This window comes from Myceligenerans indicum (genome assembly GCF_016742955.1).
Taxonomy (GTDB): Bacteria; Actinomycetota; Actinomycetes; order Actinomycetales; family Cellulomonadaceae; genus Myceligenerans; species Myceligenerans indicum.
In genome coordinates this window covers 1-57671 of record NZ_JABBYC010000021.1, presented here as the reverse complement: position 1 = coordinate 57671, position 57671 = coordinate 1, and the positions used below count along the sequence as shown (strand labels likewise).

The window sequence follows — 57671 nt, the reverse complement described above, 5'->3', positions numbered from 1 at the left end:
CCCCGACGGACGCCGCGGGCGCCTCCGCCTTCCTTCCCCACGGCATCCCTGGAGTGGTCAGCGCTCTCGTCTTCGGCATCTGGTTCTTCCTCGCGATCGAGGGCGTGCCGCTCGCCGCCGAGGAGGCCGACAACCCGCAGCGCGACATGCCTCGCGGCATCATCGTCGCGATGGCGGTGCTGGTCGTCACCGGTCTGCTCGTGCTCGTGCTGGCTCCGGGCGGCGCGGGCAGCGCCCTCGTGGGAGAGTCCGGCAGCCCGCTGCCCGACGCCCTGCGCGCCGTCGGCAGCGACGGGCTCGCGGTCTTCGTCAACTACGCCGGGCTCGCGGGCCTCGTCGCGAGCTTCTTCTCCATCGTGTACGCGTACTCGCGCCAGCTCTTCGCGCTCTCCCGGGCCGGCTACCTGCCCACGTGGCTCAGCCGCACCAACGCGCGCATGACACCCACCTGGGCGCTGATCGTGCCGGGGGCGATCGGCTTCCTGCTCGCCGCGATCGTGCGGGACGGCGACAAGCTCATCAACATCGCCGTGTTCGGTGCGGCCGTCTCGTACGTGCTGCTCAACCTCTCGCACATCGTGCTGCGCCTGCGCGAGCCGGACCTGGAGCGGCCCTACCGGACGCCCGGCGGCGTCGTCACGACCGGCATCGGCCTGGTGCTCGCGGTCGTCGCACTCGTCGCGACCTTCTTCGTCGACATCCAGGCCGCCGGTGTCACCGCAGTGGTCTTCGTGCTCGGGCTCGCCTACTTCGTGGTCTGGGGCAACCGCCATGTCGTCGGATCCGCTCCCGAGGAGGAGTTCGCGCAGCTCGCCCAGGCGGAGGCAGGGCTGCGGTAGCGGGGGCCGCTACCGCGGGCCGGCGCCGTCGTCCGGGCGCTCCAGCCGGATCACCAGCGACTTCGACGCCGGGGTGTTGCTCGTCTCGGCGGTGTGGTCCAGGGGAACCAGCACGTTGGTCTCGGGGTAGTAGGCGGCGGCGCAACCCTTCGCGGTCGGGAAGGCGACCACCCGGAATCCGGCTGCCCGGCGCTGCTGGATCCCGGTGCCGCGGCTCGGCTCGGCCGTCGCGCCGGTCTCGTCCCGCCTTCGTGGGCCGTCCGACCGCCCGGCCCTGCCCGGCCATTCCGACACGAGGTCGACCGTCTCGCCGTCCGCGATGCCGAGCTCCTCCAGGTCGTCCGGGCTGACGAACACGACGCGACGCCCGCCCCGGACACCGCGGTAGCGGTCGTCGGTCCCGTAGATCGTCGTGTTGAACTGGTCGTGGCTGCGCACCGTCTGCAGCAGCAGCCGCCCTTCCGGAACGCGCACCACGTCCAGCGGGTTCACGGTGAACCTGGCCTTCCCGGTCGCCGTGGGGAACTCGCGCGTGTCCCGGGGCGGGTGCGGCAGCACGAACCCGCCGGGCTCCGCGACGCGACGCTCGAAGTCCTCGAAGCCCGGCACCACCCGGGAGATCGACTCGCGGATCCGCGCGTAGTCGTCGGCGAACTCCTCCCACGGTGTCGGGTCCTCGGGTCCCAGCACGCGCCGGGCCAGGTCGGCGATGATCGCCGGCTCGCTGCGCAGCAGGTCCGACGCCGGTCGCAGCGTGCCGCGCGAGGAGTGCACGACGCTCATGGAGTCCTCGACCGTCACGAACCGCGCGACCGTTCCCGGGGCGGCGCCCCGCCCGCGGTCGCCGTCGTCCCCGGGACCACGGACGTGCCGGCGATCGCCGTCGTCCCGTTCCGTGCGGCCGAGGCAGGGCAGGATCAGGGACCTGTGGCCCGGGACGACGTGCGAGCGGTTGAGCTTCGTGGAGACGTGCACGGTCAGCGGGACGCGGCGCAGGGCCCCCTCGGTGAGCGCGCTGTCGGGGGTGGCCGCCGCGAAGTTGCCGCCCATGGCCATGAAGACGTCGATCCGGCCGTCGGCCAGGGCGCGGATCGTGTCGACCGTGTCGTGGCCGGGCTCGCGTGGCGGGTCGAAGCCGAACTCGGCGCCGAGCGCGTCCAGGAACGCCGCCGGCGGGCGCTCCCAGATGCCCATGGTGCGGTCGCCCTGCACGTTGCTGTGCCCGCGCACGGGGCAGGCGCCCGCGCCCGGCCGCCCCACGTTGCCGCGCAGCAGCAGGAAGCTGACCACCTCGCGGATCGTGGCGACGGCCTGCTTGTGCTGGGTCAGCCCCATGGCCCAGCACACGACCACGTTCCGCGCTGCGACGACGTCGTCCACGAAGCCCTCGATGTCGGAGCGGTCCAGGCCCGTGGCGGCATCGACGTCGGACCAGGACAGCGCCTGCCAGGCCGCGGCGGCCTCGTCGAAGCCGTCCGTGTACCGGGCGATGAAGTCGTGGTCCAGGACCGGTGCGCGGCCGGCGGCGCGGGCGTCGTCGTCCCGCTCCACCAGCAGGCGGTTCACGGCCTGGAACAGGGCGAGGTCGCCGGCGAGCCGGACCTGGAGGAACCTGTCGGCCAGCCGTGTCCCGCGGCCCACGACGCCGCGCACGCGCTGCGGGTTCCGGAAGGTCTGGAGCCCTGCCTCGGGCAGGGGGTTGATCGCCACGATCCGCGCGCCCCGGTCCTTGGCGGCCTCCAGCGCCGTGAGCATGCGCGGGTGGTTGGTCCCGGGATTCTGCCCGACGACGACGATCAGGTCCGCGTGATCGGTGATGTCGGCGAGGGACACGCTGCCCTTTCCGATCCCGAGGGTCTCGGTCAGCGCCGAGCCCGACGACTCGTGACACATGTTGGAGCAGTCCGGCAGGTTGTTGGTGCCGAGCCGGCGCGAGAGGAGCTGGTAGAGGAACGCCGCCTCGTTGCTGGTGCGGCCTGAGGTGTAGAAGGCGGCGCGGTCGGGCTCACCCGCGTCGCGCAGGGCGCGCAGTTCGCCGGCGACCAGGTCGAGCGCCTCGCCCCACGAGACGGGACGGTAGTGGTCGGCGTCGGTGTCGCGCAGCATCGGTTCGGTGAGCCGGCCAGACTTGCCGAGCCGGTGGTCCGTCCAGGTCGCCAGCTCGTCGATGGAGTGCTCGGCGAAGAACGCGGCATCGGCACGGCGGCGCGTGGCCTCCTCGGCGACGGCCTTGGCGCCGTTCTCGCAGAACTCGGCCAGGTGCGGCTTGCCGGGCTCCGGCCAGGCACAGCCGGGACAGTCGAAGCCGCGGTGCTGGTTGACCAGGCGCAGCGCCTTCAGTCCTCGGCCGAGACCGGGCTCCTCGACGACGTCGGCCATCGCGTGCACGACGCCGGCCACCCCGGCGGCCTCGTGCTGCGGTGGCCCCACGTCCAGCGTGGGCTCCGGGGACTGGCTGCGGGCGTCGTCACTCACGCCAGTGACTCTACGCCGCGGGACACTGGGGGCATGGGAGTGAGCAGCGAACGGCGGAGGGTGGTCCGGGTGCGTGCCGGGGACGGAGCCGCCGAGCCGGTGCGGTCGGCGCGGCCCGACACGCTCGCCGTGGAGGAGCCGCTGATGGTGCGCCTGGTGCGGGGTGGTGGGCCGGTGCGGTCGCCGTCGTCGGCGGGACCGGTGGCAGAGCCGCTCACGCTCACGATGCGCACACCCGGGCACGACTTCGACCTGGTGGCCGGGTGGCTCGTGGGAGAGGGAGCCGTGGCGGCGGCGTCGGACGTCGTCGGTATGAAGGCCTGCCAGGAGGAGGAGAACACCCTCGACGTCGCGCTCGCGCACGGCGTCGTGCCGCCGCGGCCGCGGGCGCATCTGACGACGAGCGCGTGCGGGGTCTGCGGGTCGGACACCGTGGTCGAGGTGGCCGGGGCGCTGCGATGGCCGGTGGCGGGGGACACGGTGACGGTCGCCGCGGACGTCGTCGCCGCTCTCCCGGACCTGCTGCGCGAACGGCAGAGAGCGTTCGACCGCACCGGCGGGCTGCACGCGGCCGGCCTGTTCACGGCCGACGGCGAGCCCCTGTACGTCCGGGAGGACGTGGGACGGCACAACGCGGTCGACAAGGTGGTCGGAGCCGCCCTGCGCGACGGTCGCCTGCCCGCCGGCGGGACGGTGCTCCAGGTCAGCGGGAGGGCGTCGTTCGAGCTGGTGCAGAAGGCCGTGCGCGCCGGGATCCCCGTGCTGTCGGCGATCTCGGCGCCGTCCACGCTCGCCGTCGACCTGGCCGACGAGTGCGGCCTGACACTGCTCGGCTTCGTGCGGGGCGGATCGATGAACGTCTACACGCGGGCGGACCGGTTGCGCTGAGCCGGGACGGAGCGCACCGGGAGGTACCCGGGGGCGTAAATGCCTGGCCCGGAGCACGACGCCTCACGAGACTGTCCGCATGCGCATCATCGAGGCTCCACACCCACCGTCGCCGGACCATGCCGACGCCTGGGCCTACCACGGCATCGCGCGGATCGCGCAGGCCGTGTCCCTGGAGACCTGGGGCGTGGCCGACACGGCGCTGAGCGCCGACGACGTCCACGTCACCATGTCCAACCAGCAGTACGCGGACAAGATCCGCCTGGTCGCCGTGGAGGACGACGGCGGGGCTCCGGCGGTCCTCGGGCACGCGATCCTCGTCATGCCGACACGGGCCAACACCCACCTGGTCGTCGTTCCCGAGCTGGAGGTGGCACCGGATGCCCGCGGGAACGGCGTGGGACGGGCGCTCGCCGAGGCGAGCATCGATCGCGCACGAGCCGCGGGCCGCAGCACGATGCTGTTCAGCGTGGACTTCGGCGAGGAGGACCCGGACGAGACCGAGTGGGTGACGGCGTCGTCGGGCAAGGGGCGCATCGCCGCGGGCCTGCCCGGGGTCCGGCTGGCGCGGTCGCTCGGCTTCGAGTGCGCCATCGTGGAGCGCAAGTCGCTCCTGGAGCTGCCGCTCGCGCCGGGTGTCGTCGAGGCGTTCGAGGCGGAGAGCAGGGTGGCCGCGGGTGACGCCTACCGCCTGCACACCTGGCACGACCACGTCCCGGAGGAGTGGATCGACGCCTACGCCGCCCTGGAGACGGCTCTCGGCGCCGACGAGCCCCGCGGGGACCAGGACATCGAAGCCGACCCGTGGGACGCCGAGCGGGTCCGGATCGCCGACGCGCAGCACGCCGCCCGGGGCAACGGGTACGTCGCCACGGCCGCGGAACACGTCGCGACCGGTGAGCTCGCGGGCATGACGATGCTGATCCACCCGAAGGACGAGAAGCACGAGTACGCCGAGCAGGACGCGACGGTGGTGCTTCGGGCCCACCGCGGCCACCGGCTCGGCATGCTCGTCAAGGCGGTCAACGCTCAGGCCCTGCTCGAGGCGAAGCCGAACGCCAAGCGCGTGTGGACCTGGAACAACGAGGAGAACCCGCACATGCTGGCCATCAACGTGGCGATGGGTTTCCGCCCGGCGGGAGGCTGCGCGCAGATGCAGCGCTCGATCTGACCGCCCAGCCTCCCGACGTCAACGCCCCGCCGCCTGGACCCGCTCGGTCACGAGCCGGGCCGCGACCGCCGCGCCGTCGGTGTGGACCCGGCGTGCCACGTCGGCGGCCCGGGTCCGGGTCCCGGGGGACAACGCGGTTCCGAGCGCGGACGACAGGGACTCGGTGGTCGGGACGGGGCCGTCGTGGGCCGCGCCGATGCCCAGGGCGGCCACACGGCCGCCCCAGTACGGCTGGTCCGCCACCTGCGGCACGACGACCTGGGGTGCTCCGGCCCGTGCGGCCGTCATGGTCGTGCCCGCACCCCCGTGATGGACGACGGCGGCGACGCGGGGGAACAACGCCTGCTGGTTCACCTCGTCGACGACGTGGCAGTCCTCGCCCTCGCCTGCCAGCTCGGCCCAGCCTCTGCCGACCACGAGCCGGAGACCTCGTGCCCGGACCGCCTCGAAGCACGCCCGGGCGGTCTGCTCCGCGTCGCGCAGCGGCATGCTGCCGAACCCCACGTAGACCGGGGTGCCCCCCTCCCGCAGGAAGGCTTCCAGGTCGCCGGGCAGAGGGCGCTCGTCCGTGCGGGTCCAGGCGCCCGTCTGCGTCACGTGGTGGCCCGCGGTGGGCTGCCACGGCCCGAGTACCGGGTCGGAGGCCAGCAGCGTGCGGTCCCCGAGGATGAGATCCCGGACGCTGCTCGTGGGTGTCAGGCCGACCGACTCGCGCAGCGCGTTGACCGATGCGCCGAAGAGCCCCTGCAGATGCTCGGAGTTGCGGTCCCACAGCTCCTGGTTGTCCGTCCCTTCCTCGGGCGGGTCCTGGCCCGGCCAGGGGGCGGGCGGGTGGTGGGGCGAGGGAACGAAGCTCGTGGAGAACGTGGCGCCCAGGTAGGGAATGCCGAGCCGTTCGGCCGCCGCCTGCACCCCGGCCTGCATCCCGATCACCCCGGCGCACACGACCGCGTCGCAGGGGCCGTCCGCGGTGACCGCCTCGTAGGCCATGCCTGCCAGCTCGGCCGTGATCTCGGGCAGGGTCGTCGGTGCCTTGCCGGCCAGCAGTCCCTTGGCCAGTGCGCGGATCGGCCAGCCGACGGGCACCGACGCGACGCCCGCGTCGTCGAGCAGCCCGGTGAAGTCCGGGGGTACGCAGACCCGCACCTCGGCGCCCAGCTCTCGCAGTGCCTGCGCGAGCCCCACCATCGGCTCGACGTCCCCGCGCGACCCGTAGGTCGTCAGCAGTACCCGCATCGTGTTCATCCCCCCGTTTTTCGGCCGGCCGCGCCGGCCGGTCCGGTGACTCCCGGCCGTGCGACCGGTCCGGTGATTCTGCGGGAGGAGGGGGGCCTTGCGGCAAGACCCCTTTGGCGCTATATGTTGAGAGTGGCGGGGAGATCAGGTGGCTCCCCGCTTTCCTGTGTCTCCTGACTCTCCTCGCCTCCGCCCGGTCCCTCTGCCTGATCTTCTGCCGGGGCCCGGGCCGACGCGACGCATGTCGGTGTCTCCTGGCATGATCTGTTGCGGCCTGCGGAAGCAGAGCCGGTGGATACGACGAGGTAGGGGACAGTGCTGAGCATCAACGCGCGCATCGCCGAGGAGCTGGGTGTCCGGGAGAACCAGGTCACCGCCGCGGTCGGCCTGCTCGACGACGGGGCGACGGTCCCGTTCATCGCCCGGTACCGCAAGGAGGTGACGGGCACCCTCGACGACGCACAGCTGCGCACGCTGGAGGAGCGGCTGCGCTACCTGCGCGAGCTGGAGGAGCGCCGGGCGGCGATCCTCCAGTCGATCGACGAGCAGGGCAAGCTGACCGACGAGCTGCGTGCGCAGATCCTCACCGCGGACACGAAGTCCCGGCTGGAGGACATCTACCTGCCCTACAAGCCCAAGCGGCGCACCAAGGCGCAGATCGCGCGCGAGGCCGGGCTGGAGCCCCTCGCCGACGCGCTGTTCGGCGACCCCTCCCTCGACCCGGAGCAGACGGCAGCGGCCTATGTCGACGCCGACAAGGGCGTGGCCGACGTCAAGGCCGCCCTCGACGGCGCCCGCGCGATCCTGGTCGAGCGCATGGGGGAGGACGCCGACCTCATCGGCACGCTGCGCGAACGCCTCTGGGCGCGCGGGCGCATGGTCTCCAAGGTGCGTGACGGGGCCGCCGACAAGGGTGCCAAGTTCGCCGACTACTTCGACTACTCCGAGGACCTCACGAGCCTTCCGTCGCACCGCATCCTCGCGATGTACCGCGGCGAGAAGGAGGAGGTCCTGGACCTGGTGATCGACCCGGAGCCGGACGCCGAGCCCGGGGTGCCGACGTCGTACGAGGCGGAGATCGCCGGCAGGTTCGGCATCGCGCAGCAGGGCCGGCCGGGTGACAAGTGGCTCGGGGACACCGTGCGCTGGGCGTGGCGCACCAAGATCCTCGTCCACCTGGGGATCGACGCCCGGCTGCGGCTGCGGACCGAGGCGGAGGACGAGGCGGTGCGCGTCTTCGCCATGAACCTGCGCGACCTGCTCCTCGCGGCGCCCGCCGGGTCGCGGGCCACGATGGGGCTGGACCCGGGGCTGCGCACGGGCACCAAGGTCGCCGTCGTCGACGCGACGGGCAAGGTGGTCGACACCGCGACGATCTACCCGCACGCACCGCGGAACCGCTGGGACGAGTCGCTCGCCACGCTCGGCGCGCTCGTCGCCAAGCACCAGGTGGAGCTGGTCGCGATCGGGAACGGCACCGCCTCGCGCGAGACGGACAAGCTCGCCGCCGAGCTCGCGAAGAACCTGCCGGGCCTGACGAAGGTCATGGTGAGCGAGGCGGGTGCGTCGGTGTACTCGGCGTCGGCGTTCGCGTCGGCGGAGCTCCCCGATCTGGACGTGTCACTGCGCGGAGCCGTGTCCATCGCGCGGCGGCTGCAGGATCCTCTCGCGGAGCTCGTGAAGATCGACCCGAAGTCGATCGGTGTGGGCCAGTATCAGCACGACGTCACCGAGACCAAGCTGTCGCGATCGCTCGACGCCGTCGTGGAGGACTGTGTGAACGGTGTGGGTGTGGACCTGAACACGGCGTCCGCGCCCTTGCTGTCGCGCGTCTCCGGGATCACCAGGACGCTGGCCGAGAGCATCGTGTCGCACCGGGACGCGAACGGGCGGTTCGCCTCCCGGTCCGGTCTGAAGGACGTGGCGCGCCTCGGGCCCAAGGCCTTCGAGCAGTGCGCGGGCTTCCTCCGGATCCGTGGCGGCGACGAGCCGCTGGACGCCTCCTCGGTGCACCCGGAGGCGTACCCGCTGGCGCGGAAGATCGTCGCGTCGGCCGGCTCGGAGGTGACCGGGATCGTCGGGAACCAGGGCGCGCTCAAGGGAGTGAAGCCCACGGACTTCGTGGACGACCAGTTCGGCCTGCCCACCGTGACCGACATCTTCGCCGAACTGGTCAAGCCCGGCCGGGATCCCCGGCCGGAGTTCACCACGGCGGCCTTCACCGACGGTGTGGAGACGGTGTCGGACCTCGTCCCGGGGATGATCCTGGAGGGCCAGGTGACGAACGTCGCCGCCTTCGGTGCGTTCGTGGACGTGGGCGTGCACCAGGACGGGCTCGTGCACGTGTCGGCGATGTCCAAGCGGTTCGTCGAGGACCCCCGCGACGTCGTGAAGTCGGGCGAGGTCGTGAAGGTGAAGGTGCTCGACGTGGACGTGGCGCGCAAGCGGATCGCGCTCACACTGCGCCTGGACGACGAGATCGGAGCCGGGGGCGGCACCGGAGGCCGAGGCGCGCGCGGCGGCGACGGAGCCGACGGCGGACGCGGCTCCGGTGGCCGGAACGGTGGCGACGGCAGGAACGGTGGAGACGGCAGGAACGGTGGTGGTCGCGGCCGGGGCAACGGCGGACGCGAAGGTCGCGGAGGCAAGGGCCGGGGAGGCCAGGGCGGCAAGGGACAGCCCCCGGCGAACACCGCCATGGCGGACGCGCTGCGCAGGGCCGGGCTGGCCTGATCGGGTGGTGCGGGATCTCCGCCGGCTCCGCGCGGAGCCGGCGGAGATCCCGCGGCGCGCCTCGCGCGCCCGTTCCCGAGGTCCGTTCCTGAGGCCCGTTCCTGAGGCCCGTCCCCGTGGCCCGTCGTACCGGTGGCCGTGCCGGTTTCGGGCGCGGTGCCTACGATTGTCGCAGCAGCCGCGATGATCGGGAGCCTCCATGCAGATCAAGGACAGGACCTTCGTGGTCACGGGCGGCGGCAACGGTATCGGGCGCGAGGTGGTGCTCTCCCTCCTGCGCGGCACTGCCAGGGTGGCCGCCATCGACCTGAGTGAGCCGGCGCTCGCGGAGACCGCGAAACTGGCCGGTGCCGGGGACCGGCTCACCACCCATGCGGTCGACATCGTGGACCGGTCCGCGGTGCTCGCGCTGCCCAACATCGTCGCCTCGTCGCACGGCCCGGCCGACGGGCTCGTCAACGTCGCCGGGATCATCCACGAGTTCAAGCCCGTCGTGGACCTGCCCTTCGAGGTCGTCGAGCGGGTCATGAACGTCAACTTCTGGGGCACGGTGAACACGACCAAGGCGTTCCTGCCCGCGCTGCTGGACCGGCCCCAGGCGGCGCTGGTCAACGTGTCCAGCATGGGCGGCCTCGTGCCCGTACCCGGACAGAGCGCCTACGGCGCGAGCAAGGCCGCGGTCAAACTCTTCACGGAAGGTCTCATCGCCGAGCTCAAGGGAACGTCCGTACAGGTCTCGGTGGTGTTCCCCGGGGGCGTCGCCACGGACATCACCGCACACTCCGGCGTCAAGGCGCCACCCGTGTCCGGTGATCAGGAGAAGGCCATGGCGAAGCTCACCACACCGCAGGAGGCCGCGCGCCAGGTCGTCTCGGCGGTCTGGACCGGGCGGCGGCGCGTCATCATCGGAGGCGACGCCCGCATGCTCGACAGGCTCGGGCGGCTCATGCCCACCCGAGCCATCGACATCATCGCCGACCGGATGAAGAACCTGGTGAAGTGACGGTGCCGTCCTGCCCGGCGGGTGGTGCCCCACCCACCGGGCACGGCAGGAGTCACTGGGTGGCGAGCGAACCGTCCGAGCTGAAGACCAGTCCGAGGGTGATCTCACCCTGCTTCAGGGCCTCCTTGGTGAGCGGCCCGCCGGCGTCGAGCGAGCGGAACTCGCTGAAGGTCATCCCGTACGTCTCCTCCAGCCCCGGCTGGCAGAACGGGCGCTCCGTGCACTCCGGTCCAGCGCCGAGGATCAGGCCGTCGCAGGCCTGGGCGAGGTCGGACAGGGTCTCCACGCCGTGCTCCTGCGCGAACGCCGTGGTCACCGCGAACGCGTTCTGGTCCTGCGCGGCCGACGGCTCACCCACCGCGAGGCCCACCTGGTCTCCGAGCCCCCGCAGGCCCTCCACGGTCGCGTCGAGGTCACTGCTGGCGACCGGGGTGGCGTCGGGCCCGTTGACGTCGAGGTTGATGAACTCCGTCAGCGTTCCCACGTACTCGGGCACCACCTGGACCTGCTCGCCCTTCTCGAGCGCGGGCAGGTACGCCTCGCGGTTGCCGATCGTCGTCACCTCCGCGTCGTAGCCGGCGGCGTCGAGCACCTCGGCGTAGATGTTGCCGAGCGTCGCGCTCTCGGCGAAGTCCGCGGCGCCCACGGTGATGGGGCCGGCGTCGTCGGCCTTCTCGACCTCGATGCCCGCGGAGGCCACGAAGTCCGCGGCGACCTCCTGGGACGTCTTGCGGTCGATGTCGACCGCCCGGTTCAGCCCGATGAGCGTGTCCGTGTCGAGCGCGGCGGACACCTGGTCGAGGAGGCCGACCAGCTCGGGGTGCTGCTCGGCCGTGTCGGCGTTGACCGCCGGGATGATGTTGTCGACGGTCTGGAGGTGCTGGTCGTCGCCGAGCACCACGATCTCGTCGCCCGCGACCGGTTCGCAGGTGGCGGCGACGTCGGTGCCGTCGGTGGCCGTATCACCCCCGGCGGAGCCGGGCTCGCCGCACGCCGTGAGGACGGTGAGGCTGACGACGGCGGTCGCCGCGCCGAGAAGGCGCAGGGGGGTGGACAAAGGGGTGCGTGCGAGGCGCATCGTGACTCCGGTCTGCTGTGTACACGTGTTCTACGGGGTCGAACTGTCCTATTCGATCGTGACCGGAGCGCGCTGGCAAGAGGGCTCGCGGCCGCCCGGCTCAGATCCGTCCGACGATCGCGTCGGCCATCAGGCCGAACGCGTCGACGTCGCCGGCCAGCTGCATCCACAGCGACGGCTCGGTGAGCTCCAGCTCCATGACCATCGGCGTGCCGTCGTCGCCGGTGACGAGGTCCACGCGCGCGTACAGCAGCGCTTCACGCGCGCCGAGCTCCGCCTGGGCCACGTCGAGCGCCCTGCGAGCCACCTTGATCTGCTCGTCGGACGGCGAGAAGGGGCGCATCTCCTCCATCGCGTACAACCCCTGCGTCGGCCGGACCGGGCCGTTCAGCAGGGCGTTGCGGCGCACGGAGTGGGTCAGCTCACCGTCGAGGAACACCAGGCAGGCCTCGCCGGCCGTGTCCACCGAGGTGACATAGGGCTGGATCATCACCCAGCGGCCGCCGTCGAGGAGGCTCTTGGCGTGCTCGATCGCCAGGGCACGCGACTCGGCGGAGACCGGCTGGTAGCGCCCGGTGTCGTGGGCGCCGATGCTGACCACGGGCTTGACCACGAAGTCGCCGAACGCGGGCATGCGCGTGTGCACGGCACGCTTGGACAGATGCTTCTCCGGGTCGAGCCAGATGGTCGGGATCACCGGGATGCCCGACGCCTCGAGCGTTCGCAGGTAGCGCTTGTCCGTGTTCCACTCCAGCACGTCCGCGCAGTTGAGCAGTTTCGGGACCGTCTTGGCCCACCTGACGAACTCGTCCCTCCGGGCCGAGTAGTCCCACGTGGAGCGGACCACGACGAGGTCGTACGCCGACCAGTCCACGTCGGCGTCGTCCCAGACGGCGGGCTCGGCGTTCACGCCGCGCTCCGCGAGGGCGGCGACCAGCGGCTGGTCGCCCTTGTCGAGCTCGGGCAGGACGGAGCAGGTGGCTAGTGCCACGCGGCGGTTCTCAGTCACATTGCGAGGGTAGCGGCGTCGTGTGACGGGCGTCTTACAGGGCTCACGTACCAGACGCGCGGGGTCCTCGCGCGGGGCCCGGCGGGGTCCGCGCCGTCCGTGCCGGCGGGTGCGGCCCGCCTCCCGCGGGACGGTGAGCGCCGGCCGTCACCGCCGCCTGGTGTCCACGCGCAGGGGTTCGGGGGTCACGAACCGTTGCGCCACCGCGAGGACGCCGTCGAGCACCAGTGCCAGTGCGGCCACGAGCATTCCGCCCGCGAGCACCTGGCCGTAGCGTTGCGTGCCCATCCCGAACGCGATGATCTGCCCGAGCCCGCCGCCACCGGCGAGTGCCGCGAGCGGGATCGTCGCGACGACCTGCACGATGGTCGTGCGCAGCCCGGCGGCGATGAGGCCGGTGGCGAGCGGAAGCTCGACCTGGAGGAGGACGCGGGTGCCGGTCATTCCCATGCCCCGGCCCGCGTCGCGGGCGGCGGGGTCGGCCCCGCGCACGCCCTCGTACGAGTTCGCCAGGAGCACCGGTACCGCGAAGATGGCCGCTGCCACGACAGTGGCCGTGTCACCGAAGAGACCGCCCGCGGCGAGCAGCAGGATGATGCCGAGGGTCGGCATGGCGCGTGTGGCGTTGCCGAGCGTGACCATGGCGCCGGCCCCGCGGCCCGTGTGCCCGAGCCAGGCCCCGAGCGGGATCGCGAACACCGCGGCGAGCGCGACCGCGATGGCGGTCATGGCCAGGTGCTCCGCGCCCAGATCGATGATCCCGCCGCGCCGGGTCCAGGTCAGGGGGTCGTTGAGCCACAGCAGGGCCTCGTCCAGGACGTTCACGGGCGCCCCCGTTCACGCCAGGGCGTGAGGGCGCGCCCCCCGGCCCAGATCGCGACGTCGAGCACGACCGCGAGGAGGACGCAGGCCAGCGTCGCCGACAGGATCTCCGCCCGGTAGAAGTTGTTGCGGAAGCCGCGGAACATCAGCTGTCCGAGCCCGCCGTAGCCCACGACGACGCCGACCGTGACGAGGGCGACGGTCGAGACGGTGGCCAGGCGCAGGCCGGCGATGACCGACGGCAGGGCGTTCGGCAGCGACACGCGGAGGAGCACGCGCAGCCTCCCGTAGCCGAGCCCGCGCGCGGCATCGAGCACCGCGGGGTCGACGCCGTCGATCCCCGCCACCGTGTTGCGCAGGATTACGAGCAGCGCGTAGACCACGAGGCCGATGAGGACCGGCGTGCGGCCTATCCCCAGGAACGGCGCCAGGATCGCGAACAGCGCGAGGCTGGGCACCGTGTAGAGCACGGCCGCGGTGCCGATCACGGCCCCGGACATCCAGCGGATCCGGGAGACCAGGATGCCCAGCGGCACGGCGATCACGGCGGCGATCGCGACCGCCTGGACGGTGAGCAGGGCGTGCTGGACGGTGTACGCCCAGAGGGTGTCCGCGTTCTCGACCACGTAGGTCCAGGAGAACCAGGGGTTGGCGGCCATGGCGAGGACGCTACCGCGAGTGGCTGACGTCGACGGCCTCGCGCGCGCAGGCGGAGCACCGGGGCGTGGTGGTCTTCCTCACCGTCCCCGTGGCGACGCGGGTGCCCGGCTTGCCGCAGGGTGTCTCAGCGGGCAACCGCGCTCTCCAGGACGTCGGCGAGTGCGCGCAGATGCCGGGCGACGTCGCGCCCGAGCGGTGTGAGCTCGTACTCCACGCGCGCGGGGATGACGTCGATCACGTCGCGGATGATGAGGCCGTCGCTCTCCAGGGTGCGCAGGTTCTGCGACAGCATCTTCTCGCTCACGCCGTCGACGCGCCGCCGCAGGGCGTTGAAGCGGGTCCGGCCGTCGAGCAGGGCGAGCAGGGCGAGAGAGGCCCATTTGGAGGTGACGTCGTCGAACACCGCGCGCGAGTCGCAGTCCCGCGCGAACACGTCCGCCACGAACGCGCTGCTGGGTTCCGCGGCGTCGGCCGCCTGCTGCGCCATTCCTGCCTCCCCGGTAGATCTCCTGCCGGGGACCAGCTTACAGTGCAACCTTGTTGTAGGGTACTTTCGAAAGGTAAGTACAACCGAAGGGGAATCGGATATGTCACACGTCTACGCGGTCACGGGAGCGTCGGGACAGCTCGGGCGCCGGGTGGTGGCGGAGCTGCTCGATCGCGGGGTCGACGCGAGCCAGGTGGTCGCCGTGGTGCGCACGCCGGACAAGGTGCAGGACCTCGCCGCACGCGGCGTGCAGGTACGCGAGGGCGACTACGACCGGCCGGACACCCTGACCGCCGCGCTGACGGATGTCGACCGCGTGCTGCTGGTCTCGGGCTCCGAGATCGGTCAGCGCGTCCCACAGCACACGGCCGTGATCCAGGCTGCCGCGAAGAACGGCGTCGGCCGCGTTCTGTACACGAGCATCCTGAAGGCGGGCGAGACCGGTAACCCGATCGCTCCCGAGCACGTGGAGACCGAGAAGGTCCTGCGGGCGTCCGGCGTCCCGTACACGATCCTGCGCAACAGCTGGTACATCCAGGTCTACACGGACCAGGCGGAGCAGTACCTGGCCACCGGCAAGATCCTCGGAGCCACGGGCGGAGCCACCATCTCGGGCGCGTCGCGCGACGACTACGCGGCCGCCGCGGCCGCCGCGCTGCTCGACGACACCGACGGCAACCGGGTGCACGAGCTCGGTGGCCCCGGCTTCACGATGTCCGACCTCGCCGCCGCGATCACCGAGGCCACGGGCACCGACGTCACGTACGAGGACCTGGCCCCCGAGGCATACCGGGAAGCCCTGCTCGGAGCCGGGCTCGACGAGGGCACGGCGGGCTTCCTCGTCGCCCTCGACGGGTCCATCGCCGCAGGCGAACTGGTCACGGACAGCGACGGCCTGCGGAGCCTGCTCGGGCGCGACCCGGTCTCGGTGCGGGACACCGTCCGGGCGCAGCTGGGCTAGGCGGTCCGGTCGCCGCCGGGCAGGCCCGGCCGCGACCGTCGAGCGGCGCGGCGCGCGGCCGCCCGGGTCAGTCCTCGCCCGGGCGGTCGCGGCCGAGCAGATGCCGGAGAGCCGGCTCCAGCGCCGGATGCCGGAACCGGTGGCCCCGCGCCACCAGGGCCGCGGGGGACACCCGCTGGCTGGCCTCCGCGAGCTCGCTCGCGCCCTGCCCACCCAGCAGCAGGCGTGGCCCCAGGGCAGGGACCGGCAGGACGGCCGGCCGCCGCAGTACCACCGCCAGGGTCGCGGCATAGTCGCCGTTGCGCTGCGGTTCGGGCGCGACGGCGTTCACCGGCCCGGTCAGGCCGGTGTCGTAGAGGGCCCGGTGATAGACGTCCACCAGGTCGTCGATGCCGATCCACGACTGCCACGCCGTGCCGTCGCCGATCCTGCCGCCCAGGCCGGCGGTGAACAGCGGACGGAGCAGGCGGAGCGTGCCCCCGCGGGGGGACTGCACGATGCCCGTGCGGACGGTGACCACCCGCAGACCGGACTCGGCGGCCGGTGCGGTGGCATCCTCCCAGTCCGAGACGACGTCGGCGAGGAAGCCGTCGCCCCGGGCGCTCGACTCGTCGAGGACCTCGTCGCCACGGTCCGGTCCGTAGTACCCGATGGCCGAGGCGCTCACGAAGACGGAGGGTCCGTCCACGTGGCGGCCGGCGAGTTCGGCGAGCGCACGGGTGGGGCCGATCCGGGAACCCCGCACCGCCTCGCGGTGCGCCGGGGTGAACCTGCCCGCGATCGACGCACCGGCCAGATGGACCACCGCGTCCACGCCGCGCAGCAGGTCCGTCGCGGGGGCGTGCGGGTCCCAGTGCCGCTCGCCCGGTCCGCGCGGCGTCCCGCGCACCAGGCGGATGACCTGGTGCCCGGCGGTGGTGAGGAAAGGGGCGAGGGCGCTGCCGATCAGGCCGTGACTGCCGGTCATGGCGACGACGAGCGGCCGGTCGCCGTGCCGCCGGGCCGCGGCCTGTGCCTCCAGGTCCATCCCGAGCTGGCGGTGCCGGTAGGCGAAGGTGCTCCGGAGCGCGGCCCGTGGCACGGTGGTGCGCACCGTGTCCGTGACGCGGGTGCGGTCGCCCTCCTCGGCGAACTCGTGGATGTGCCGCCAGGGCACGACCCAGCGCAGCGGCGCCGAGACCAGCTCGTCGACGAACCGTTCCGGCGGACGGTAGCCGGAATGCCGGGCTACCCACCGTAGGCCGAGCGGCAGGCCGAGCACTGCCTCGCCGTCCGCCAGCGACCGGGCCTCTCGCACGACACGCAGTGGTGCCCACGGCGGTATGAGGCGAACGATCGCGCCGGGGCGCTCGTGCCACGCGAACACCTCGGAGCGTGGCCGGTCGACGGTTCCGGACCAGGTCAGGGTTCTCACCCCGGTCATGACATTCCCCCGTTCCGCAGGACGTACCAGATGAGGATCAGCGTCAGCACGGTGCCGCAGGCGTAGTTGAGCCACAGGAAGTGACGCCAGCCGCGGTTCGCCCGCGCCGAGTCGGCATCCTCCAGCCGGGCGTACGGAAGCGCGGTGAGGAGGTACGGCAGCGCGAGGAGGGCGGTCAGCGGACCGGGCCACGTCGTGGTCAGGGCCAGGAGGCCGGCAGCCGTCCACGCCACCAGGGCGAACCGCACCGTGCGGGCGGCTCCGAGCGTCGTCGCGACCGAGGAGATGCCTCCCGCACGGTCGGGGACGATGTCCTGGACGGCGCCGAAGGCGTGGCTCGCCATGCCCCACAGCAGGAACGCGCCGAGCGCCGCGAAGGTGCCGCGGTCCGGGGCCGCCTGTGCCAGCGCCAGCCCGTACACCGCCGGGCTGACGAAGTGCACGCTCGACGTCAGGGAGTCCGCGAACGGGACCTCCTTCCACCGCAACGGCGGCGCGGAGTACGCGACCAGCGCGAACAGGCTCACGGCCAGCACCACCCACGAGGCGGGCGGTCCGAGCGCCACGAGCGCCGCCAGGAACGGGAGACAGGCGACCAGCGAGGCGACGAGGACGAGCCGGTGCCGGCGCCGTGGCAGCAGAGCGCCCTCGACACCGCCCTTGCGCGGGTTGCCGAGATCCGACGCGTAGTCGAACACGTCGTTCACGCCGTAGAGCGCGAGGTTGTACGGCACCAGGAAGAACAGCGTCCCCACCACCATCGGGACGTCGACCGTGCGCGCGGCGAGCAGGTACGCGGCCATGAACGGGTAGGCGGTGTTGATCCAGCTCAAGGGGCGCGAGACGCGCAGCAGGTCAGCGATCACGAGAGCCCCTGGGACCGAACCGGTCGTCCCCGCCTCCCAGGAGCGACCAGAGCGCGGGCAGGAGGACGACGGCGGCGACCGGGTACGCGAAGTCCTCCACGGGCGCCAGCCCGATCCGCAGCCCCGAGATGTGCGCGTCCGAGTAGGCGAACAGGCCGGCCGCGATCATCACGTTGTCGAACACCGCGGTCAGCGCCAGCAGGGCCGCCGCGGCGAGCACCATCGGCCGCCAGGGCCCCGGGCGGGCCACGGTCCGGCGGATGATCGCCGCCAGAGCCGTGGCGACCGCGAGGAAGGCGGCGGCGAGCAGGAGGTGTGTCATCCCCGGAGTTCCTCCTGTCGCTCTCGGGCCCGGCGCGGCAGCCGGCTCGCCCCCAGGACGAGCACCATCGTGAGCTCGCACAGGAAGAGCAGGAACACGAGTTCCTCCAGGGGCAGCTCCGGACCCAGCATGACCCCGGTCAGGTACGGGGCGCCACCGTGGAGGAACACGCCGAAAGCGATGCCGGCCAGGTCCCAGGACAGGAAGAACGCGGTGCCGAGCAGCAGGACGGCGGTCGCGCGGGCGGGTGCGGCCCAGCAGAACAGCCGGTACCGCGCATCGACGAGCAGCACGAAGCCGCCGCTGACCAGCAGGACGGCCAGGTAGACGGCCCCCATCAGGTCTCCGTCCCCGCGGTGGGTTCTGCCGGTGTCCTGGCCGCGTGGCTCCTCGAGGGGCCCGGCTCGGTCCCCGGCTCCGGCAGGGGGCCGGTGCTCACGTCTCCGCGTAGTCGTTTGACCACCAGTTCCGCGCTGATGAGACACATGGGCAGGCCGATGCCGGGGATGGTCGTCGCACCCGCGTACAGCAGGCCGGAGACGCGGTCCGAGGCGTTCGAGCCGCGCAGGAACGCGCTCTGGCGCAGCGTGTGCGCGGGTCCGAGCGCTCCGCCGCGGAAGGCGCCGAAGTCTCGCGCGAAGTCGGCGGGCCCGATGGTGTGCCGGACCACGACCCGGTCCGGCAGGTCGGGTGCACCCGTCCAGCGGCCGATCTGTGCGACCGCGTCGTCCACGACGTGTTCCACCCCGGGATCGCCGTCGCCGTCGGCCCCGCCCGCACCGATCGTGGTGTCGGCCGGTACGGGGACGAGGACGAACAGGTTCTCGTGACCGGGCGGGGCCACGTCGTCGGTGGCGCTGGGACGGCAGACGTAGAGCGAGGCGGGCCTCGGCACGCCGGGCCGTGGGCCGAAGATCGCCCGGAAGCCGCCGTCCCAGTCGTCTGCGAACAGCAGCGAGTGGTGCGCCAGGCCCGGGAGCTCGCCGCGGACGCCGAGGAGGGCCAGGACCGCGCCGGGCCCCGGGTCCCGGCGCCGCCACCAGCGTTCGGACCGGGTCCGGTGCTCGGCCCCCAGCAGCCGCTGCTCGGTGACGTGCAGGTCCGCGGTGGAGACCACGACGTCGGCCGGTACGTGCCGGGTGCGTCCCGCACCGGACACCTCGACGCCGGTGACGGCTCCGTGCTCCACGACGATCCGCTCCACGCGGTGTCCGGTGTGCAGCCGCGCGCCGGCCCGGTTCGCGAGCCGCGCCGTCGCGTCGACGACGGTGCCGAAGCCACCACGGGGGTAGAGCACCCCCTGTGTCACGTCCAGATGGCTCATCAGGTGGTACATGCTGGGCGCCGCCCGCGGTGACGTGCCGAGGAACACCGCCGGGTATCCGAGGATGCGGCGCACGCGATCGTCGTCCGTGTGCCGGGCGGCGAAGCGGTCCAGCGGTTCGGTGAGCAGTCGCAGCAGGCGGGGGAGGCTGCGCAGCACCGTCCGGTTCAGCAGGGGCCGGAGCGAGGCGAACGTCGTGTAGAGGAAGTGTTCGGTCGCCATGCGGTAGGCCGACGCGGCCGAGTCGAGGTAGGCGCCCAGCCGGGAGGCCGACGGCGGGTCGAGGGCGAGCAGCGCCTCCCGCGCGCCGTCGGCGGGCAGGTCGAAGGGCTCGGCGCGGCCCTCGAAGTAGACCCGGTACGACGGATCGAGACGGACGAGGTCCAGCTCGTCCCGTGCGGTCGTGCCGAGCAGGCGGAAGAAGTGCTCGAACACCTCCGGCATGAGGTACCAGGAGGGGCCGGTGTCGAACCTGAACCCGTCCCGTTGGCGGCGTCCCGCTCGTCCGCCGAACTCGTCGTGCGCCTCGAACAGCGTCACCACGGCTCCCTCGTGGGCCAGCAGGGCCGCCGTCGCCAGGCCGGACATGCCACCCCCGATCACGACCACGTGTCGTCCGCGCACGCCGTCGTCGTTCACGGTGCCCACCGCCTGCCGGAACGCGCCGTCGAGAGCGCCGTCGCGACGACGCGGATCTTCACGGCCGTGGGTACGGAGACGCGCCGCGTTCGCAGCTCTTCGACGGACGCGTCCCGCAGCCGGTCGTTGAGCTCGCCGAACAGTGCCGCGGCCACGGCCGTGGCGCGACGTGGTCCGGCGGGCAGCAGGGGGATCACGGCCCGGGCCGCGGCGAGGTCGGCGTCGATCTCGCCGACGATGCGGGTCCTGGCGTCGTCGTCGAGGGGCTTCGGTCCGGTGCCGGGGAAGTACGCCCGGCCCAGCCGGCGCTCGTCGTCGCCCAGGTCACGCAGGAAGTTGACCTTCTGGAAGGCGGCCCCCAGGCGGCGTGCCCCGTCCTCCAGGCGGCGGCGGACGCCGGCCGGTGCGGGGTCCTCGTACAGGAACGCGCGCAGGCACATCAGGCCGACCACCTCGGCGGAACCGTGCACGTACGTGCGGTACTCCTCCTCGCTGAGCGCCGTCACCGGATCGAGGTCCCGGCGCATGGAGGCGAAGAACGGCGCCACGAGGCTCTCGTCGATACCGACCGTCCGGGCAGTCCTCGCGAAGGCGTGGACCACGATGTTCGCGCTGAACCCGCTGCCCACGGCGGCGAGGGTCTGCGCCTCCAGGGCGTCGAGCGTGGCGCGGCACGTGGCGGGTGCGAGCCCGGCCTCGTGTGCCGGGCCGTCGACGATCTCGTCGGCGACCCGTACCAGTGCGTAGATGTCCTGGATCATGGCGCGGACCCCGGACGGGAGCAGGCGTGCGGCCAGGCCGAACGACGTGGAGTAGGCCGAGATCACGTGGGCTGCGGCCGTGTGGGCGGTCTCGGAGTACAGCGCCAGCGAGGACGAGGGGCTCATGAGGCACGCTCCGCGAGGGTGCCGGCGAGCCCGGTGAGCTCGTGCCGGAGGGCGGCGGGCAGCGTGGAGCCGCCGATCGTCTCCACCGCCTGCTGCCGCTGGGCGTCGAGGAGCCCGGTCATCGCGTCACGCGCGCCGCTGGCGACCAGTGCCTCCCGGAGGGCGCGCGCCCCTGCCGCGTCGAGCTGCGGGTCACCCCACAGGTGGCGCACCGCCAGCCATCGCGGATGCCCCTCGGCGAAGGCGACGAGCAGCGTCCGCTTGCCCTGACGCAGGTCGCCGGAGGTGCTCTTGCCTGTGCGCACGTCGCCGAACACGCCCAGCAGGTCGTCGCGCACCTGGTACAGCACCCCCAGGGCGGTCCCCACCCGCTCCAGTTCCGCCGCCGCCCGCTCGCCGGCCCCGGCGAGCATCGCCCCCGCCTGCAGCGGGGCGGTGAACGAGTAGCCCGCCGTCTTGTGCGCCATCATCCGCATCACGTTCTCGGACGTGGCCGACGTGATGCCGAGGCCGAAGGCGACGTCGTCGTGCTCGCCCGCCGCTGCCCGGAACAGGTGCTCGTCGACGAGCTCGGCCAGGTCGGCCCGGACCGCCGGGCGGACCCGGGCGACGAGGCTGTACGTGGCGCTGAGCAGGAGGTCGCCGCCGAGGATCCCGGACGCGTCGCCCCACGAGGCCGCAGCCCCGGGCGAGCGTCCCGCACCGGTCGCGTCCGCGGCGAACTCGGCCGGCAGATTGGGCCGCCCGCGCCTGCTGACATCCCTGTCGATCACGTCGTCGTGCAGCAGCAGTGCGGTGTGGAGCAGTTCGAAGGCCGCGGCCGCGACGGCGGCGTCGTCGGGGTGCGGGTCGCCGAACGCTCGGTGGGCATCGAGCAGGAGCCGTGGCCGCAGCCGCTTCCCGCCCGTGCTCGACCGTTCCAGCCGTCGCCACAGGAGCGCGTAGTGCTCGGCGAGGGGATCTGCCCGGCCGATCCGGTCCCGGAAGAACTCCCGCAGGACGACGTCGACCGCGTCCCGGGTGAGGATCTCGGTCATCGATCCTGCTCCCCGGCGGGCGGGTCGCCGGTGTCCGGTCCGGCGTAGAGGCTCATCTCGCGGGCCTGCTTCACGAACCAGGGCGAGAACGCCCAGGGCGCGGCACGTAGCGCGGTACCGAGCTCGTCCGGGGTGGACCAGCGGAACTCCGCCACCTCGTCCGGGTTCGGTCGCGGCTCGTCGTCGGTGATCGCCACGTGGACGGGGCACAGCTCGTTCTCGACGATCCCCGACGCGTCCACGGCCCGGTACCGGAAGTGCGGAAGCACGAGCCGCACCTCGCGGACGGCGAGGCCCAGCTCGTCACGCGCGCGTCGCTCCACGGCCGCCGTCATCGGTTCGTCCGGCTGCGGGTGCCCGCAGAAGGAGTTGGTCCAGACGCCGGGCCACGTGCGCTTGCGCAGCGACCTGCGAGTGACCAGCACCCGGCCGGCAGCGTCGCGGACGTGGCAGGAGAACGCCAGGTGCAGCGGGGTGCGCGTGGTGTGCACGGACTGCTTGGACTCCGTCCCGATCGGGTCCCCGTCCTGGTCCAGCAGGACCACCAGTTCCGTCGTCATCGTTCTCCGTTCCGGGAGTATCTAGCCTGGCTACATTTAACCACAGGAAGCAATCATCCGGGCGAGTAGAATCTGGATGTGAATCAGGAACCCGCGACGCGAGACACCGGTGAGCCGTCGATGGTCGACCCGCGCGTGATGGATCCCGAGCAGGAGATCGTGCGGCGTGCCGGCCTCGACGACAGCGACGTCGACGAGGTGGTGCGCGTTCTGGAGGGCCTGCGCCGCTGGCGGGAGACCGAACGGCGGATGAGTGAGGCGTCGAGCCGCTACATGAAGCTCGGCGAGACCGACATGCGAGCACTGCGCTTCATCATCGCCATGCGGAACAACCGGGTGATCGCCACCCCGGGTGCGGTCGCCGCCCATCTGGGGATCTCCTCGGCCTCGACCACGAAGATGCTCGACCGGCTGGCCGCGGGCGGCCACGTGCGCAGGCTCCCGCACCCGACCGACCGGCGCAGCCTGGCTCTCGAGGTGACCGAGGAGACGAGGCGCTCGGCGCGGGAGACCGTCGGCCGGACCCACGCCCGGCGGTTCGACGTCGCCGCGCGGCTGAGCTCGCGGGAACGGGCGATCGTCGCGGGCTTCCTGGAGGACCTCGCGGCGACGGAGCATGCGGAGGCGGAGCACGTGGAGACGGAGCACGTGGAGACGGAGTCCGGCGGCGAGTGACGCGCCCGGCTCCGGCGCGCGGCGCGTCACGACACGCCAGAGCCATCCACACGTTCTTGCCGCTAACCCGCTAACCCCGCGTCGGCTCGGTCGCGGGCGACGGGCCGACGGCACGAAAAAGCGGCAGGCCCGCCCTGGAGACCAGGGCGGGCCTGCCGCTTTGTCTGGGGTGAGTAACGGGACTTGAACCCGCGACCCTCGCGACCACAACGCGATGCTCTACCAGCTGAGCTATACCCACCATGCCCGCCGATCAGTACCGGCGGCCGACGAAAAGCATACATGAGGTCGGGCCCCGACCCCGAACTCAATTCGTGTTCGGCAGCTTCGTCGTGACCGACGTCTCCTTCACCTTGACCGCCGCCGCCCGGGAGGTCTCGGTGTCCGGGCCGGGCTGCGCGGGGAAGAGCGTCTCGCGGTAGTAGCGGAGCTCGTCGATCGACTCCAGGATGTCCGCGAGCGCGCGGTGTCCGCCGTCCTTGTCGGGGCTGGCGAAGTAGACGCGCGGGTACCAGCGCCGAGCGAGCTCCTTGACGGAGGAGACGTCGATGATCCGGTAGTGCAGGTGACCGGCGAGCTCGGGCATCGAGGTCTCGAGGAACGCCTTGTCGGTGCCCACGGAGTTGCCGGCGAGCGGCGCCTTGCCCTTGGAGGGAACCCATTCGCGGATGTACTCCAGCACCCGGGACTCGGCCTCGGCGAGGGAGAGCCCGCCGGACAGCTCGTCGAGCAGGCCGGACTTCGTGTGCATGTCACGCACGAAGTCGCCCATCCGGGCGAGCGCCTCGGCGGGGGGCTTGATGAGGACGTCGATCCCGTCGCCCAGGGGTGTCAGTTCGGAGTCGGTGACGACGGCGGCGACCTCCACGAGCGCGTCGGTGCGGACGTCGAGTCCGGTCATTTCGCAGTCGATCCAGACGATGCGGTCGGCGGGGCTGGTGCTCACGGCGCCCAGCCTACGACGTGCGCCCGGGCGTGGCTCCCCACGTGCCCGCGCCGTGGGTGCGGAGCCGGGGACCGCGTGCGGGCGCTGGTCCGGGGGCACGAGAAACAGCGACACGCCGGCGGGTTCCAGATCTGCCGGCGTGTCGCTGTCTTGTGGTGATCGCGAGCGTCGCGGGCTCGCGGTTCGGCGGGGTCAACGGGCCGAGGTGTGACGACGCGACCGGAGTGTCTTCCGGTCCTTCCGCCGCACGCGTTCTCCGCGCTGGCGGCGATCGCGCCGGACGTCCTCGGCGTGGTTGAGCTGCTCCTGATGGAGAGCTCGGATGAGGGTGTAGTCAATCGTGTGCACGTAAGTGCCCTTCGTGACGCCGGAGTGCCGGGACGGGCCCGGCATGAGGTCTGGCCGGACCTCTCCACCGCCCGGTCGTCGGGACCGGGCGGACGCCACCGCGGTGTGTTCCAGACACTCTCAGTTCCGGCGCCGTGACGCACGGCTTTTTCCTGGTGGCAGACCTGTGCTGCCCGTAGCGAAAGCGGCGGGGCCGTGGGTCAGGCCGCAGTCTCCGGTTCCGGCTCCACCCGGGCGAGCGCGACAGTGATGTTGTCGCGGCCACCCGCCGCGTTTGCCCAGAGCACGAGGGCGGCCGCGGTCTCGGACGGGTCGGTGGTCACGCCCGACAGCCGGTGCACGAGGTCGGCGACGTGCTCGGCCTCGGAGCAGTAGTTCCACAGGCCGTCCGAGCACACCAGGACCCAGCCGGGCACCTCCGGGAGCATCGCGGCGCAGTGCGCGTCGTGATCCGGCGCGCTGCGTCCGAGCCAGCGCGTGATGGCATGCGCCTGGGGGGAGTGCTCGGCTTCCTCACGGGTGAACCCCGCGGCCATCATCTCTTGTGCCCATGAGTCGTCGACCGACAGCTGCTGCGCGGTGCCGTCGTCCGGCAGCCAGTACACCCTCGAGTCGCCGAGCCAGCCGGCCACGACCACACCGGCGTCGACCACCGCGGCGGCGAACGTGCAGGCCGGCGGGTCGACCTCGATGCCGCCGCGCTGCCCCGAGGCTGTCGCCTCTCGGGCGATCTCGTCGCCCGTGCGCACCACGGCGTCCCCGGCCTGGCGGGAGGCGGCCACCATCGCCTGCGTCCAATCGGCCACGCGGCGCTCGACCTCCCCGCGCACGGGCAGGGAACCGGCCGGATCGAACGTGACCAGGGCATCCCGGGCCACCCGGGCCGCGGCCAGAGAGGCCACGTCGGAGTTCGGCGCGCTCGACACGCCGTCGCACACGACGAGCACCGCCGTGCCGCCGGCCGAACCCGTGCCCGTGGCGGCCAGGGCCATCGCGTCCTCGTTGCGTGCGTGGCGCACGCCTCGGTCGCAGACCCCGGCGACCCAGCTCGAGGGTTTCTCGGTGAAGTGGTCGCGCTCGGACAGCGGTGCCGGGGGAGGCGTCACGGAGGAGTCGGGGTCCGGGTCCTCCACGGTGACGACCGGGATCGGCTCCGTGGGCGGTGCGCCGAGGATCTCCTCGGCCGTGGGCCGTCCGCGCAGCTCGAAGCCGCACTGCTCGCAGAACCGGGCCCCGGGCGCCGACAGCTCGCCGCAGCGCGGGCAGCGTGACTTGGTGTTCTCGTCAGGAGTGCTCATCGCAGAGTCCAGCGTCGCACGGAGTTGGCCCGATCGACGAGCGTGACACGAGCCCGGCGGTTCTCGGTGAGCTGGGCGAGCCGGCGCAGACCCGCCTCGAGGGCGTCGCGCAAGCTGGGCTCGGTCGCTTCCGCGCCTGCAACCCGGATGCCCTGGCTGGGTCCGTCCCGCAGCACATGGTCGAGCGCGCGCTGCAACGCCTCGACCACCACCTGGGCGCGCATCCGGGCGGGCACGGGCGCGTCGTCGATCACCTCGGCCGCCTGCGCGAGGGACGGCAGGCCCCGTCCCGAGTCGATCAGCAGGCGCGCACGCGCGAGGCGGGCGTCGCCGTACGAGCCGCGGGTGGGCACCACGAAGTCGAGCGCGTCGAGCGCGCCGTCGAGGTCGCCCCTCGCGAGGCGCACCCGGGCGAGGCCGAACGCGGCCGCCCCCGTGTAGTTGGCGTCGGTGCGGGCGCAGACCGCGTACATCTCGTGCGCCACCCCGAGCTCACCCGACTGCTCGCACGCACAGGCCAGGGCCAGCTTCGGCGCCAGCTCTCCCGGTACCTGCCCGTACACGGCGTTGAACGAGGCGGCGGCCAGGGCCGCGTCGCCCGCCGCGAGGCGCGCCAGCCCCTCCATCCAGGCGGCGCGCCACTCCCACGGGTCCAGGGAGAGGATCCGGGCCACGGTGTCCCGCACGCGTGTCAGGTCCCCGGTCTCCAGCGCGGCACGTGCCTCCGCGAGCAGCACCTCGACGGTCCGTCGAGGCGCCAGGGTGAGCTGGTCCATGCGCGCGGCCGGGTCCGTGATGTTCACGCCCGCGAGCCACGAGGTCATCGGGTCGCCGGGGTCGGGGGCGAGCGCGGGCATCTCGTCCCAGTGCAGGGGGCCGCCCGAGCCGTCGGCAGGAGGAACCCCGAACAGCGCGGACGCGGCCGACGTCGTCGCGCCACCGCTTCCCGTCCGGTCCCGGGCGACCACCTCGCGCAGCACCCCGAGGAGCTGCCCGCGAGCCTCGTCCACGGTCAGGAAGCGGTCGTCCCGCGACGGGTGGCACGCCTTGACCAGCCAGCGATGCAGTGAGTCGTACCGGGCGAACAGCGGGGTCTCGTCCACCGGTGGCAGCGAGTGCTCGTGGACGCTGGTCCCGGCGAGGTCCAGGACGAGTGTGGCGAGAGTACGACCGATCGTGTAGATGTCCGAGGCGACGGACGGGCCGCTCTGCGACACCTCGGCGGCCTGGAAGCCGCGCGTCCCGTAGATCAGGCTGGTCATGTCCGACATGCGCCGCACGCCGCCGAGATCGATCAGCTTGACGGTATCGCCCTGCACGATCACGTTGTCCGGCTTGAAGTCGCAGTAGAGCAGGCCCCGCTCGTGCACGTAGGTGAACGCCGGCATGATCTCCAGCATGTAGGCGACGGCGTGGTCCGGGGGGAACGGCGTGCGTCGTTCCCGCCGCAGCTCCTTGAGCGAGCGCCCGCCCACGTACTCCATCACCGTGTACCCCGCGCCGTCGTGCCGCGCGAAGTTGTAGATGTCCACGATCAGCGGATGCTCCACCTCGGCGAGGAACTCACGCTCGGCGACCGCGACGTCGTACGCCTCGGTGCTGTCGGCGTTCAGCAGACCCTTGAGCACCACCCAGCGGCCCGCGACGTTCCGGTCACGGGCCAGGTAGATCCATCCGAGGCCGCCGTGCGCGATGCAGCCGACCACCTCGTACTGACCACCGACGAGCTCCCCGGGCGAGAGAGACGGCGCGAAGTCGAACCGGGTGCCGCACGCGGCGCAGAAGCCCCTGGTGCGTCCCGGAACGCCCTCACGCGCCCGGCCCACGGGCTCGCCGCACGCGGAGCAGTACCGCTTCTCCTCGGCGAGCTCGGGGTGCTCCATGACCGCGTCGAGCGGGTCCTGGACCTCGGGCGTGGGCACGACCGTCACGCCGGCACCGAGACGCTTCTCGCGCAACCACTGCGAGGAGGCGCTGTGCGGCTGGGCGTCGCGCGACGCGGTCGCGATGGCCGACCCGAGCGCGGTCGCGCCCAGCCGTGACGAGCTGGCCGGGGCGGCACCGGCGACCGCGCCGCCGCCGGGCGGTGGCGCGGGGAACCGCGCCGGGACGGGCCGGGTCGGCAGGCTGGGAAGGGACAGTCCGCCCTGGTCGTCGACGGGGATCATGGCGTGCGCCCGTAGACCGGCTCGGGCGGCCCGGACACCTCTCCGAGCGCGTCCGACAGCCAGCGATCGTAGCTGGCACGCCAGGCGCCGCCGGCGGCGCGCTGCTCCAGGACCGCGTTCACGAAGCGCACCATGTCCACCTGATCGGCCGGGATGCCGACCCCGTACGGTTCGTCGCTGACCGCATCGCCCACCACCTTGGCGTAGGGGTCCTGGGCGGCGAAGCCCGCCAGGACCGTGTCGTCGCCCGTGAGCGCGTCCACCATGCCCCGCTGGAACATGGCCAGGCACTGGGTGTGCGTCGCCGCGGGCACCGCCTCGACGTCCGGCCAGGTCCGCAGCAGGGCCAGCGACGTCGTGTCCTCGGGGGCGCACACCCGCTGCCCGGCGAGGTCCTCGACGCCACGCACGCCGGACGACAGCGGCACCAGGAGCTTCTGCCCCGCGTGGTAGTACTCGGCTGAGAAGGCGACGTGATCCCAGCGCTCACAGGTGATCGTGTAGGTGCGCACGACGACGTCGACCTCGTGGTCCAGCAACACCCGCTCCCGCTGTGAGGACGTGATGACCCGGAGCGTCAGGCGGCTCGGGTCACCCAGCAGCGCCTTCGCGATCGCGCGCGCCACGTCGATGTCGAAGCCCTCGACGTGGCCCGTGAACGGGTCGCGGGCGCTCATGCGCAAGGTGTCCGCCGAGACCCCGACACGCAGGGTGCCGCGTTCGCGGATCCGCGCCATGGTGGACCCCTCCGGCACCAGGTCCTCCGAGGCGTCGCGGGGTGCGTAGGAGGCGGTCGCCGGGACGCCGTCGGCGCACTCCCGTGGCTGGTCCAGGAGGTCGCCCGGCAGCTGGTCCAGGGCCGACGACGGTCCCTGGCCCGTCAGGCGGCCCGCGTCCCGGTCGGCGCCGCCCCGGTCCGCACCGCCGACCGGGGCGGCGCTCTCCGGTCCGGTGCTCTCCGCGCCGGGCATCGCGCAGGCGGCCAGCACGACGGCGACGGCCGCGCAGAGCGCGGCGGCGGCGAGGCGACGGTACCCGGGGCGCCGCCGCTCGGGACCCCCGGTTGCGGCGACGCTCACAGGTACTCCCTCTGCCGTGTCCAGATCCCGGCAGTCGTCAGGCAGGCGGCGAGCAGACCGGCGACCAGGGCGACCCACCCCGCGGCGTGGGACACGGCGGACGCCTTGGTGAGCACCACCGCGGCACGCTCCCCGGTGGTCGTGACGTCCTGGCCCGCCTGCGCGGCGAACGTCTCGAACGCCGCAGTGGCCGAGTCGTCGTCCGTGGCGACCGCGGCGGCGACCGCATCCTCCCAGCGTCCGGAGTCGTCCAGCGCACGGATCTCGGCGTGGGCGTCCAGCCAGGTCTGCAGCAGCTGCCCCGTGGGCCGTCCGGTGCCCACGGCGTCGTCGGACGCGGACAGCAGCGCGGCGGCGCGGGCCGTCGACTCCTCGAAGCGTTCCTCGTGCTCCCTTCCGGACCCGCGCTTGATCAGGGTCAGCGACTCCTGCGACTTGGCGTCCGTGGCCTCGGCGAGCGCCGCGGAACTGGCGACGGTCGCCGCGTACGGGCCTGCGGCGACGTTGCGCGCCACGACGTTGCCGCCGATCACCCCGATGCTCGCTGCCACGCCGCCGACCAGGGCGACTGTGGTGGCGACCACCATCCACGGGCTGATCATGCGGTGGGTGCGGCGGGCCAGCCACCACTGCACGAGCCCGAGCACCACGAGCGCTCCGGCACCCACCAGCAGCAGGGCCTGCCGGGACGACACCGCCGACAGGTGACCGCCCATCCGGACGGTGACGTGGTCGGCGACGTCGTCGAGCACGGGAAGGACCTCGTCGCGCAGGGTCGCCGACGCGAGGTCGAGGTAGCCGATGCCGACGGGGAAGCCCTGCCGGTTGTTGGCTCGCGCCGACTCGACGAGACCGGCGTAGCGCTGCACGGCCTCGGACACGGTCGCGAGCTCCTCGGCGTGCTCGGGGGCGCGGGCCGCGAGCGGGGGGATGGCGTGCGCGGCGGCGGCGAGGTTCTCCGAGTAGCTTTCCCGGGTGGCCGTGGGTTCGAGCCCGCCGACGAGGAAGGCGCTCGTGGCGGACGCGTCCGCGGAGACCAGGGCGTTGCGCAGCTCGTGGGTCACCACGAGATCCACGGCGTCGGCATGGGCGGTGTCGAGGTCTGCCGCCTGCCCGGTCCCGGCCAGGAACCCCGCGATCCCGAGTGCGGCGCACGCCAGCACCGAGGCGAGCTGGGCGAGGCCGAGGCGAGCCGGGGTGCCGGACACCGCGCTCGCGGTGCGCCGGGCGAGTCCGTCCTGAGGTGTGCGCGAGCCGGGCCGATGCGGTGCGGCCACGGTCATCGACGGTACCTCCGGAGGCTATGGGTGAACTTCCGCGCCACCACCGGCGCATGTCGCTGTGCTGAGCCACGCTAAGGGTGAAGCGGGATCACGGCGACTCGTGCGTGCCGCGGCCCGGGTGCCCCCAGCAGGACTCGAACCTGCAACCTACGGATTAGAAGGCCGTTGCTCTATCCATTGAGCTATGGAGGCGTGCGCCCGTAGGGGCGCGCGGCCTATCGTATCGATCCTGGCCGGAGAGTTGGACCATGAGTGTGGACCAGTATCGTGGTCGGTGTCCCGCGGACACCGCCGTCGCGCCCCCGGTTGGCAAGGGGCATGTGGAGATATCAGGATGAACCCGTGACTCTCGGAACGCGCTCCGCCGCGCTCGGCCGCCGGGGCGGCGTCGACCCCGACGTCGCCGAGCAACTCGGCTTCACGGTGCATGATGTCGTGCAGGACCTCCGCGGCGACATCGCCGCCGTGCGGCTCCCGCTCCCGATCGAGGGGGCCGACGACGCCGAAGCCTCCCGGGAGCGTCTGCTCGCCCAGCTCGACGAGCACCTGCTGCCGCGGCTCGCGGAGCTGTCCAGCCCGGCGCTGGTCGTGCTCGCGGGATCGACAGGCGCCGGCAAGTCGACCATCTTCAACAGCCTCCTGCGCGGTGACATCTCCGACGCGGGCGTGCTGCGACCCACCACGCGCGAACCCGTCGTGGGCGTGCACCCGCGCGACCGGGTGACGCTCAAGGCGGGCCCCGTCACCGAGCTGGCGCGCGTCGTCGAGCACGACGGCGTGCCGCGCGGCACGGCCCTGCTGGACGCACCCGACCTGGACTCCTTCGTGACGCAGAACCGCAGCACGGCGGGCAGGCTCCTGGAGGGGGCGGACCTCTGGCTGTTCGTCACCACCGCGGCACGCTACGGCGACGCCCTGCCGTGGGAGGCGCTCGAGCGTGCGCGCGAGCGCGGCGCCAGCGTGGCCATCGTGCTCAACCGCGTCGGCAAGGACGACCTGGCCACGATCCGCGGTGACCTCAACGCGCGGATGCGGGAGCGTGGCATGACCGACGCGCCGCTGTTCGTGATCCCGGACGTGGGCCCGCACGAGGGCCTGCTGGACTCGACGCTCGTGGCGGGGATCGGGCGCTGGCTCGCGATGATGGCCGGGCCGGAGCGGTCCCGGACCGTCGTCGTACGCACTCTCAAGGGTGCGCTGAAGGTCCTGCCGGACTGGGTGGACGGCCTCGTCGACGCGGTCGACGCGCAGGGGGCCGCGGCGCGTGAGCTGCGCCGCGTGATCGATGTGGTCCAGCCCGACGCCGAGGCCGTGGCGCGCGCCACGGTCACCGCGGGCACGGCGGGCGGGTCGCAGGTGACCGCGCGGTTCGCCGAGCTGGTCGCGAGCAGGCGCATCGACCGGGTGACGGTGCGCGACGGCGTCGCCCGCGCGACGAGACGGGCCGGACGCGCCCGCTCCGAGGCGCTCGTCCCGCTGCGCGAGGAGGTCGGGAAGGCGGCCGCCCGGTCGCTCGCGGCCGCCGGGGCGAGGACGGAGGAGCGGCTCCGCGCCGAGCTCGCGGGCCCCGGAGCCCCGGCGGCCGGCGCGGCGGTGGCGCCCTCGGGCAAGGAACGCGGTGCGGCCCGCCTGGAATGGGCGGCCGACCAGGCCGCGGCCTGGGCCGAGGAGGCGGACCGGCTCGTGGCCGGCCTCGGCGCGACGGACGACGACGCCCAGCCGGACCCGCCGGTGTCCGCGGACGACGCCGCGGCGCTGGGCGCCCGCAGAGCCTTCGGCGACGCCGGCCTGGCGACACTGCTGCTCGCGGGAGCGCTCGGCAGTGAGGACGCGACACGGCTGCTGGGCAAGGTTCTCGGTGACGCGGTCGACGGCTTGGTGCGCCCGCTGCGCTCCGACCTCGCGGACCGAACCGCGCTAGCGGTTGCGGCCGAGGCCCGATCTGTCCAGAGTGCCCTTGAGATCCCCGCCCTCGCCGATGACGCGGCAGCCACGCTGCGTGTTCGGCTCGCCGAGCTCAGGAGGCTGACATGACCAGTGCCTCGACGCGGCCGCCCGGCCGTGCCGGAGACGATGCCGCGCTGCGCGCCCGGACCGAGGACCTCGGCCGCGCCCTGCAGGTGGCAGGTTCCCGTCTTGACGACGACGTCTTCGGCCGCGTCGCGAGTGCCGTGGCCGGAGTGCGCGAACGGATCGCGCTCGGCGTCGACCACACGGTCGTCGCCCTCGCCGGAGGAACCGGATCCGGCAAGTCGAGCCTGTTCAACAGGATCTCCCGGCTCTCCTTCGCCGACGTCGGCGTCAAGCGCCCCACCACGGCGAAGGTCTCGGCCTGCTCCTGGACGGACGACGCCGCCGCGCTGCTGGACTGGCTCGGCGTCGAACGCGAGCGCCGCATCACCCGCGCCGGAGAGCTGGACGGGGCCGACGAGGACGGCCTCGGCGGGCTGGTCCTGCTCGATCTGCCCGACCACGACTCGGTCGCCCCGGGGCACCGCGAGATCGTGGACCGCGTGTTGCCCCTGGTCGATCTGCTCGTGTGGGTGGTCGATCCGCAGAAGTACGCCGACGACGCCCTCCACTCCGGCTACCTCCGGGGGGCGGGCGAGCGCCCCGGGTCCATGGTCGTGGCGCTCAACCAGATCGACACCGTGCCGGCGGGCCAGCAGGACAACCTCATGCGCGACGTGTCCCGGCTGCTGCGCGACGACGGTGTGGGCGAGGTGCCGGTGGTGCCCGTGTCGGCGCGGACCGGATACGGCGTGCCGGAACTGCGCGACCTGCTCGAACAGGCGGTCCGACGGCGGTCGGTGGCCGCGGGCCGTGCCGCGGCCGAGCTGAACGGGGCCGCCGAGGCGCTGCTCGACGAGACCCCGGCCGAGGTGCCCTGGCACACGTCGGCGGTCCTGGCGGCGGAGACCGACGCGCTCGGCGAGTCGGTCGGGCTCGGCCCCGTCGCCGCACAGGTGGCGGCCTCCGTGCAGAACGGTTACGGGCGGCCCGAGTTCCCGGCGCCCGACCCGGACGCCGTCTCGCTGTCCCGCGCTCGCTGGCTCACGGGCGCGGGGGAGGCGCTGCGTCCCGGCTGGCAGCGGTCGCTGGCGGAGTCGGTCGCCTCCACGGAGCACGTGGGGGCCTCTCTCGCGACCGCGCTGCGCGGTGTCACGCTGGACGTCCGGGGGCCCGCCTCGGCCCGGCCGCTGCGGCGCGTGGCCCTCGTCTTCGTGGGGCTGGCCGTGGTGCTGGGCGCCGCGACCGTGCTCGCGTCGATGCAGGTGATCCGGGTGGAGGAGACGGTCATGACCGTGCTCGGCGTGACGGGTGTCGCGGCGGCGCTCGCGGCGCTCGGCGTGTTCCTCGCAGCCACGCGGATCCGGGGCGCGCTGGCGCGACGGCGGGAGCAGGCGGTGCTCGCGGCGGGGCGTGCCGCCGTCGAACGGGTCCTGGAACGGACGCTCGGCCAGCCGACGCAACGGCTCCTCGACGAGCACCGCCAGGTGCGTGAACTCGCCCAGTCCGCGCGGGAGGGCGGCCCCGCCGCGCCGTCCCGTGCCGATCGGACGCCGACCACAGGGAGCGGAGGAGGGCGTTCGTACACAGCCTCCGCCATGACCTCGCCCGTGGAGGCCGCACGCGCGTGATGCTGGTTCCGGCACGCCGGCAGGGGGCCGGCGTGCCGGACGAAGGAGCGCGATGTGAGCAACGACGTGAAGGTGACCGTGACGGGGAACGCGGGCAGCGACCCGGTGATCCGGCGTTCGGCCAGAGGCAACGAGTGGACGACCTTCCCGGTGGCCAGCACGAGGCGCATCCGGGGCACCGACGGCGTCTTCCACGACGGTCCGACGGTCTGGTTCCAGGTGAAGGCCTGGGGCCACGCCGCGGTGAACATCAGCAGGAGCGTGAAGAAGGGGCAGCCGGTGATGGTCGCCGGGCGCCTTGAGGTCGACGAGTGGGGGGACGAGGCCCGGCGGCGCACCACCCTGGTGATCAACGCGGACTGCGTGGGCCCCAACCTCATGAAGGGGCAGGCGGAGTTCCAGCGCGTGATCCCGGCCGAGGAACCGCCCGGCGCACCCGGGGACGAGCCCGCGCCCGCGGCCGCCTGGCAGAGCGGACTCGGCCGTGGCATGCCGGGCGCCGACTCGTGGGCGACGCCCGCCGGAACCGGGTACGCCGGGGGCGCCGCCGCGCATGGCCCCGGCGGCGCCGCGACCGGTCGCTCGCGACCCGCCGGGGAAGCGGCGGGTGGCCCGCCCGGCGACGGGATGCCCGATGACGTCGGGTCCGAGGAACTCGTGCGTGGAGAGTTCGTGCCCGAGGAGTTCGTGCCCGGAGACGCCCTGCCGGCGGCGCCGGGCACGCCGACGGGGTGACCGCGTAGGCTGGGTGCCGACGACGCCCGTCGTGGCCGAGCGTGATGTGCGCGAGCAGGTCGCCGCGCGACGGGCGCAACCCCTCCCTACCTGTTGAAACGGTGGAACGAAGGCAGTGGCTGAGTTCATCTACTCCATGTACAAGGCGCGTAAGGCGCACGGCGACAAGGTCATCCTCGACGACGTGTCGCTGAACTTCCTCCCCGGCGCGAAGATCGGCGTCGTCGGCCCGAACGGAGCTGGGAAGTCCACGATCCTGAAGATCATGGCGGGACTCGACACCCCGTCCAACGGTGAGGCCCGGCTCTCGCCCGGCTACACGGTGGGGATCCTGCAGCAGGAGCCGCCGCTGAACGAGGAGAAGACGGTCCTGGGCAACGTCCAGGAGGCCGTCGCGGGGATCCTCGGGAAGAAGGCGCGGTTCGACGAGATCTCCGCGCTCATGGCCGAGCCGGATGCCGACTTCGACTCACTCCTCGCCGAGATGGGCACGCTCCAGGAGCAGATCGACGCCGCCGACGCCTGGGACCTGGACAACCAGCTCGAGCAGGCGATGGACGCGCTGCGCTGCCCGCCGCCGGACGCGGACGTGAAGGTGCTGTCCGGTGGTGAGCGCCGCCGCGTGGCGCTGTGCAAGCTCCTGCTGGAGAAGCCGGACCTGCTCCTGCTGGACGAGCCCACCAACCACCTGGACGCCGAGTCCGTGCTGTGGCTGGAGCAGCACCTGGCGAGCTACCCGGGCGCCGTCCTGGCCGTGACCCACGACCGCTACTTCCTCGACCACGTCGCGGAGTGGATCTGCGAGGTCGACCGCGGACGCCTGTACCCCTACGAGGGCAACTACTCGACCTACCTGGAGAAGAAGCGGGAGCGGCTCGAGGTCCAGGGCAAGAAGGACGCCAAGCTCGCCAAGCGCCTCAAGGAGGAGCTCGACTGGGTACGGCAGAACGCCAAGGGCCGCCAGACCAAGTCGAAGGCGCGTCTGGCCCGGTACGAGGAGATGGCCGCCGAGGCGGAGCGCACCCGAAAGCTCGACTTCGAGGAGATCCAGATCCCGGCCGGTCCGCGCCTGGGCTCCATGGTGCTGGAGGCCGAGAACCTCCAGAAGGGCTTCGGTGACCGGACCCTGATCGACGGGCTGAGCTTCACCCTGCCGCGCAACGGCATCGTGGGCGTCATCGGCCCGAACGGCGTGGGCAAGACGACGCTGTTCAAGACGATCGTCGGGATGGAGCCGCTCGACGGCGGAACCCTGAAGGTCGGCGACACCGTCTCGGTCTCCTACGTCGACCAGTCGCGTGGCGGCATCGACCCGGACAAGACGCTCTGGGAGGTGGTCTCGGACGGGCTGGACTTCATCAAGGTCGGCAACGTGGAGATCCCGTCCCGCGCCTACGTGGCCTCGTTCGGCTTCAAGGGCCCGGACCAGCAGAAGCCGGCCGGCGTCCTGTCCGGTGGTGAGCGCAACCGCCTGAACCTCGCGCTCACGCTCAAGCAGGGCGGCAACCTGCTCCTCCTGGACGAGCCCACCAACGACCTCGATGTCGAGACCCTCGGCTCCCTCGAGAACGCGCTGCTCGACTTCCCCGGCTGCGCCGTGGTGGTCTCCCACGACCGGTGGTTCCTGGACCGTGTCGCCACGCACATCCTGGCCTACGAGGGCACGGAGGAGAACCCGGCCAACTGGTACTGGTTCGAGGGGAACTTCGAGTCGTACGAGGAGAACAAGGTCGAGCGGCTCGGCGCCGACGCGGCGCGCCCGCACCGTGTCACCTACCGCCGCCTGACCCGTAGCTGACCTGCGCACGCCGGGGCTGAGCCCGTAGCTGACGCGCGCACGCCGGGCTGGGCCCGCGCGGCCGGCCTGCACCTGCCGGGGCTGGATCCACACCGGATCCAGCCCCGGCACGTCGTTCCGGCTCCCGCGGGTTCCGTGTCCGAACGTGCTTTCCGCGTCCCGGAACACCGGCCGGGGCGCGTAGCCCATGTGGATGAATACAGGTTTGCCGGGAATGGGTGGAGTCGGTCAGGATCACCCCATGGTCTTCTCCGTGCCTCGTCCAGGGTGGCAGGATCTGCCGCCCCCCGTCCGCCAGCGCATCACGGATGAGCTCGGAGCCCGGGTCATCGGGTGGACGACACTCCCCGTGGGTGGTGCGGGAGGCGGGGCCACCCTGTCTCTTCAGACCAGCTCGGGGACCCAGTTGTGCACCGTGGTGAGCACGGCCGATCCGTACGCCCAGAAGCTGGCCAGGCGGGCGATCGACGTCGTGGCGAGCCTTCCGTCGGCCGCCCCTGTGCCGACGCTGCTCTGGTGGTTCGACGAGGACCTCGGACAGTTCGGGCGCTGGATCGTGGCGGGCTGGGCGATGCGGGACATCCGGCCGATCGGTGACCAGTGGACCGCCGGCGAGGTGGCGGCAGCCCTCGACGTCCTGCGCGACATCCGGGAGTTCGACGCTCCCCCGGAGGGACCCTTCCTGGACAGCAGCGAGGTGTTCGGCGACGGGCCCTGGCGGCGGCTCGCCGAACAGCGTCCGGACGGTCTGCGGCACTTCTCCCCGTGGCTCGAACCACGCCTGGAGGCGCTGGCCGAGATCGCCGTTCACGCCGCGGACGCCGTCTCGGGCTCCACCCTCGTGCACGGGGCGCCGACACGGCAGGTGCTGTACCCCGCCCGGAACCCCGGCGGGCAGTCCGTGGCCGTCGCCTGGTCCCACGCGGCCCGTGGGGCCCCGTTCATCGACGCCGTTCTGCTTCTGGCCCACATCCGGGCCGACGGCGGTCCCGCCCCCGAAGCGGTCCTGGCCAGGCACCCGCTGCCGCCCGGCACGGACCCAGACGCCGTGACGTGCCTCATCACCGCCATGACCGGACAGCTCATCGAGGACGCCCTCCAGCCCGCTCGTGCGGCGCCTGACCGGCGCCCGTCGGTCGTCCAGGCACAGGCCGGCGTCTTCGTGGAGTGGCTCAGGCGCCGGCTCGGATTCTGATCCCGCCGAGCCGGCCGGACCGGGGGCGGGTGCGGCCGGCACAGCGATGATCTGCATGATCCGACATGTCTCCACGGGCTTGGCCTGGGTGCTTGCGGCAGACTGTGCGCCATGACCGAGCAGCCCGACGACGTGCCCACGGAACCGGCAGGCGCCGCCGAGCCGGCCGGAGGCGCCGCCGAGCCGGCCGGAGGCGCCGCCGGGCCGGCCGCGCCGCAGGACGGGTCTGCCGACACGGCCGGCGAGCTGGCACGGTCGCTGGAGACCCTGCGCACCCGGCTCGGTACGCTCCGCCTCCCGCTCGAGACCCCGGACGCGGAGCGGTCACGCGAGGTCAGGCGCCGCTCGGTCGACCAGTTGGACGACTACCTGCTTCCTCGCCTGCGCGCGCAGCAGGCCCCGCTGCTCGTGGTCGTCGGAGGATCGACGGGCGCGGGCAAGTCGACACTCGTGAACTCGCTCCTGGGCGAGGGCGTCACGGCGCCGGGTGTGCTGCGCCCCACCACGCGCGCGCCCGTGCTGGTGCACCATCCGTTGGATGCCCGCTGGTTCACGGGCGATCGCGTCCTGCCGGGCCTGGCACGCGTGACCACGGCGGGCGGACCGGCGCCGGGAGGGCGTGCCACGCGCGGCCCGGTCCCGCCCGCCCCGGGCGGCGGCACGGCGGAACCGCACACGCTGCGCATGGTCGCGAGCGAGGTGCTGCCCCGCGGGCTGGCACTGCTGGACGCACCAGACATCGACTCCGTCGAGCAGGCCAACCGCGACCTCGCCGCCCAACTGCTCGGGGCCGCGGACCTGTGGCTGTTCGTCACCACGGCCGCCCGGTACGCGGACGCCGTGCCATGGGATCTGCTGGCCTCGGCCGCCGCACGGCGCGCACAGGTGGCGATGGTGCTCGACCGTGTCGATCCGGGCGCCGAGGCCACGGCCGACGACCTGAGCGACCTCATGGCCGAGCAGGGTCTGGCCGACGCGCGCCTGTTCGTCCTCCCGGAGACGGGTCTGACGTCTGAGGGCTACCTTCCCGAGGACGCGGTGGCGCCCGTGGCCGACTGGCTGACGGGCCTCGGCGGTGACGCCGGGGCACGGGCGGCCGTCATCGCGGCGACGCGTGACGGCGTCGTCGACGACCTGGTGCTGCGGGCCGACGAGCTCGCGGACGCCGCCTACGCCCAGCAGGAGGCCGACACCCGGCTCCGGGCCGCCGTCGCCGGAGCCTACTCCGACGCGGTCGCCCATGTGCGGGCCGCGACGGCGGACGGCGCGCTGCTGCGTGGCGAGGTGCTCGCCCGCTGGCAGGACTTCGTCGGTACGGGCGAGTTCTTCCGCGCCCTGGAGCACAGGATCGGGCGCGTGCGGGATGCGGTCGGGGCCTTCTTCCGCGGCGCCCCGCGGCAGGCCCCGCAGGTGGAACAGGCGATCGCGCACGGCCTGGAGTCCGTGATCCTCGACGCCGCCGAGGACGCGGCCGAGCGGTGCTACGCCGCCTGGCGCGGCGACGGCGCGGGCCGCGCGCTGCTGGACGGGCTCGAGCTGTCCCGGGCGTCCGGGACGCTGCGGGCCGACGTCGGCGAGCAGATCCGTGGCTGGCAGGCCGACGTGCTGGACCTCGTCCGCGAGCAGGGATCGGCCCGGCGGGGCACGGCGCGGGCGTTGTCGCTGGGGGTGAACGGGCTCGGCGTGGCGCTCATGATCCTCGTGTTCGCGTCCACCGGAGGCCTGTCCGGGATCGAGGTCGGGATCGCCGGGGGCACCGCGGTCCTGGCGCAACGGCTGCTGGAGGCCGTGTTCGGCGAGGACGCGGTGCGACGGCTCGCCGTCGAGGCCAAGGACCGGCTGAGCGTGCGCGTGCGGGCCGTGCTGGACGGCCAGGCCGCCCGGTACACGGCGCAGCTCGACGCGATGGGGACCGCCGACGCGGGCGGAGCGGCGCTGAGGAGTGCGGCGCGCGGGGTCGCGGCCGCCGCGGACGCGGAACGTGGCGCCCGGGCCTCGTCGGACGGCGGGGAAGCCGCCCGGGCCGCGGCCGCGAGCGGGCCCGTCCGGGGGCTGCGCGGGGCCGGGATGAGCGGGGCGGGTGACCTGGCCGCCGGCCGGAGCGCCCCGGGACGGGTCCCCGACGCGACGTCCGGCGCCGGACCGGACCAGCTCGGCCGCTCCGACGACACGGAGGAGCAGGCCGGCCGCCGGCGCGGGTTCTGGCACCGGCTGTTCGGGCGTGAGGAGGCCGGCCGATGAGCCGTATCGACCTGGCCGCCCGCACGGCAGCGCTGGAGAACGCCGCCCGGGAAGGCGAGGGACGTCTTGACCGGGAGATCCTGGACGCCGCCCGTGCCGTGGCGGAGCGGGCGCGCGAGCGGGGCGGGCTGTCTGCGGAGCACACGGTGGTCGCGCTGGCGGGAGCCACGGGTTCGGGCAAGTCGTCCGTGTTCAACGCGGTGGCGGGCCAGGAGGTCGCGGTGACCGGCGTGCGGCGCCCGACCACCTCGCACGCGCAGGCGGCCTACTGGGGCGAGGGCGCGGGGCCGCTGCTGGCCTGGCTCGATGTCCCGCGGTACCTCGAGATGTCGGGGCCGGTGCCGTCGGGCGACTCGACCGGTCTGGTGCTGCTCGACCTGCCGGACCACGACTCGGTCGTGGTGGACCACCGGCTGCGCGCCGAGGCGCTCGTGGAGCGGGCGGACCTGCTGGTCTGGGTGGTGGATCCGCAGAAGTACGCCGACGCGGCGCTGCACGAGGGCTTCCTCCGTCCGCTGGCCGGCAGAGCCGACGTCGTCGTGGTGGTCCTGAACCAGATCGACCGGCTCACCGCCGGGGAGACCGCCGCGATGCTGGCGGACCTGAAGCGGCTGGTGGCCGACGACGGCCTGGACGGTGCGCGGGTGCTCGGCCTGTCGGCGGCCACCGGCCAGGGCATGGACGAGCTGCGCGGGCTGCTCGCCAGGGCGGCGAAGAAGCGCGAGGCCGCCACGGCACGCCTGGTGGGCGACGAACGTGCCGCGGCGTCGGACATCGTCGAGGCGTGCGGCGCCCAGCCGCGCGCACGGGCCGGGGACCGCGCCCGTGGAGCCCTGCTGCGGGCCCTGGAGGACGCGGCCGGTGTGCCCACGGTGGTCGACGCCGTCCGCTCGGCGGCGCGCCGTGACGCCCGCGCGGCCACGGGCTGGCCGTTGACCCGCTGGCTCGGGCGGCTGAGGCGCGACCCGCTGCGCCGGCTCGGACTGCGTGACACGGAGCGACGCGCCCCGCGGGGGCGGGAGGATCTCGTGCACACGTCCCTGCCGTCGCCCGTACCCGCGGTGCGCGCGTCGGCAGCCACGGGGGTGCGGCAGTACGTCGAGGAGGTGACCGACGGCGTCGCGGACTCGTGGGTGCTCGCCGCCCGCGCCCGCGTTCAGCAGGGGATCGACGAACTGCCTCACGCGCTCGACCAGGCCGTGGCGAGCACCCGGCTGGAGGCGGGCCGGAAGCCGCTGTGGTGGCGTGCCGTCAACCTGGTGCAGTGGACGCTGATCGCCGCGGTGGTCGCGGGCCTGGGGTGGCTGGGGTGGCTGTTCCTGCTGTCCTACCTCCGGCTGCCCATGCCGCCGACGCCGGTCTGGACGGTGCCGATGTTCGCCGGGGAGGGGCAGGGCGTGGTGTTTCCCGGCGCGCCACCGGGTCCGTCGGACGGTCTGGGCGTGGACCCGTTCCAGATCCCTTGGCCGACCCTGCTGGTGATCGGCGGGCTGCTGCTGGGCGCGCTGGTCGCGGTCGTCTCGCGGCTGGTGTCGGTGATCGGTACGCGGCGCAGGGCCGCCGCGGCCCGTCGCCGGCTGCAGGCGTCGGTGGCCGGTGTCGCCGACCGCCTGGTCCGGCTCCCGGTGGCCGAGGAGCTCGCGGCGCTCGGCCGATGCCGGACGGCGGCGACGATCGCCGCGAGCTGAGGCAGGCCGTCAGGCCCGGGGTCTACTCCTCCGCGTAGGCGGGCAGGTCCAGCTTCTCGCGGATGGAGGCGGCCGCGTCCCCGGCGTCGGCCTCCATCGCCTGGTCGACGTGGTCGAGGACCTCCTGCGTGGACTGCGCCGAGGCAGCCTGTTCCCAGTGGGAGGCCGCCTGCTCGTTCGCCTCGGCGAGTGCGGTGGCATCGTCCGCGACGTCCTCGGGCCAGGCGGTCTGCCGCAGCCCCTCCGACTCCGCCCGGAGTGCGGCGCCGACCGCACCGGCCAGGCCGGTCTGTTCCGCCAGCGGCGCCCCGTCGTTCACGGACGTCTCGAACTGCTCCAGCACGCCGTTGTACGGGGCGACGATCCGCAGGAACTGCTCACCCGCCGCCGCAGGGGTCAGCGGTCCGGCGGGGGACTCGGCGGCCGCGCCTTCCCGGCCGGTGACGTCCGCGCCCGTCGGGGTCGAGCAGCCGGTCAGGGACAGAGCGGCCACCAGGGCGACGACCGCGGCTGTGCGGCGCATGGTTTCCTCCAGGGTTGTTCGCAGGTGAGCGGTCATGAACTGTAGCCGTACGGCCGGTCCGTGAGGAGCACCGCGAGACCGGCGAAACGATTAGGAGCGGCCTGCGGGCGTGACCGACGTCGCCGGCCGGCGGCCGCCCGGCACGACGCGATGCACGAAGATGGTTCCCATGCGTCTGCACATCCCCATCTCCCTGCGCTGGTCCGACCTCGACGCGTATCAGCACGTCAACAACGTCGAGATGCTCGACCTGCTCCAGGAGGCCCGCATCGAGGCGTTCTGGCGCCACGAGGACGTCGTCGACCCCCTGCCGACGGCCGTCGTCGAGTCGGGGCCGACGGCCACGACGCACACGTTCGTCGCGCACCAGGAGATCGAGTACCTGCGGCCGCTGGAGTACACGCGCCGCCCGATCCTGGTGGAGATGTGGTTCGGCAAGCTCGGCGGCGCGTCGATCGAGGTGTGCTACGCGGTGCACGACGGCGCCCAGGGAGCCGTCGCGACGTCGGGCGACCCGCTCGACTCCGCCCCGTACGCGCGCGCCTCGACCACACTGGTGCTGGTCGACGCGGCAACCGGCACACCGCGCCGGATCACCGGGTCGGAGCGGGCGGTGTGGGAGCCCTACCTGGACGAACCGGTGAAGTTCCGCCGCCGCTGACGCCGCTGACGCCGCTGACGCCGCGGGCGGCGGTCAGGTGCGGGCGTGACCCGACGCCGGGCCACACCCGCACCGGACCGCGGGAAACCGGCGGTCAGGCAGGCCGCACCCGCGGCGCCGGCGCCGCCGGCGGCTCGGCGGCCGGCCGCTCCGCGAGCAGCCGGAAGGACTCGGCGATCGCCGCGTCGAGCTGCTTGTCGCTCGCGCCGAAGTAGTCCGCCGGCGTGTGCCACACCTCGATGTCGGGATCGACACCGTGGTTCTCGACGTCCCAACCGGGCCCCTCGAGCCAGAAGGCGTAGCGGGGCTGGGTGATCCCCGTTCCGTCCACGAGGTCGAAGCGCCCGTCGATACCGACGACGCCTCCCCAGGTGCGTACGCCGACCACGGGGCCGACCCCCAGGGCCTGGGCCGCGGCGTTGACGATGTCGCCGTCCGAGCCGGAGTGCTCGTTCGCCACGAGCACCACCGAGCCGCGGGGCGCACCGTCGGGGTACGGCATCGGGCGCTCGAAGTGACGGGCGCGGCTCCAGCCCACGATCCGCTGGGAGATACGCGAGATCACGAGCTGCGAGGTGTGGCCGCCACCGTTGAAGCGCACGTCGACCACCAGGCCCTCGCAGCGCACGGCCTGGCGCAGGTCCCGGAACATCTGGGCCCAGCCGGTGCTCGTCATGTCCGGGACATGCACGTAGCCCAGCCTGCCGTCCGACTTCCGGGCCACGTAGTCCCGGCGGGAGGCGACCCAGGCCTGGTACCGCAGCACCGCCTCGCTTGCCAGCGGCACGACCGCGACACGCCGGTCGGCGTCCGTGCCGGACCGTCGGAGGGTGAGCTCGACGGGGCGTTCCGCCGCTCCCGTGAGGTTTGCCGCGGGCCCGACAGCAGGGTCGACCGGCACACCGTCGACCGCGACGATCACGTCCCCGGGACGGGCACCTACGCCGGCGGCTCGGAGCGGGGAGCGGGCCTCGGGATCGGAGGACTCGCCCGGCAGGATCCTGTCGATCCTCCAGCCCTCGCCGGAGGGCGAGAGGTCGGCGCCCAGGAAGCCGAGCCGCCGTGAGGCGTCGCCCGGCTGTCCGGGCGGGCTGACGTAGGCGTGCGAGGTGTTCAGCTCGCCGACGGTCTCCCACAGGAGGTCGGCGAGATCGTCGTGCGTGGCGAGCCGCTCGACCAGGGGCCGCCAGCGTTCCACCGCCGCGTCCCAGTCGACGCCGTTCATGTCCGCGCGCCAGTAGTGGTCGCGCATGATCCGCGCGTTCTCCTCGAACATCTGACGCCATTGCGTGCGCGGGTCGACCTCGTACCGCATCCGGGACAGGTCGATCCGGGTGGACCCGCCCGGGCCGGGGTCGTCGCCCGGCTTGCTCGTGGCGGGCTGTGTCGTGAGCTGGTTCCCGGACCGCACGACGACGCGCACGCCGTCCCCCGAGACGCTGTAGTCGTCGGCCTTCGCGGCGACCTCGGTGGCCCGGCGCTCGTCGAAGGACCAGAACTGCAGGGCGTTCGCCGGCTCGTCCTCCTCCACACCGGCGCTCCGCGTCCCGAGTACCCCCGCGTCGTCCGGCTCCCGGATCCACAGGACGCCGCCCTTGGCGGCCCTCAGGTCGCGGTAGTGCCCCGAGGGGACCGGGAACGGGACGACGCGCTCCTCGGCACCGTCGTCGTCGAAGTCGGGGCAGACCACGGACGCGCCGGCCGTGTCACCGGTGCCCTCGTCGTCCTTCTCCTCGTTCGCGGACCCGCTCAGGCGCCAGCCGTCGACGCTCGGGCCGAACGGTGCGGGTTCGGCGGCGTCGAGCGGGATGAGCCACGGCCGGGTGGCCGGGCCGAACGACAGCGCGAACTCGTGCGCGTCGTAGGACGGGTCGAAGGTGCGGTCCGACAGCAGCACCAGGTACTTGCCGTCGTCGGTGAACGCCGGGGAGCGGTCGTGGAACTTCCCGGACGTGACGGCCCGCTCCGTGGGGCGGTCCGCACGCAGGTCGGCGATCATCAGGCGGTGGTGGTCGCCCTCGTTGCCGGTCGGGCTGCTCCACGCGAGGTACCGGCCGTCGGGGGAGAACACCAGTCCCTCGGCCTCCCCCGAGAGGGACAGGCCCACCTCGGTCACCGAGGCCTCCGCGGGCTCGCCCGCCGGGGGGACGGTGACCAGGCTGATCCGGCCGTCGTGCGAGATCGTGGCGACCCGGGAGCCGTCCGGGCTCGCCGCGAGGCCCAGGACCCGGCCGAGGCGGCCGCCCGCGAACCGCACGGGCGGCGTGGAGCCGTCCAGGGCGTGCACCTCCAGCGCGTCCTCGCCGTCCGTGTCCGTGACCAGCACCGCGCGGCCGGTGTCCCCGAGCAGCCCCGGCTCCCGGACACGCGTGGCCGGGTCCGCGACCAGGGCGCGCGCCGGACCCGCCCGGTGGGTCACCCAGAAGGCGGTGCCCAGCCAGCCGACGAGGCTCCCGTCGCCGCCCTTGTCCGTGGCCAGGCCGTCGATCCGGCCGGGAGCGGCCGTGTACGGCTGCGGGGTGGCGCCGGTCAGCGTGATGTCGAGGCGGCGCGGCGTGCCGTCCAGGGCGTCCAGGACCCAGAGGTCGCCCCGGCTGTGCCAGGCGATCCGGGTGCCGTCGGTCGTGGCGTCCCGGACGTACCCCTCGTGGGCCGTCTGGAAGGTGACCTGCCGAGGAGCGGCCGGGGTGCCGTCCTGGCCGGGAGCCGCCGTGGCCAGGCCGTCCCATGCCCACAGGTTCGCCTGCTCGTCGGCGTCGTCGGGGAACGTCGCCGCCCGGTCGGAGGTGAACAGGAGGGTGTCGCCCACCCACATCGGGTCCAGGACCGCCGCGTCCTCGTCGGGCAGGGCCTGTTCCCAGGTGCCGTCGCCCGGACGGTCCAGCCACAGGCGCGGCGCCGTCCCGCCGCGATACCGCTTCCAGTGCACCGCCGGCCGATAGCCGGCCGAGGCGAGCGCGGTGACGCCGCTGCCGTGAGCGGCGATGCCCCAGGCCGGGCCGAACCGCAGCCGCTCCACCGACCCGTCCGGCCCGACGGCGTGCACCACCGTCAGCCACCGGTGGTGCTCCGCGCCGTTGGTGGCCACGAGGACGCGACCGTCCTCGTCCCAGCCGAGCAGCAGGGTGCGGGAGCCGCCGAACCACGTGAGGCGGCGCGGAGCGCCGCCGTCCAGGTCCACGACGTACACCTCGGGATGCCCGTCCCGATGGGAGACGTAGGCGATCCGTGAGCCGTCCGGCGCGGTCCGGGGTGTGGAGCAGGGGACGTGGTCGCTGGTCAGACGCCAGGCGCGACCACCGGCGACGGGCGCGAGCCACACGTCGTCGTCGGCGACGAACGTGACGAGATCCTCGTGGAGGTGCGGGAAGCGCAGGTAGGGGCGAGACATGCGCACAACGTACCTGTGACCTGGGACACGGTCACGAGAAGTCCGCTCGGGGCGAAGACACGTCCGTCAGGGGGATCGGCTCCCTACCCGGGCAGGCGCATCATGCCTTCCTGGCCCATCGACGCCACGAGGGTGCCGTCCTGCTTGTACACGCGGGCGTGCCCCAGCGCGCGGCCGCCCTGCGCCGACGCCGCGCCCTGCACGTACAGGAGCCACTCGTCGGCGCGCACGTCGCGGTGCCACCACATGGCGTGGTCGAGGCTGGCCAGCGGGACCTTCCCGCCGCCCACCTCCTGCCACGACCGGCCGGCCGCCCGCAGGGCGGGTTCGAGCATGATCTGATCGCAGGCGAACGCGAGCATCGCCCGGTGCAGCATCTGGTCGTCGCTCCCGATCGGGCGCCGGGCCTTCATCCACACCAGCTGCGTGTGCGCGGGCTCGCCGGCGGACGGGTCTCGCGGCAGGTACAGCGATCCGCCCACGTGGCGCAGGTCGAACGCGGACTGCTCGGCCCAGAACGTGCGGGCCCGGTCGTCGGCGCCCTCGAGCTCCTCGACGGCGGAGGGAACGTCCCCGGGCGCGGGCACGCCGTCGGGCATCGGCGTGGTGAGTTCGAACCCGGGCTGTTCCTCCTGGAACGAGGCGATCATCGACAGGATCGGCCGGCCGAACTGCATCGCGTGGGACCGTCGCGCGCTGAACGACCTGCCGTCCCGCAGCCGTTCGACGGCGAACCCGATGGGCGCCTCCAGCGATCCCTCACGCAGGAAGTACCCGTGCAGCGAGTGGATCAGCCGCCCGGGTGGCACGGTGCGCGCGGCGGCGATGATCGCCTGCGCCAGCACCTGCCCGCCGTAGGCCCGCGGGGCGGGGCCGAGCACGCTGTCACCCTCGAACACGTCGTCCTCGCCGCGGGGGCCGGGCCCGTCGACGGGACGCAGGTCGAGAACCTCCAGGAGGTGACCCAGCGGGTCGGGCTCCTCGGCCGGAGGTGTCGTGCCGGGCGCCGCCGTGCCGGGCGGTGTCGTGTCCGGCGACGTCGTGCCGTCGCCGTCGGGCGTGGTCATCGGGTGATCGGCGGTTCGGTCCACGTGCTCGGTGCTCCTGTTGTCGCGTGCGGGGCCCGGTTCCGTGCTCCGCGCGTCGTGCGGTCCTCGACCCTCATTCTGCGGCCTGCGGGGCCGGTTCCGGGCACGGACCGCCGTTCGTCAGTCCTCGAAGGTGTTGATCATGGAGAAGGCGGCCCGCTCCAGGTAGTCCCACAGCTCGGCCTCGTGGGCCGGCGCGAGATCCAGCGCGTCGACGGCGGTCCGCATGTGCTTCAGCCAGCGGTCCCGGGCGTCCGGGTTGACCTTGAAGGGCATGTGCCGCATCCGCAGCCGGGGATGCCCCCGCTGCTCGGAGTACGTGCCGGGCCCTCCCCAGTACTGCTCCAGGAAGAGTGTGAGGCGCTCGGTGGCCGGGCCGAGGTCCTCCTCGGGGTACATCGGGCGCAGCACAGGGTCCTCGGCGACACCCTCGTAGAAGATGCCGACCAGCTTCGCGAACGTCTCGTGCCCGCCGACCTGTTCGTAGAACGACTTCACCGGGTCATCCTCGCATCCGTGGGTCACGGGAAGGACGCGCCGGAGAGATCGCCGGTGTGAGCCTGGTGACAGCACACCTCGACGACTGCAATGGGCGAAACCACCGATTTTCGTGCCTCCCTCTTGCGGCTCCGGATAGGGTGGTCGCAGACCGGCAACGACGCACGGGGTTTGGGAGCGTGATTCATGTCCAAGGCGAACGACATCCTGGTGGCACTCGGCGGCAACACGAACGTCGTCGAGCTCGAGCCGTGCATCACCCGCTTGCGTGTCGAGGTGAGCGATCCGGCCCTGGTGGACGAGCCGGGCTTGAAGAGTTCCGGTGCGTTCGGCGTCGTCCGGTCGGGGCGGGTGGTCCAGGTCATCGTCGGCCCGGAGGCTGACGACCTCGCCGCCGAGCTGGACGGTCTGCGGGCGTCCTGACGCCCGGCGCGCGAGGCCTCCGGCGACGCCGTCGGGTGCCGCCGTGCCGGCCGGCCGGGGCCGCGACCCGCACCACGGGCTGATGATCCGCCGGCGCACGCCAGGTGAAGGTCAGGGGCCGGTGTGTGAGAGGGCATGCGCGGGCTTGGATCCGGCAGGGGTGTTGCCGCTAGCGTGAGGCCCCGTGAACGACTACCAACTCGCCGCGGCATTCTTCGACGGCGCCGAAGGATTCTGGGCGTGGTTCGCGGACAAGCCGCTGAACATCCTCATCATCCTCGCCATCAGTGCCGTCGCCCTCGTCCTGACCCGTCGCGTGATCACGCACCTCACCGAGCGCATCACCGCCGGGGTGACCCGTGAGCAGGAGCGTGCCGCCCGGACGGCGGCGGTCGAGGACGCGGCCGACGCCGTCGGGAAGGCGCACAAGAAGCGCCGGAAGTTCCGGATCACCCCGCAGGCCCTGAGCGAGGCCCTCACCCAGGGCGGCAACGGGCACGCCACGGACCGCCGGGTCCAGCGCGCCCGCACGGTGGGCTCCGTCCTCAACTCCACGGCCAACATCGTCATCGGGACGTTCGCCCTGCTGTCGGTCCTCAGCGTGCTGGAGGTCAACCTCACCGGCCTGATCGCGAGCGCGGGCATTGCCGGCGTGGCCATCGGCTTCGGTGCCCAGAGCCTGGTCAAGGACTTCCTCAGCGGGATCTTCCTGCTCATCGAGGACCAGTTCGGCGTGGGCGACTTCGTCGACCTGGGCGGCGGCGTGACCGGCACCGTCGAGGCGATGGGCCTGCGCCTGACCCAGGTGCGCAACTTCGACGGCACCCTCTGGTACGTCCGCAACGGCGAGATCCTGCGCGCCGGCAACAGCACGCAGGAGTGGAGCCGTGCGGTGGCGCCCGTGCTGGTCCCGGTCGGGAGCGACGTCGACGTCGTGCGGACCGCGCTCGGCCGCGCGGCCGACCGCGTGCAGGAGGACCCCGAGACGTCGTCGGCCCTCCTGGAGGCCCCGTCCGTGCGTGGCGTCGACAGCGTGGACGCCTTCACGATCACGTTCACGCTGCACGCGCAGGTGCGGCCGGGTGAGCAGTGGGTGATCGCTCGTGCGCTGCGTGCCGCGGCCCAGGAGGAGTTGTTGCGCGAGGGCATCGTCGTGCACGGGGCGCCGGGCAGCCAGGCGGCGGACGCCTCCGAGGCGATCCGCAGGGCCGAGGACTGATCGCCAGGAGCCGAGCACCGATCGCCAGGGGCTGAGAAAGGCCGAATCGGGCCACGCGCCGGGCATTACCGCCGTGCGCCGCTGATCGATGGCAGGATCTTTCCCGTGAGCCACGACGACACACACGCCACGACCGGCGTCGACGGCGCCACGGATCCGGTCGGCCGGTCGGCGCTGCCCGAGCTTCCGGAGGATCTCGCCGATCTCGCGGAGCTGTGCGGTGTGCGGACCGTGTTCACCGATGCCGAGGGGACCGTCCGCCGGGTCAGTCCGTCGACGCTGGCGGCGGTGCTCGGTGCGCTGGGCGTCCCCGCCGGGTCGCCGTCGGCGATCGCCGAGTCCGTCGTCCGCGTGCGGGACGACGAGTGGCGCGACATGCTCCCGCCCGCGGTCGTCGTCCGCCAGGGGACGCCGGTGCAGGTGCCGGTCCACGTGGCCGACGGCGCGGGCGTCTCCTGCTGGGTCGAGCCCGAGGCCCCGGATCCTCCCGTCGCACCCGGCGCCACCCCGTGGCGCGTCGCTCCCGTCACGGGCACGATCCGGCGCGTCACGCCGTCGTCCGGCACGCGGCCTGGCGGGGCCGGCGACGCGGCGCCCGCCCCGGGCACGCGTCACCTCGAACAGCTGGACGTCATCGTCGAACCGCGCACCGTGGACTCCCGGAAGGTGGGCAGGGCGACCTTCCTCGTCCCCGGCGACCTGCCGCTGGGCTGGCACACACTGCACGCCGAGTCCGACGGGGTGGCGGCGTCGACGACGCTCGTGGTCACCCCGGACCGGCTGGAATCTCCGGAGACGCTCTCCGGGGGCCAGGCCTGGGGCTTCCAGACCCAGCTCTACTCGGTCCGCTCCCGGGACTCGTGGGGCATCGGTGACCTGGCCGACCTCGCCGACCTGGCCTGGCTCACCGCGAACAACGCGGGCGCCGACTTCGTCGCGCCCGGCCCGCTGCAGGCCACCGAGCCCACCGCACCGATCACCGACAGCCCGTACCTGCCCACCTCGCGCCGCTTCCTGTCACCGCTGTACATCCGGCTCGAGGACATCCGCGAGACCGCCTACCTGTCCTCGGCGGACCGGTCGCTGGTCGAGTGGGCCGGCGAGCCCGTGCGTGACCTGTCGGGCGACTCCTCCCCGATCGACCGCGAAGCGGTCTGGGACGCCAAGAAGTCCGCGCTGGAAGTGGTGTTCACGGCCGCGCGGTCGGCCGCGCGGCAGACCGCGTTCGACGAGTACGTGCTGGAGCAGGGCCGCGGCCTCGTGGACTTCGCCACCTGGTGCGCCATCGCGGAGCACCTGGGGGAGCAGGAGTGGCCGCCGGACCTCCTGGACCCGGCGTCGCAGACGGTGACCATGCTGCGCGGCTCTCTCAAGGACCGCGTCGAGTTCTACTGCTGGCTCCAGTGGGTGGCCGACGAACAGCTGCGGCGCGCCCACCGGGTCGGGCTCGAGGCCGGGATGCGGCTCGGGATCCTCAAGGAGCTCGCCTCAGGGGTGCACCCCGAGGGCGCCGACGCCTGGGTGTACCCCCGGGCGCTGGCGCGCGGGGTGTCGGTGGGGATACCGCCGTCGTCGGCCGTCGGGCCGGAAGGCCGGAACCGAGGGCTGCCGCCGTGGCACCCGCGGGAGCTCGCCAAGGCCGGGTACCTGCCGTTCCGGGACATGCTGCGCACAGCCCTGCGGCACTGCGGCGCGTTGCGGGTCGGGCACATCGGAGACCTGTTCCGGTCCTGGTGGATCCCCGGCGCGACCCGGGCCACCGCCGGGGCCTACGTGACCTACGACCACGAGGCCCTCGTCGGCATCCTGTGCCTGGAGGCACGACGCGCCGGGGTCCCCGTCATCGCCGACGACGGGCTCCTCGACGCCGACGAGCGGGAGTACCTGGCCGGCCGCGGGCTCCTGAACGGATCCGTGCTGCTCGCCGACCAGGCGGACACCGGCGAGCTGGTCGCGCCGCAGGACTTCCCGGCCGGCGGGTTCGTGGTCCCGACACCGCCCGAACTGCCGCCGACGGCGAGCTGCCTCGCCGGCGAGCACATCGACCTGGGCGAACGGCTCGGGATCCTCACCGAGGACGCGCAGGTGCTGCGCTCGCGGGCCCGCGCCCGCAGGGAGGCGCTGATGACCTCCCTGTCCCGGACGGGCATGACGACGTTCGACCCGTCCGAGCGCGAGCTCGTCGAGGGGCTGTACCGCTACCTGCGGGACACCCCGGCGGCAATGGTCGCGGTGAACCTCGCCGACGCGGTCGGGGAGCGGCGCACCCAGGCGCAGCTCGGAGCCGACGACGGCTACCCCAACTGGCGGGTTCCGCTGGCGGACGGCTCGGGCGCACTGGTGATGCTGGAGGATCTGTTCGACTCGGCACGGCTGCGGTCCCTGGTGGCCGTCCTCAACGAGAGGACCTGACCGGTCTGCGGCGTGTCCGGGGCAGCTTCCCGTGAAGCTGAACGGTTCGCTAACGATCGTCTTGCATGGAATTTGAGGCCCGCGTACGGCCGGACTGGTGGCATGATCGACCCCGGAAATCGCTGAACACAGGGCGCTCAGGCGCCCCGACCAGACTGGAGGGCCCGTGCCCGGAGAGAACCTCACGCGAGCCGAGGCCGTCGAGCGCGCCGACGTCGTCACCGTCGACTCGTACGCGATCGACCTGGACCTGACCACCGGACCGACGACGTTCGCGTCCACCACGACCGTGCGCTTCACCGCCACCCCCGGTGCCGCCACCTTCATCGACCTCGTGGCCCCCACGGTGCGGTCCGTCGTGCTGAACGGGCGCGAGCTGGATCCGGCGGGCGTGTTCGCCGACTCCCGTATCGCCCTCGACGACCTGGCTGCGGAGAACGAGCTGACCGTCGTCGCCGACTGTGCCTACACCAACACGGGCGAGGGGCTGCACCGCTTCGTGGACCCGGTCGACGGCGAGGTCTACCTGTACACGCAGTTCGAGGTGCCGGACTCGCGCCGCGTGTTCGCGGTCTTCGAGCAGCCGGACCTCAAGGCGGCCTACCAGTTCACGGTGACCGCTCCCGAGTACTGGGAGGTCGTGTCGAACGAGCCGACGCCGGAGCCCGTGGCCGCGACGCACGCCACGGACGCCTCGGTGAAGGCGGCGACGTGGACGTTCGCCCCCACGCCGCGTATCTCCTCGTACATCACCGCGCTCGTCGCCGGCCCGTACGCCGTCGAGCGGAGCTCGCTCACCTCGGCGGACGGTCGGGAGATCCCGCTCGGTGCGTTCTGCCGCAAGTCTCTGAGCGAGTACTTCGACGCGGACTACATCTTTGCCACGACGCGCAAGGGCTTCGAGTTCTACGAGAGCGTCTTCGGCGTTCCCTACCCGTTCACGAAGTACGACCAGCTCTTCGTGCCGGAGTACAACATGGGCGCGATGGAGAACGCGGGCTGCATCACGTTCACCGAGTCGTACGTGTTCCGCTCGAAGGTGACCGACGCCGTCCGTGAGCGCCGGGTCGTGACGATCCTGCACGAGCTCGCACACATGTGGTTCGGCGACCTGGTCACCATGAAGTGGTGGAACGACCTGTGGCTGAACGAGTCGTTCGCGGAGTACGCCTCGACGCTCGCGACGGCCGAGGCCACCGAGTGGACCGAGGCGTGGACGACGTTCGCGGCGATGGAGAAGGCGTGGGCGTACCGGCAGGACCAGCTGCCCTCGACCCACCCGATCGTGGCGGAGATCCGCGACCTGGAGGACGTCCAGGTCAACTTCGACGGCATCACCTATGCCAAGGGCGCCTCGGTGCTGAAGCAGCTCGTGGCGTGGGTGGGACGGGACGCGTTCGTCGCGGGAGTGTCCGCGTACTTCGGCAAGCACGCGTGGGGCAACACGGAGCTGCCGGACCTGCTGACCGAGCTGGAGTCCACCTCCGGGCGCGACCTGACCGAGTGGTCGGCGAAGTGGCTGGAGACCGCTGGCGTGAACACGCTGCGGCCCCACGTCGAGACGGACTCGCACGGGCGGATCGCGTCGTTCGTCGTGGAGCAGACGGCGCCCGCCGAGTGGCCGACGCTGCGGCCGCACCGGCTCGGCATCGGGTTCTACTCGGTGACGGATGCGGGCAAGCTGGAGCGGGTGCACCGCGTGGAGGTCGACGTCGACGGTGAGCGCACCGAGGTGATGGAGCTGGTCGAGCTGGACCGCCCGGCTCTGGTGCTGCTGAACGACGACGACCTCGCGTACGCGAAGATCCGGCTCGACGACGAGTCCCTGACCGTGGCCGTGGAGCACCTGTCACGGATCGCCGACCCGCTGACCCGGTCCCTCGTGTGGGGGTCCGCGTGGGACGCGGTGCGTGACGGTGAGACCCCGGCCTCGGCGTACGTGGACCTGGTGCTCGGCAACATCGCGGCCGAGACCGAGTCGACCACGGTGCGGACGACGCTGAACCAGCTCGTGCTCGCGATCCGGCAGTACGTGGCGCCGGGTGCCCGGCCGGCGACCCTCGTGCGGGCGGGGGACCGGCTGGCCGAGCTCGCGCGCGGCGCCGAGGCGGGCTCCGACCTGCAGTTCCAGCTCGTGAAGGTGTTCGCGCACCTCGCCTCGACGCGAGAGCACGTGGCGCTGCTCAAGGGTCTCCTGGATGGGTCGACGGCGCTGGACGGGCTGGAGATCGACACCGACCTGCGCTGGGAGCTGCTCGAGGGTCTTGTGCTGAACGGGGCTGCCGGGGAGGCGGAGATCGCCGCGACACTGGCTGAGGACGACACCGCCACCGGGCGGCAGTCCGCGGCCCGGGCGCGTGCGACGGTGCCCGTCACCGACGCCAAGCTGGCTGCCCTGGAGTCGGTGGTGTCCGACTCGGAGGCACCCAACGCGATCATCCGCAACACGGGTCTCGGGTTCGTCCACGTCAACGACGCCGCGGTGCTGGCGCCGGTCGTGGGACCGTATCTCGACGCGGTCCTGCGTGTCTGGCAGGAGCGGTCGTACCACATCGCGGAGGAGATCATCGAGGGCTTCTACCCGGCGCCGCTAGCCTCGGCGGAGCTGCGTGACGCCGTCTCCGCCTGGCTGACCGACCACGCGGACGCGGCCCCGGCGCTGCGCCGTCTCATGGTGGAGGGCCTGGCCGGGACGGAGCGTGCGCTGCGCGCGCAGGCGGCCGACGCCGTGTAGGGCGCTGCCGCAGAAGGACGGTCCGGGGGTGTGTTGCCGTGTGGACGGCTCACGGCGATACCCTCGGACCGTCGTATGATCCAAGGTCGATCGTGTCCGAGAGAAGGAGCCGCATGTCCGGAACCGTGCCCCCTCCACCGCCGCCCGAGGGGTGGGACGACGAAGGGACCGGCGGGGCCGACCAGGTCCCCACCGCCGCCACGCCCGCGGCGCCGGGGCCGGGCCCGCAGCGTGTCTCGGCGACCACGAGGATGCCCCCGGCGATCTCGCCCACGTCGCAGTTCTCCGATGCCGTGACGCCCGCCCCGGCGCCACGGGTGCAGCAGCCGGGCTACGCGCCGCAGCAGGCGTACCCGCAGCAGGCGGGATACGAGCAGCAGGGCTACCCGCAGCAGGGGTATCCCCAGCAGCAGGGCTACCCGCAACCGGGTTACCCGCAGCAGGGTTACGAGCAGCAGGGATATGGCCAGCAGCAGGGTTACCCGCAGCAGGCGGGGTACGAGCAGCAGGCCTACGCCCAGCAGCAGGGCTACCAGCAGCAGGGCTATGCGCCCCAGCCGCAGGGCTACGCACCTCAGCAAGGCCAGGAGCAGGCGCCCGCGCGGCGCAAGCTGAGCCCGGGATGGGTCGCCTTCATCGCGCTGGACATCGTCCTCGTGGTCGCGGCGATCGTGTTCGCGGTGAACCTCTTCTCCTCCGACGGCGAGAAGTCGCCCGTCGTCGGGGCGAGCCAGGAGGCGGAGGCCTCGGCTTCCAGCGGCGGGGACGAAGACACGGGATCCTCGCAGCCGGAGTACGCGCAAGGTCTCGAGATGGACGCGGCGGGGGTGAAGATCTTCGCGTCGCCGACGGGCAATATCACCTGCACGCTGTCCGAGAACGCCGCGACCTGCGGCATCGTCACGCTCAACAACCCCCCGGCGCCTGAGGGGTGCTCCGGTGTCCAGGGCCACATCGTGTCACTGGACCAGTCGGGGCAGCTGACGCTCCCGTGCGTCGCCAAGAAGGACAAGCCGGTGGAGGCGAAGGGCATCAAGGCCCTGAAGTACGAGAAGACGCAGAAGGCACACGGCTTCACCTGCGTGAGCCGGACCACCGGCATGTCGTGCACGCACGACGCCACGGGGTCGACCTTCACGGTGGCGAAGGCCGGAATCACGTTGTCCTGATTCCCTCGCGCCGAGATCATCGAGGGCCGCCGAGGCGGGACGCGCACCACGCGCGGTCCGGCCTCGGCGGCTTTTTGTCGGGCCTTTGGTCTGGTGGAAGTCATCTCTTGTCCTGGTTTGCACCATGTTAGCGATCTCACGCTATGCTCGCTCGCGCACCAGCCACCCGCCGTTTCGCGGGTGTTTGCGCGCCACCGGTCAACCGAGGACCGGTGGTGTCGCCCTCCAATGTTGAAGGGAATGACAGACGCGATATGCGAGTGACGCGTAAGACCACCGCGGCGGCAGCATCAGCTGCCGTCCTCAGCCTGCTGCTCACCGGGTGCGGGATCGGGTCCGCAGAGAGTTTCGAGCCCTCCGTCCGCTCGCACGAGCAGGTCACCGTCTTCACCTGGTGGGCGTCCGGCGTGGAGAAGCGGGGTCTGGACAAGCTGGCGGAGGTGTTCGAGGAGCAGCATCCCGGGATCGAGTTCGTCAACGACGGCCTCATGGGCGGTGGCGGCAGCTCGACGTCGAAGGACCACCTGCAGTCCCGGCTCGAGACGCAGGACCCGCCCGACGTGTTCGTCGCCCACGCGGGCGCCGAGCTGCACGACTACATCAGGGACGAGTACATCCAGGACCTGACCCCCCTCTACGAGGAGTTCGGCCTCAAGGAAGCTTTCCCGCAGGATCTCATCGAGCGGCTCTCCACCGACGACGGCAAGATCTACTCGGTCCCGTCGAACATCCACCGTGCGAACCTGCTCTGGGTCAACCCGTCGGTACTGGAGCGCAACGGTCTCGAGACGTCGGGCGAGTACGACGATCTCGACGACTTCATCGCGGATCTGGAGACGCTGAAGCAGGCCGGGATCGAGGCGCCGCTCTCGGTCGGGACCACCTGGCCGCAGGTCCACCTGCTGGAGACCACGCTGCTCGCCGACCTCGGCCCGACGGCGTACAGCGGTCTCTGGAGCGGGAGCACCGCCTGGAGCGACCTTCGGGTCACCACCGCACTGGGGCACTACGAGTCCCTGATGAGCTACACCAACCCCGACCGCAACGATCTCGAGTGGGACGCGGCCAGCGAGATGGTGATCCAGGGCGACTCCGCCTTCAACATCATGGGTGACTGGGCTCTCGCCGCGTACGACACCGAGGGCAAGACGTACGGAGAGGACTACGAGGCCGTCCCGGCCCCGGGCACCGCCGGGACGTTCGACTTCCTCGCCGACTCGTTCACGATGTCGGCCCACATCCTCGACGAGGACAGCGCCAAGGCGTGGTTGCAGACGGTCAGCTCGAAGGAAGGGCAGGTCGAGTTCAACAAGATCAAGGGCTCGATCCCCGCCCGGACCGACATCGACGCCTCGAAGTTCTCCGAGTACCAGAAGACCGCGATCACGTCGTTCGGCGAGGACACGATCGTGTCGTCGGTGACGCACGGGGCCGCGGTCCCGGTCGCGCAGCTCAGTGTGATCACGGATGCGGTGCGGGCGTTCAACGACGGCTCCACGGACATCGCCACCTTCCAGGCGGCCCTGGCCGCGTCGGCCGACGCATAGCCGCGCGGCAGGTCTCGGAGTCCCCGATGGGGGCGGGGGCTCCGAGACCGAGGTGTCGACGTACCCGGCTCGCGACAGGAGGAGCGGCGCGGCAGGATGCCGCGCCGCTCCTCCTGTTCTCCGTGTGGTCCGGGACGCCGCGCGGCGACCGGGAGAGCGGGTCGCCCGCCGAGCGGGACGTCGCGGGCGGTCAGCCCTTGACGGAGCCGGACATGAGACCGCCGACGAAGTACTTGCCGAGCAGGATGTAGACCAGCAGGGTGGGCAGCGACGCCAGCAGCGCGCCGGCCATGGACACGCCGTAGTTCTGCAGCAGGGCCCCGTTGGCGAGGTTGTTCAGCGCCACGGTGACCGGGCCGTTGCTGCTGGAGGAGAAGAACACGGCGAACAGGAAGTCGTTCCAGGCGTTGGTGAACTGCCAGATGAGGACCACCACGAAGCTCGGGATGGAGATCGGCAGCAGCACGTTCCAGTACGTGCGCAGCATGCCC

General features: G+C 72.8%; 46 protein-coding genes and 2 tRNA genes (1 of these 48 running past the window's edge). 21 read left to right on the top strand and 27 right to left on the bottom strand.

Annotation, left to right across the window (positions count from 1 at the left end):
- Positions 1 to 839 carry the 3' portion of an ethanolamine permease gene (gene eat, locus HGK34_RS12615; protein ID WP_201847784.1) on the top strand. It extends 595 nt beyond the left edge of the window, so only the last 839 of its 1434 coding nucleotides appear in the window; its start codon lies off the left edge, out of view; it ends in the stop codon at positions 837 to 839.
- Positions 840 to 848: 9 nt separating this feature from the next.
- Here the strand turns inward: eat and HGK34_RS12610 are convergent, their stop codons facing one another.
- Positions 849 to 3314 (bottom strand): FdhF/YdeP family oxidoreductase, encoded by a 2466-nt coding sequence (locus HGK34_RS12610; protein ID WP_201847782.1) that lies wholly within the window; start codon positions 3312 to 3314, stop codon positions 849 to 851.
- A 33-nt stretch (positions 3315 to 3347) separates the two neighbouring features.
- On the opposite strand from HGK34_RS12610, the gene fdhD reads away from it, so the two are divergent.
- Entirely contained in the window at positions 3348 to 4202 is an 855-nt protein-coding gene (gene fdhD / locus HGK34_RS12605; RefSeq protein WP_201847780.1) for a formate dehydrogenase accessory sulfurtransferase FdhD, read from the top strand.
- Positions 4203 to 4281: 79 nt separating this feature from the next.
- A complete protein-coding gene (locus tag HGK34_RS12600) occupies positions 4282 to 5373 on the top strand; it encodes a GNAT family N-acetyltransferase (RefSeq protein ID WP_201847778.1) in 1092 nt (363 codons plus the stop codon).
- A gap of 18 nt (positions 5374 to 5391) precedes the next feature.
- Here HGK34_RS12600 and HGK34_RS12595 read toward each other — a convergent pair whose 3' ends face one another.
- Complete coding sequence (locus HGK34_RS12595; RefSeq protein ID WP_201847776.1) at positions 5392 to 6609, bottom strand: glycosyltransferase; 1218 nt, start codon at positions 6607 to 6609, stop codon at positions 5392 to 5394.
- 315 nt (positions 6610 to 6924) lie between these two features.
- Between HGK34_RS12595 and HGK34_RS12590 the strand changes: the two genes are divergently transcribed.
- Both HGK34_RS12590 and HGK34_RS12585 read left to right on the top strand, forming a co-directional pair.
- On the top strand, positions 6925 to 9342 hold the full coding sequence (locus HGK34_RS12590; protein ID WP_201847774.1) for a Tex family protein: 2418 nt from the start codon (positions 6925 to 6927) through the stop codon (positions 9340 to 9342).
- A 199-nt stretch (positions 9343 to 9541) separates the two neighbouring features.
- Entirely contained in the window at positions 9542 to 10345 is an 804-nt protein-coding gene (locus tag HGK34_RS12585; RefSeq protein ID WP_201847772.1) for an SDR family NAD(P)-dependent oxidoreductase, read from the top strand.
- Between the two features lie 52 nt (positions 10346 to 10397).
- Here the strand turns inward: HGK34_RS12585 and HGK34_RS12580 are convergent, their stop codons facing one another.
- The 5 genes from HGK34_RS12580 to HGK34_RS12560 all read right to left on the bottom strand — a co-directional run bounded on the left by HGK34_RS12580 (position 10398) and on the right by HGK34_RS12560 (position 14401).
- Positions 10398 to 11423, bottom strand: coding sequence for a glycine betaine ABC transporter substrate-binding protein (locus HGK34_RS12580; protein ID WP_201847770.1), 1026 nt, complete (start codon positions 11421 to 11423; stop codon positions 10398 to 10400).
- Positions 11424 to 11523: 100 nt separating this feature from the next.
- Positions 11524 to 12432, bottom strand: coding sequence for an ATP-grasp domain-containing protein (locus tag HGK34_RS12575; RefSeq protein ID WP_201847768.1), 909 nt, complete (start codon positions 12430 to 12432; stop codon positions 11524 to 11526).
- A 147-nt stretch (positions 12433 to 12579) separates the two neighbouring features.
- Positions 12580 to 13257 carry an ABC transporter permease gene (locus tag HGK34_RS12570; protein WP_201847766.1) on the bottom strand — a complete coding sequence of 226 codons (678 nt, stop codon included), beginning with the start codon at positions 13255 to 13257 and terminating at the stop codon, positions 12580 to 12582.
- Positions 13254 to 13913, bottom strand: a complete 660-nt coding sequence (locus HGK34_RS12565; protein WP_201847764.1) for an ABC transporter permease — start codon at positions 13911 to 13913, stop codon at positions 13254 to 13256. The genes HGK34_RS12570 and HGK34_RS12565 overlap by 4 nt, the downstream gene beginning before the upstream one ends.
- A gap of 125 nt (positions 13914 to 14038) precedes the next feature.
- The gene (locus tag HGK34_RS12560; RefSeq protein WP_201847762.1) at positions 14039 to 14401 is read right to left on the bottom strand and encodes a winged helix-turn-helix transcriptional regulator; all 363 of its coding nucleotides are present in this window, start codon (positions 14399 to 14401) and stop codon (positions 14039 to 14041) included.
- Between the two features lie 100 nt (positions 14402 to 14501).
- Between HGK34_RS12560 and HGK34_RS12555 the strand changes: the two genes are divergently transcribed.
- The gene (locus HGK34_RS12555) at positions 14502 to 15362 is read left to right on the top strand and encodes an SDR family oxidoreductase (protein ID WP_201847760.1); all 861 of its coding nucleotides are present in this window, start codon (positions 14502 to 14504) and stop codon (positions 15360 to 15362) included.
- A 67-nt stretch (positions 15363 to 15429) separates the two neighbouring features.
- Here the strand turns inward: HGK34_RS12555 and HGK34_RS12550 are convergent, their stop codons facing one another.
- Genes HGK34_RS12550 through idi form a run of 8 tightly spaced genes read right to left on the bottom strand, consistent with a single transcriptional unit; the run spans position 15430 to position 22420 of the window.
- Positions 15430 to 16785 carry a TIGR01777 family oxidoreductase gene (locus tag HGK34_RS12550; RefSeq protein WP_201847758.1) on the bottom strand — a complete coding sequence of 452 codons (1356 nt, stop codon included), beginning with the start codon at positions 16783 to 16785 and terminating at the stop codon, positions 15430 to 15432.
- On the bottom strand, positions 16782 to 17651 hold the full coding sequence (locus tag HGK34_RS12545) for a prenyltransferase (protein ID WP_201847756.1): 870 nt from the start codon (positions 17649 to 17651) through the stop codon (positions 16782 to 16784). Before HGK34_RS12545 ends, HGK34_RS12550 begins: the two co-directional genes overlap by 4 nt.
- Positions 17641 to 17973 (bottom strand): lycopene cyclase domain-containing protein, encoded by a 333-nt coding sequence (locus tag HGK34_RS12540; protein WP_201847754.1) that lies wholly within the window; start codon positions 17971 to 17973, stop codon positions 17641 to 17643. Before HGK34_RS12540 ends, HGK34_RS12545 begins: the two co-directional genes overlap by 11 nt.
- On the bottom strand, positions 17970 to 18311 hold the full coding sequence (locus HGK34_RS12535; protein ID WP_201847752.1) for a lycopene cyclase domain-containing protein: 342 nt from the start codon (positions 18309 to 18311) through the stop codon (positions 17970 to 17972). The genes HGK34_RS12540 and HGK34_RS12535 overlap by 4 nt, the downstream gene beginning before the upstream one ends.
- Entirely contained in the window at positions 18311 to 19885 is a 1575-nt protein-coding gene (crtI, locus tag HGK34_RS12530; RefSeq protein ID WP_207193412.1) for a phytoene desaturase family protein, read from the bottom strand. The genes HGK34_RS12535 and crtI overlap by 1 nt, the downstream gene beginning before the upstream one ends.
- 47 nt (positions 19886 to 19932) lie before the next feature.
- A complete protein-coding gene (locus tag HGK34_RS12525) occupies positions 19933 to 20823 on the bottom strand; it encodes a phytoene/squalene synthase family protein (RefSeq protein WP_201847750.1) in 891 nt (296 codons plus the stop codon).
- Positions 20820 to 21860: a polyprenyl synthetase family protein gene (locus tag HGK34_RS12520; RefSeq protein WP_201847748.1), complete on the bottom strand. Its 1041-nt coding sequence runs from the start codon at positions 21858 to 21860 to the stop codon at positions 20820 to 20822. The genes HGK34_RS12525 and HGK34_RS12520 overlap by 4 nt, the downstream gene beginning before the upstream one ends.
- Positions 21857 to 22420, bottom strand: a complete 564-nt coding sequence (gene idi, locus HGK34_RS12515; protein WP_201847746.1) for an isopentenyl-diphosphate Delta-isomerase — start codon at positions 22418 to 22420, stop codon at positions 21857 to 21859. Before idi ends, HGK34_RS12520 begins: the two co-directional genes overlap by 4 nt.
- 78 nt (positions 22421 to 22498) lie before the next feature.
- On the opposite strand from idi, the gene HGK34_RS12510 reads away from it, so the two are divergent.
- Entirely contained in the window at positions 22499 to 23095 is a 597-nt protein-coding gene (locus HGK34_RS12510) for a MarR family winged helix-turn-helix transcriptional regulator (RefSeq protein ID WP_307815935.1), read from the top strand.
- 165 nt (positions 23096 to 23260) lie between these two features.
- Here the strand turns inward: HGK34_RS12510 and HGK34_RS12505 are convergent.
- From HGK34_RS12505 to HGK34_RS12475, 7 genes are all read right to left on the bottom strand, one after another.
- A tRNA-His gene (locus HGK34_RS12505) sits at positions 23261 to 23336 on the bottom strand.
- Between the two features lie 66 nt (positions 23337 to 23402).
- Positions 23403 to 24041, bottom strand: a complete 639-nt coding sequence (gene orn / locus HGK34_RS12500; protein WP_307815934.1) for an oligoribonuclease — start codon at positions 24039 to 24041, stop codon at positions 23403 to 23405.
- A 548-nt stretch (positions 24042 to 24589) separates the two neighbouring features.
- Positions 24590 to 25687 carry a PP2C family protein-serine/threonine phosphatase gene (locus tag HGK34_RS12495; protein WP_201847744.1) on the bottom strand — a complete coding sequence of 366 codons (1098 nt, stop codon included), beginning with the start codon at positions 25685 to 25687 and terminating at the stop codon, positions 24590 to 24592.
- Positions 25684 to 27855, bottom strand: a complete 2172-nt coding sequence (locus HGK34_RS12490; protein WP_201847742.1) for a serine/threonine-protein kinase — start codon at positions 27853 to 27855, stop codon at positions 25684 to 25686. The genes HGK34_RS12495 and HGK34_RS12490 overlap by 4 nt, the downstream gene beginning before the upstream one ends.
- Positions 27852 to 28934, bottom strand: coding sequence for a glutamate ABC transporter substrate-binding protein (locus tag HGK34_RS12485; RefSeq protein ID WP_307815933.1), 1083 nt, complete (start codon positions 28932 to 28934; stop codon positions 27852 to 27854). The genes HGK34_RS12490 and HGK34_RS12485 overlap by 4 nt, the downstream gene beginning before the upstream one ends.
- Positions 28931 to 30211, bottom strand: coding sequence for a GlnX family signal transduction membrane protein (locus tag HGK34_RS12480; protein WP_201847740.1), 1281 nt, complete (start codon positions 30209 to 30211; stop codon positions 28931 to 28933). Before HGK34_RS12480 ends, HGK34_RS12485 begins: the two co-directional genes overlap by 4 nt.
- Positions 30212 to 30336: 125 nt before the next feature.
- A tRNA-Arg gene (locus HGK34_RS12475) sits at positions 30337 to 30409 on the bottom strand.
- A 150-nt stretch (positions 30410 to 30559) separates the two neighbouring features.
- On the opposite strand from HGK34_RS12475, the gene HGK34_RS12470 reads away from it, so the two are divergent.
- The 7 genes from HGK34_RS12470 to HGK34_RS12440 all read left to right on the top strand — a co-directional run bounded on the left by HGK34_RS12470 (position 30560) and on the right by HGK34_RS12440 (position 41515).
- Positions 30560 to 32251 carry a GTPase domain-containing protein gene (locus HGK34_RS12470; RefSeq protein WP_201847738.1) on the top strand — a complete coding sequence of 564 codons (1692 nt, stop codon included), beginning with the start codon at positions 30560 to 30562 and terminating at the stop codon, positions 32249 to 32251.
- Positions 32248 to 33858: a GTP-binding protein gene (locus HGK34_RS12465; protein ID WP_201847736.1), complete on the top strand. Its 1611-nt coding sequence runs from the start codon at positions 32248 to 32250 to the stop codon at positions 33856 to 33858. Before HGK34_RS12470 ends, HGK34_RS12465 begins: the two co-directional genes overlap by 4 nt.
- Before the next feature lie 54 nt (positions 33859 to 33912).
- Positions 33913 to 34593 carry a single-stranded DNA-binding protein gene (locus HGK34_RS23235; RefSeq protein ID WP_201847727.1) on the top strand — a complete coding sequence of 227 codons (681 nt, stop codon included), beginning with the start codon at positions 33913 to 33915 and terminating at the stop codon, positions 34591 to 34593.
- A gap of 115 nt (positions 34594 to 34708) precedes the next feature.
- Positions 34709 to 36391 (top strand): energy-dependent translational throttle protein EttA, encoded by a 1683-nt coding sequence (gene ettA, locus HGK34_RS12455; protein ID WP_201847725.1) that lies wholly within the window; start codon positions 34709 to 34711, stop codon positions 36389 to 36391.
- Between the two features lie 241 nt (positions 36392 to 36632).
- Entirely contained in the window at positions 36633 to 37586 is a 954-nt protein-coding gene (locus HGK34_RS12450; RefSeq protein ID WP_201847723.1) for a hypothetical protein, read from the top strand.
- A 111-nt stretch (positions 37587 to 37697) separates the two neighbouring features.
- Complete coding sequence (locus HGK34_RS12445; RefSeq protein WP_244666681.1) at positions 37698 to 39827, top strand: dynamin family protein; 2130 nt, start codon at positions 37698 to 37700, stop codon at positions 39825 to 39827.
- Entirely contained in the window at positions 39824 to 41515 is a 1692-nt protein-coding gene (locus tag HGK34_RS12440; RefSeq protein WP_201847721.1) for a GTPase, read from the top strand. Before HGK34_RS12445 ends, HGK34_RS12440 begins: the two co-directional genes overlap by 4 nt.
- Positions 41516 to 41537: 22 nt before the next feature.
- On the opposite strand, the gene HGK34_RS12435 is transcribed toward HGK34_RS12440, so the two are convergent.
- Positions 41538 to 42038: a hypothetical protein gene (locus HGK34_RS12435; RefSeq protein WP_201847712.1), complete on the bottom strand. Its 501-nt coding sequence runs from the start codon at positions 42036 to 42038 to the stop codon at positions 41538 to 41540.
- Positions 42039 to 42207: 169 nt separating this feature from the next.
- On the opposite strand from HGK34_RS12435, the gene HGK34_RS12430 reads away from it, so the two are divergent.
- Positions 42208 to 42699 (top strand): acyl-CoA thioesterase, encoded by a 492-nt coding sequence (locus tag HGK34_RS12430; protein ID WP_201847710.1) that lies wholly within the window; start codon positions 42208 to 42210, stop codon positions 42697 to 42699.
- A 94-nt stretch (positions 42700 to 42793) separates the two neighbouring features.
- On the opposite strand, the gene HGK34_RS12425 is transcribed toward HGK34_RS12430, so the two are convergent.
- From HGK34_RS12425 to HGK34_RS12415, 3 genes are all read right to left on the bottom strand, one after another.
- Positions 42794 to 46090 (bottom strand): S41 family peptidase, encoded by a 3297-nt coding sequence (locus tag HGK34_RS12425; RefSeq protein WP_201847708.1) that lies wholly within the window; start codon positions 46088 to 46090, stop codon positions 42794 to 42796.
- Positions 46091 to 46173: 83 nt separating this feature from the next.
- Positions 46174 to 47181 carry an acyl-CoA thioesterase gene (locus HGK34_RS12420; RefSeq protein ID WP_307815932.1) on the bottom strand — a complete coding sequence of 336 codons (1008 nt, stop codon included), beginning with the start codon at positions 47179 to 47181 and terminating at the stop codon, positions 46174 to 46176.
- A gap of 117 nt (positions 47182 to 47298) precedes the next feature.
- A complete protein-coding gene (locus tag HGK34_RS12415; protein WP_201847706.1) occupies positions 47299 to 47676 on the bottom strand; it encodes a globin in 378 nt (125 codons plus the stop codon).
- Between the two features lie 186 nt (positions 47677 to 47862).
- Between HGK34_RS12415 and HGK34_RS12410 the strand changes: the two genes are divergently transcribed.
- The 6 genes from HGK34_RS12410 (at position 47863) to HGK34_RS12385 (ending at position 57180) form a co-directional block, all read left to right on the top strand.
- Positions 47863 to 48099 (top strand): PTS sugar transporter subunit IIB, encoded by a 237-nt coding sequence (locus HGK34_RS12410; protein ID WP_201847704.1) that lies wholly within the window; start codon positions 47863 to 47865, stop codon positions 48097 to 48099.
- Between the two features lie 184 nt (positions 48100 to 48283).
- Entirely contained in the window at positions 48284 to 49318 is a 1035-nt protein-coding gene (locus HGK34_RS12405; protein WP_201847702.1) for a mechanosensitive ion channel family protein, read from the top strand.
- A gap of 105 nt (positions 49319 to 49423) precedes the next feature.
- A complete protein-coding gene (malQ, locus tag HGK34_RS12400) occupies positions 49424 to 51730 on the top strand; it encodes a 4-alpha-glucanotransferase (protein ID WP_307815931.1) in 2307 nt (768 codons plus the stop codon).
- A gap of 166 nt (positions 51731 to 51896) precedes the next feature.
- Complete coding sequence (gene pepN, locus HGK34_RS12395; RefSeq protein ID WP_201847700.1) at positions 51897 to 54464, top strand: aminopeptidase N; 2568 nt, start codon at positions 51897 to 51899, stop codon at positions 54462 to 54464.
- Between the two features lie 113 nt (positions 54465 to 54577).
- A complete protein-coding gene (locus HGK34_RS12390) occupies positions 54578 to 55633 on the top strand; it encodes a hypothetical protein (protein WP_201847698.1) in 1056 nt (351 codons plus the stop codon).
- A gap of 254 nt (positions 55634 to 55887) precedes the next feature.
- Entirely contained in the window at positions 55888 to 57180 is a 1293-nt protein-coding gene (locus HGK34_RS12385; protein WP_201847696.1) for an ABC transporter substrate-binding protein, read from the top strand.
- Positions 57181 to 57370: 190 nt separating this feature from the next.
- Here the strand turns inward: HGK34_RS12385 and HGK34_RS12380 are convergent.
- Positions 57371 to 57671 (bottom strand): ABC transporter permease subunit (locus HGK34_RS12380; protein ID WP_201847694.1); only part of this gene is annotated, 301 nt, incomplete at its 5' end.

Bases quoted from the DNA above. Each gene is read 5' to 3' on its own strand.
- fdhD (WP_201847780.1), top strand. From the start codon at position 3,348: ATGGGAGTGAGCAGCGAACGGCGGAGGGTGGTCCGGGTGCGTGCCGGG.
- HGK34_RS12600 (WP_201847778.1), top strand. From the start codon at position 4,282: ATGCGCATCATCGAGGCTCCACACCCACCGTCGCCGGACCATGCCGAC.
- HGK34_RS12595 (WP_201847776.1), bottom strand. From the start codon at position 6,609: ATGCGGGTACTGCTGACGACCTACGGGTCGCGCGGGGACGTCGAGCCG.
- HGK34_RS12585 (WP_201847772.1), top strand. From the start codon at position 9,542: ATGCAGATCAAGGACAGGACCTTCGTGGTCACGGGCGGCGGCAACGGT.
- HGK34_RS12580 (WP_201847770.1), bottom strand. From the start codon at position 11,423: ATGCGCCTCGCACGCACCCCTTTGTCCACCCCCCTGCGCCTTCTCGGC.
- HGK34_RS12565 (WP_201847764.1), bottom strand. From the start codon at position 13,913: ATGGCCGCCAACCCCTGGTTCTCCTGGACCTACGTGGTCGAGAACGCG.
- HGK34_RS12560 (WP_201847762.1), bottom strand. From the start codon at position 14,401: ATGGCGCAGCAGGCGGCCGACGCCGCGGAACCCAGCAGCGCGTTCGTG.
- HGK34_RS12555 (WP_201847760.1), top strand. From the start codon at position 14,502: ATGTCACACGTCTACGCGGTCACGGGAGCGTCGGGACAGCTCGGGCGC.
- HGK34_RS12550 (WP_201847758.1), bottom strand. From the start codon at position 16,785: ATGACCGGGGTGAGAACCCTGACCTGGTCCGGAACCGTCGACCGGCCA.
- HGK34_RS12540 (WP_201847754.1), bottom strand. From the start codon at position 17,973: ATGACACACCTCCTGCTCGCCGCCGCCTTCCTCGCGGTCGCCACGGCT.
- HGK34_RS12535 (WP_201847752.1), bottom strand. From the start codon at position 18,311: ATGGGGGCCGTCTACCTGGCCGTCCTGCTGGTCAGCGGCGGCTTCGTG.
- crtI (WP_207193412.1), bottom strand. From the start codon at position 19,885: ATGTCCGGCCTGGCGACGGCGGCCCTGCTGGCCCACGAGGGAGCCGTG.
- HGK34_RS12525 (WP_201847750.1), bottom strand. From the start codon at position 20,823: ATGAGCCCCTCGTCCTCGCTGGCGCTGTACTCCGAGACCGCCCACACG.
- HGK34_RS12520 (WP_201847748.1), bottom strand. From the start codon at position 21,860: ATGACCGAGATCCTCACCCGGGACGCGGTCGACGTCGTCCTGCGGGAG.
- idi (WP_201847746.1), bottom strand. From the start codon at position 22,420: ATGACGACGGAACTGGTGGTCCTGCTGGACCAGGACGGGGACCCGATC.
- HGK34_RS12495 (WP_201847744.1), bottom strand. From the start codon at position 25,687: ATGAGCACTCCTGACGAGAACACCAAGTCACGCTGCCCGCGCTGCGGC.
- HGK34_RS12490 (WP_201847742.1), bottom strand. From the start codon at position 27,855: ATGATCCCCGTCGACGACCAGGGCGGACTGTCCCTTCCCAGCCTGCCG.
- HGK34_RS12465 (WP_201847736.1), top strand. From the start codon at position 32,248: ATGACCAGTGCCTCGACGCGGCCGCCCGGCCGTGCCGGAGACGATGCC.
- HGK34_RS12450 (WP_201847723.1), top strand. From the start codon at position 36,633: ATGGTCTTCTCCGTGCCTCGTCCAGGGTGGCAGGATCTGCCGCCCCCC.
- HGK34_RS12445 (WP_244666681.1), top strand. From the start codon at position 37,698: ATGACCGAGCAGCCCGACGACGTGCCCACGGAACCGGCAGGCGCCGCC.
- HGK34_RS12440 (WP_201847721.1), top strand. From the start codon at position 39,824: ATGAGCCGTATCGACCTGGCCGCCCGCACGGCAGCGCTGGAGAACGCC.
- HGK34_RS12435 (WP_201847712.1), bottom strand. From the start codon at position 42,038: ATGCGCCGCACAGCCGCGGTCGTCGCCCTGGTGGCCGCTCTGTCCCTG.
- HGK34_RS12430 (WP_201847710.1), top strand. From the start codon at position 42,208: ATGCGTCTGCACATCCCCATCTCCCTGCGCTGGTCCGACCTCGACGCG.
- HGK34_RS12425 (WP_201847708.1), bottom strand. From the start codon at position 46,090: ATGTCTCGCCCCTACCTGCGCTTCCCGCACCTCCACGAGGATCTCGTC.
- HGK34_RS12410 (WP_201847704.1), top strand. From the start codon at position 47,863: ATGTCCAAGGCGAACGACATCCTGGTGGCACTCGGCGGCAACACGAAC.
- HGK34_RS12390 (WP_201847698.1), top strand. From the start codon at position 54,578: ATGTCCGGAACCGTGCCCCCTCCACCGCCGCCCGAGGGGTGGGACGAC.
- HGK34_RS12385 (WP_201847696.1), top strand. From the start codon at position 55,888: ATGCGAGTGACGCGTAAGACCACCGCGGCGGCAGCATCAGCTGCCGTC.